General features: G+C 43.2%; 50 protein-coding genes, 1 other RNA gene and 5 pseudogenes (1 of these 56 running past the window's edge). 53 read left to right on the top strand and 3 right to left on the bottom strand.

The window, feature by feature from the left end; all coding sequences use genetic code 11:
* Positions 1 to 738, bottom strand: the 5' portion of a protein-coding gene (locus DWX73_RS00940; RefSeq protein WP_118346267.1) for an MATE family efflux transporter. 627 nt of this gene lie to the left of the window's left edge; 738 of the gene's 1,365 nt are visible here — the first part of the coding sequence; the start codon lies at positions 736 to 738; the stop codon falls past the left edge of the window.
* A gap of 226 nt (positions 739 to 964) precedes the next feature.
* Here DWX73_RS00940 and DWX73_RS00935 point away from each other — a divergent pair, with 226 nt between their 5' ends.
* The 11 genes and pseudogenes from DWX73_RS00935 to DWX73_RS00885 all read left to right on the top strand — a co-directional run bounded on the left by DWX73_RS00935 (position 965) and on the right by DWX73_RS00885 (position 11,065).
* Positions 965 to 1,813, top strand: a complete 849-nt coding sequence (locus tag DWX73_RS00935) for a YitT family protein (protein ID WP_118346266.1) — start codon at positions 965 to 967, stop codon at positions 1,811 to 1,813.
* Between the two features lie 71 nt (positions 1,814 to 1,884).
* A complete protein-coding gene (secG, locus tag DWX73_RS00930) occupies positions 1,885 to 2,127 on the top strand; it encodes a preprotein translocase subunit SecG (RefSeq protein ID WP_118346265.1) in 243 nt (80 codons plus the stop codon).
* 137 nt (positions 2,128 to 2,264) lie between these two features.
* Positions 2,265 to 4,427, top strand: coding sequence for a ribonuclease R (gene rnr, locus DWX73_RS00925; RefSeq protein ID WP_118346264.1), 2,163 nt, complete (start codon positions 2,265 to 2,267; stop codon positions 4,425 to 4,427).
* Positions 4,390 to 4,860 carry an SsrA-binding protein SmpB gene (gene smpB, locus DWX73_RS00920; protein WP_118346263.1) on the top strand — a complete coding sequence of 157 codons (471 nt, stop codon included), beginning with the start codon at positions 4,390 to 4,392 and terminating at the stop codon, positions 4,858 to 4,860. The genes rnr and smpB overlap by 38 nt, the downstream gene beginning before the upstream one ends.
* A gap of 57 nt (positions 4,861 to 4,917) precedes the next feature.
* Positions 4,918 to 5,270: a transfer-messenger RNA gene (ssrA, locus tag DWX73_RS00915) on the top strand.
* A gap of 489 nt (positions 5,271 to 5,759) precedes the next feature.
* Complete coding sequence (locus DWX73_RS00910; protein WP_118346262.1) at positions 5,760 to 6,434, top strand: response regulator transcription factor; 675 nt, start codon at positions 5,760 to 5,762, stop codon at positions 6,432 to 6,434.
* Positions 6,435 to 6,437: 3 nt separating this feature from the next.
* Positions 6,438 to 7,907: a sensor histidine kinase gene (locus DWX73_RS00905; RefSeq protein WP_118346261.1), complete on the top strand. Its 1,470-nt coding sequence runs from the start codon at positions 6,438 to 6,440 to the stop codon at positions 7,905 to 7,907.
* A gap of 52 nt (positions 7,908 to 7,959) precedes the next feature.
* Positions 7,960 to 8,633 (top strand): annotated as a pseudogene (locus tag DWX73_RS00900) (uracil-DNA glycosylase).
* A 57-nt stretch (positions 8,634 to 8,690) separates the two neighbouring features.
* The gene (locus tag DWX73_RS00895) at positions 8,691 to 9,233 is read left to right on the top strand and encodes a tetratricopeptide repeat protein (RefSeq protein ID WP_118346260.1); all 543 of its coding nucleotides are present in this window, start codon (positions 8,691 to 8,693) and stop codon (positions 9,231 to 9,233) included.
* 30 nt (positions 9,234 to 9,263) lie between these two features.
* Positions 9,264 to 10,496 carry a GTPase HflX gene (hflX, locus tag DWX73_RS00890; RefSeq protein ID WP_118346259.1) on the top strand — a complete coding sequence of 411 codons (1,233 nt, stop codon included), beginning with the start codon at positions 9,264 to 9,266 and terminating at the stop codon, positions 10,494 to 10,496.
* Positions 10,493 to 11,065: a class I SAM-dependent methyltransferase gene (locus DWX73_RS00885; protein WP_118346258.1), complete on the top strand. Its 573-nt coding sequence runs from the start codon at positions 10,493 to 10,495 to the stop codon at positions 11,063 to 11,065. The genes hflX and DWX73_RS00885 overlap by 4 nt, the downstream gene beginning before the upstream one ends.
* Before the next feature lies 1 nt (position 11,066).
* Here DWX73_RS00885 and DWX73_RS00880 read toward each other — a convergent pair whose 3' ends face one another.
* Positions 11,067 to 11,903 (bottom strand): AraC family transcriptional regulator, encoded by an 837-nt coding sequence (locus tag DWX73_RS00880; RefSeq protein WP_118346257.1) that lies wholly within the window; start codon positions 11,901 to 11,903, stop codon positions 11,067 to 11,069.
* A gap of 165 nt (positions 11,904 to 12,068) precedes the next feature.
* Between DWX73_RS00880 and dapF the strand changes: the two genes are divergently transcribed.
* The 42 genes and pseudogenes from dapF (at position 12,069) to DWX73_RS00680 (ending at position 55,647) form a co-directional block, all read left to right on the top strand.
* Complete coding sequence (dapF, locus tag DWX73_RS00875; RefSeq protein WP_118346256.1) at positions 12,069 to 12,926, top strand: diaminopimelate epimerase; 858 nt, start codon at positions 12,069 to 12,071, stop codon at positions 12,924 to 12,926.
* Positions 12,927 to 13,077: 151 nt separating this feature from the next.
* The gene (locus DWX73_RS00870; RefSeq protein ID WP_242996511.1) at positions 13,078 to 13,767 is read left to right on the top strand and encodes a YoaK family protein; all 690 of its coding nucleotides are present in this window, start codon (positions 13,078 to 13,080) and stop codon (positions 13,765 to 13,767) included.
* A gap of 13 nt (positions 13,768 to 13,780) precedes the next feature.
* Complete coding sequence (addB, locus tag DWX73_RS00865) at positions 13,781 to 17,152, top strand: helicase-exonuclease AddAB subunit AddB (RefSeq protein WP_118346255.1); 3,372 nt, start codon at positions 13,781 to 13,783, stop codon at positions 17,150 to 17,152.
* A gap of 3 nt (positions 17,153 to 17,155) precedes the next feature.
* Positions 17,156 to 20,808, top strand: a pseudogene (addA, locus tag DWX73_RS00860) (helicase-exonuclease AddAB subunit AddA).
* A gap of 3 nt (positions 20,809 to 20,811) precedes the next feature.
* Complete coding sequence (locus DWX73_RS00855; protein ID WP_118346254.1) at positions 20,812 to 21,075, top strand: DUF1294 domain-containing protein; 264 nt, start codon at positions 20,812 to 20,814, stop codon at positions 21,073 to 21,075.
* A gap of 186 nt (positions 21,076 to 21,261) precedes the next feature.
* Entirely contained in the window at positions 21,262 to 21,585 is a 324-nt protein-coding gene (locus DWX73_RS00850; protein ID WP_118346253.1) for a PadR family transcriptional regulator, read from the top strand.
* Complete coding sequence (locus tag DWX73_RS00845; RefSeq protein ID WP_118346252.1) at positions 21,582 to 22,280, top strand: DUF1700 domain-containing protein; 699 nt, start codon at positions 21,582 to 21,584, stop codon at positions 22,278 to 22,280. Before DWX73_RS00850 ends, DWX73_RS00845 begins: the two co-directional genes overlap by 4 nt.
* A 3-nt stretch (positions 22,281 to 22,283) precedes the next feature.
* Positions 22,284 to 22,454, top strand: a complete 171-nt coding sequence (locus tag DWX73_RS13470) for a hypothetical protein (protein ID WP_158556803.1) — start codon at positions 22,284 to 22,286, stop codon at positions 22,452 to 22,454.
* Between the two features lie 86 nt (positions 22,455 to 22,540).
* Positions 22,541 to 23,203, top strand: a complete 663-nt coding sequence (locus DWX73_RS00840) for a DUF4097 family beta strand repeat-containing protein (RefSeq protein WP_118346251.1) — start codon at positions 22,541 to 22,543, stop codon at positions 23,201 to 23,203.
* Between the two features lie 18 nt (positions 23,204 to 23,221).
* A complete protein-coding gene (locus DWX73_RS00835; RefSeq protein ID WP_118346250.1) occupies positions 23,222 to 23,407 on the top strand; it encodes a PspC domain-containing protein in 186 nt (61 codons plus the stop codon).
* 107 nt (positions 23,408 to 23,514) lie between these two features.
* On the top strand, positions 23,515 to 23,700 hold the full coding sequence (locus DWX73_RS00830; RefSeq protein WP_118346249.1) for a small, acid-soluble spore protein, alpha/beta type: 186 nt from the start codon (positions 23,515 to 23,517) through the stop codon (positions 23,698 to 23,700).
* A gap of 76 nt (positions 23,701 to 23,776) precedes the next feature.
* Positions 23,777 to 24,457, top strand: a complete 681-nt coding sequence (locus tag DWX73_RS00825) for a WecB/TagA/CpsF family glycosyltransferase (RefSeq protein ID WP_118346248.1) — start codon at positions 23,777 to 23,779, stop codon at positions 24,455 to 24,457.
* A gap of 232 nt (positions 24,458 to 24,689) precedes the next feature.
* On the top strand, positions 24,690 to 25,778 hold the full coding sequence (locus DWX73_RS00820) for a PucR family transcriptional regulator (RefSeq protein WP_118346247.1): 1,089 nt from the start codon (positions 24,690 to 24,692) through the stop codon (positions 25,776 to 25,778).
* A gap of 16 nt (positions 25,779 to 25,794) precedes the next feature.
* Positions 25,795 to 26,481 carry a cell division ATP-binding protein FtsE gene (gene ftsE / locus DWX73_RS00815; RefSeq protein ID WP_118346246.1) on the top strand — a complete coding sequence of 229 codons (687 nt, stop codon included), beginning with the start codon at positions 25,795 to 25,797 and terminating at the stop codon, positions 26,479 to 26,481.
* Positions 26,471 to 27,378, top strand: a pseudogene (ftsX, locus tag DWX73_RS15370) (permease-like cell division protein FtsX). Before ftsE ends, ftsX begins: the two are co-directional and overlap by 11 nt.
* A 14-nt stretch (positions 27,379 to 27,392) precedes the next feature.
* On the top strand, positions 27,393 to 28,565 hold the full coding sequence (locus tag DWX73_RS00805; RefSeq protein WP_118346245.1) for a murein hydrolase activator EnvC family protein: 1,173 nt from the start codon (positions 27,393 to 27,395) through the stop codon (positions 28,563 to 28,565).
* 10 nt (positions 28,566 to 28,575) lie between these two features.
* Positions 28,576 to 29,793 carry a S41 family peptidase gene (locus DWX73_RS00800; protein WP_118346244.1) on the top strand — a complete coding sequence of 406 codons (1,218 nt, stop codon included), beginning with the start codon at positions 28,576 to 28,578 and terminating at the stop codon, positions 29,791 to 29,793.
* A 175-nt stretch (positions 29,794 to 29,968) separates the two neighbouring features.
* On the top strand, positions 29,969 to 31,246 hold the full coding sequence (locus DWX73_RS00795) for a dihydroorotase (RefSeq protein WP_118346310.1): 1,278 nt from the start codon (positions 29,969 to 29,971) through the stop codon (positions 31,244 to 31,246).
* A gap of 40 nt (positions 31,247 to 31,286) precedes the next feature.
* Complete coding sequence (gene pyrF / locus DWX73_RS00790; RefSeq protein WP_118346243.1) at positions 31,287 to 32,213, top strand: orotidine-5'-phosphate decarboxylase; 927 nt, start codon at positions 31,287 to 31,289, stop codon at positions 32,211 to 32,213.
* Positions 32,214 to 32,302: 89 nt separating this feature from the next.
* Positions 32,303 to 33,085: a dihydroorotate dehydrogenase electron transfer subunit gene (locus DWX73_RS00785; protein WP_118346242.1), complete on the top strand. Its 783-nt coding sequence runs from the start codon at positions 32,303 to 32,305 to the stop codon at positions 33,083 to 33,085.
* Positions 33,085 to 33,987 carry a dihydroorotate dehydrogenase gene (locus DWX73_RS00780; RefSeq protein WP_118346241.1) on the top strand — a complete coding sequence of 301 codons (903 nt, stop codon included), beginning with the start codon at positions 33,085 to 33,087 and terminating at the stop codon, positions 33,985 to 33,987. Before DWX73_RS00785 ends, DWX73_RS00780 begins: the two co-directional genes overlap by 1 nt.
* Positions 33,988 to 34,107: 120 nt before the next feature.
* Positions 34,108 to 34,680, top strand: coding sequence for an ECF transporter S component (locus tag DWX73_RS00775; protein ID WP_118346240.1), 573 nt, complete (start codon positions 34,108 to 34,110; stop codon positions 34,678 to 34,680).
* 33 nt (positions 34,681 to 34,713) lie between these two features.
* On the top strand, positions 34,714 to 35,343 hold the full coding sequence (locus tag DWX73_RS00770; protein ID WP_118346239.1) for a uridine kinase family protein: 630 nt from the start codon (positions 34,714 to 34,716) through the stop codon (positions 35,341 to 35,343).
* Between the two features lie 155 nt (positions 35,344 to 35,498).
* Positions 35,499 to 36,179, top strand: a complete 681-nt coding sequence (gene pyrE, locus DWX73_RS00765; protein WP_118346238.1) for an orotate phosphoribosyltransferase — start codon at positions 35,499 to 35,501, stop codon at positions 36,177 to 36,179.
* Between the two features lie 14 nt (positions 36,180 to 36,193).
* On the top strand, positions 36,194 to 36,343 hold the full coding sequence (locus DWX73_RS13610) for a hypothetical protein (RefSeq protein WP_199413519.1): 150 nt from the start codon (positions 36,194 to 36,196) through the stop codon (positions 36,341 to 36,343).
* Positions 36,344 to 36,373: 30 nt separating this feature from the next.
* Entirely contained in the window at positions 36,374 to 36,859 is a 486-nt protein-coding gene (locus tag DWX73_RS00760) for a VanZ family protein (RefSeq protein WP_118346237.1), read from the top strand.
* Complete coding sequence (locus DWX73_RS00755; protein WP_118346236.1) at positions 36,834 to 37,193, top strand: hypothetical protein; 360 nt, start codon at positions 36,834 to 36,836, stop codon at positions 37,191 to 37,193. The genes DWX73_RS00760 and DWX73_RS00755 overlap by 26 nt, the downstream gene beginning before the upstream one ends.
* Positions 37,194 to 39,281 (top strand): aminopeptidase, encoded by a 2,088-nt coding sequence (locus DWX73_RS00750; protein WP_118346235.1) that lies wholly within the window; start codon positions 37,194 to 37,196, stop codon positions 39,279 to 39,281.
* A gap of 176 nt (positions 39,282 to 39,457) precedes the next feature.
* Complete coding sequence (gene purE / locus DWX73_RS00745) at positions 39,458 to 39,958, top strand: 5-(carboxyamino)imidazole ribonucleotide mutase (protein ID WP_118346234.1); 501 nt, start codon at positions 39,458 to 39,460, stop codon at positions 39,956 to 39,958.
* Positions 39,959 to 39,977: 19 nt separating this feature from the next.
* The gene (purM, locus tag DWX73_RS00740; RefSeq protein WP_118346309.1) at positions 39,978 to 41,003 is read left to right on the top strand and encodes a phosphoribosylformylglycinamidine cyclo-ligase; all 1,026 of its coding nucleotides are present in this window, start codon (positions 39,978 to 39,980) and stop codon (positions 41,001 to 41,003) included.
* Positions 40,997 to 41,619 (top strand): annotated as a pseudogene (gene purN, locus DWX73_RS15365) (phosphoribosylglycinamide formyltransferase). Before purM ends, purN begins: the two are co-directional and overlap by 7 nt.
* Positions 41,620 to 41,691: 72 nt before the next feature.
* Positions 41,692 to 42,966 carry a phosphoribosylamine--glycine ligase gene (gene purD / locus DWX73_RS00730; protein ID WP_118346233.1) on the top strand — a complete coding sequence of 425 codons (1,275 nt, stop codon included), beginning with the start codon at positions 41,692 to 41,694 and terminating at the stop codon, positions 42,964 to 42,966.
* 167 nt (positions 42,967 to 43,133) lie between these two features.
* Positions 43,134 to 43,502 carry a GntR family transcriptional regulator gene (locus DWX73_RS00725; protein WP_118346232.1) on the top strand — a complete coding sequence of 123 codons (369 nt, stop codon included), beginning with the start codon at positions 43,134 to 43,136 and terminating at the stop codon, positions 43,500 to 43,502.
* Between the two features lie 15 nt (positions 43,503 to 43,517).
* Positions 43,518 to 45,953 (top strand): ATP-dependent Clp protease ATP-binding subunit, encoded by a 2,436-nt coding sequence (locus tag DWX73_RS00720; protein WP_118346231.1) that lies wholly within the window; start codon positions 43,518 to 43,520, stop codon positions 45,951 to 45,953.
* Positions 45,954 to 46,041: 88 nt separating this feature from the next.
* The gene (locus DWX73_RS00715; protein WP_118346230.1) at positions 46,042 to 46,455 is read left to right on the top strand and encodes an endosialidase; all 414 of its coding nucleotides are present in this window, start codon (positions 46,042 to 46,044) and stop codon (positions 46,453 to 46,455) included.
* A 70-nt stretch (positions 46,456 to 46,525) separates the two neighbouring features.
* Positions 46,526 to 47,883, top strand: a pseudogene (gene radA / locus DWX73_RS15360) (DNA repair protein RadA).
* A 103-nt stretch (positions 47,884 to 47,986) separates the two neighbouring features.
* Complete coding sequence (locus tag DWX73_RS00705) at positions 47,987 to 48,646, top strand: response regulator transcription factor (RefSeq protein ID WP_118346229.1); 660 nt, start codon at positions 47,987 to 47,989, stop codon at positions 48,644 to 48,646.
* The gene (locus DWX73_RS00700) at positions 48,643 to 50,070 is read left to right on the top strand and encodes a sensor histidine kinase (RefSeq protein WP_118346228.1); all 1,428 of its coding nucleotides are present in this window, start codon (positions 48,643 to 48,645) and stop codon (positions 50,068 to 50,070) included. Before DWX73_RS00705 ends, DWX73_RS00700 begins: the two co-directional genes overlap by 4 nt.
* A 15-nt stretch (positions 50,071 to 50,085) precedes the next feature.
* Positions 50,086 to 50,859 carry a hypothetical protein gene (locus DWX73_RS00695; protein ID WP_118346227.1) on the top strand — a complete coding sequence of 258 codons (774 nt, stop codon included), beginning with the start codon at positions 50,086 to 50,088 and terminating at the stop codon, positions 50,857 to 50,859.
* A 53-nt stretch (positions 50,860 to 50,912) separates the two neighbouring features.
* Positions 50,913 to 51,713 carry a C39 family peptidase gene (locus DWX73_RS00690; RefSeq protein WP_158556802.1) on the top strand — a complete coding sequence of 267 codons (801 nt, stop codon included), beginning with the start codon at positions 50,913 to 50,915 and terminating at the stop codon, positions 51,711 to 51,713.
* Positions 51,714 to 51,922: 209 nt separating this feature from the next.
* Positions 51,923 to 53,677, top strand: coding sequence for an ABC transporter ATP-binding protein (locus tag DWX73_RS00685; protein WP_118346225.1), 1,755 nt, complete (start codon positions 51,923 to 51,925; stop codon positions 53,675 to 53,677).
* Positions 53,674 to 55,647, top strand: coding sequence for an ABC transporter ATP-binding protein (locus DWX73_RS00680; protein ID WP_118346224.1), 1,974 nt, complete (start codon positions 53,674 to 53,676; stop codon positions 55,645 to 55,647). Before DWX73_RS00685 ends, DWX73_RS00680 begins: the two co-directional genes overlap by 4 nt.
* Before the next feature lie 85 nt (positions 55,648 to 55,732).
* Here DWX73_RS00680 and trpS read toward each other — a convergent pair whose 3' ends face one another.
* The gene (trpS, locus tag DWX73_RS00675; RefSeq protein WP_118346223.1) at positions 55,733 to 56,830 is read right to left on the bottom strand and encodes a tryptophan--tRNA ligase; all 1,098 of its coding nucleotides are present in this window, start codon (positions 56,828 to 56,830) and stop codon (positions 55,733 to 55,735) included.
* Positions 56,831 to 57,671 lie beyond the last annotated feature (841 nt).

Raw genomic sequence — 57,671 nt, 5'->3', positions numbered from 1 at the left:
AAGACCGAGCTTTACCATCTCTATGATATGGGACATAGATGCCGGTTTGAGCAGATGCATATTTGAGAAGAGCAAAGACTCTGAGGAGAGCGCTCTTATATACATAAGAAATACAATAATCTGTGCGAAGACAGTTGCAATTGCAGCTCCGGCAACTCCAAGTTTAGGGAGAGGTCCGACTCCGTAGATCAGCAGGGGATCAAGTATGATATTGATTACCAGCCCGACTGTTGTGGAGCGAAAGGTAACAATACTGCTTCCAAGAGCAGTCATCAGTCCGGTAAAGATCTGATTTAGAAAATTAAAGATAACAAGTCCGCCTGTTATCATAAGATAGGCCTTTGCATCTGCAATTACCGCAGGGTCATTTAGTTTGTAAAAACTGATGAGTGGTTCGGCAAATAAGACACTGATGATTCCAAATAAAATACTAAAGAAAATGCCGATCTGCAGATCTCCTTTGGCATATTGAACTGCATGTTCTGTTTCTCCAGCTCCAAGAGCATGAGCTACTTTAATCTGTCCGCCAATCTTTGGAACCGTGATTGTGCCATTAAAAAGCCATGTAAACATACCGGCAGCTCCAACTGCGGCAACTGCGCCGCTTCCGATGCCTCCAATCCAGACCATATCAGTTAGATTGTACGCCATTTGTATAAAGGAGGTGCCCATAATCGGAAATGCAAGCCGGGCGAGAGAAGCAGTTATCGGTCCGTTTAATAAATCAACTTTTTTCATGAGTATATCCTCTCTTCCTTTTTGTAAACACTATGCTATATTTTACTTCGTTTCAAATATATTTACAAGAAGATTAGAAGTATTTTGAAGAAAAAAGATAAGATTGCATACAATTATACATGTCTGTAATTCATTGACTTATAAGTATATAAGGAGTACAATTTAAAGGAATTTGCAGATGGAAAATCTGTTGAAAAATCTATATAGTTACAGGAGAAGAGTAAACATGGAACTTCGAAGAAAAGTCAAGATTTTTTGGATTTTGACGTTTGGAACGCTGCTGATGGCTGTGGGGGTTTATTTTTTCAAATTTCCGAATAATTTTACGTTTGGAGGAATTACAGGTCTTTCGGTAGTGGTTGCAAAAACAGGAGTAATGAGTGCATCTAACTTTACATTTATTGCCAATATGGTGCTATTGTTACTCGGATTTATTTTTCTTGGCAAAGAGCTTGGAATTATGACAACGTACTGCAGTGTGCTGCTGTCATTTGCATTGGATGCGCTGGAACGTTACATTCCGATGGATGCACCGCTGACAGATCAGCCAATGTTGGAATTACTGTTTGCAGTAGCGGTGCCGGCTTTGGCTAGTGCGCTTTTATTTAATGTAGGTGCGACAAGTGGCGGAACAGATATTGTTGCCATGATCTTAAAGAAGTATACCAGTGTAGATATTGGTCAGGCGCTTATGATTTCGGATGTAGTTGTAACGCTGGCAGCCTTTTTCGTATTTGATGTGAAGACGGGATTGTATTCGCTGCTTGGTCTGTCTATCCGTTCGTTTATGGTAGACAGCTTTATTGAGAGTTTAAATCTTCACAAGTATTTTACTGTTGTCTGTGACAATCCGCAGCCAATCTGTGATTATATTACGCATGAGATTAATCGAAGTGCGACAGTCTGTGAGGCAAAGGGAGCATTTTCCGGAAGCAATAAATACATTATATTTACTGTTATGAATCGTATGGAAGCAGTGAAACTTAGAAACTATATTAAGATTCAGGAGCCGCATGCATTTATTCTCATTTCCAATACGAGTCAGATTATTGGAAAAGGATTCCACAGTGTGTAATTAAGTCTTGCCAGTGGAGAAAAACTATGGTATCATATATTAGTGGTTTTACCGTAGGAGGTGTATAGAATATGGAAATTTTAAAAATTGTATTAACTATTTTATTTGTAATAGACTGTATCGCATTGACAATCATCGTGTTACTGCAGGAAGGCAAGTCAGCAGGCCTTGGGACAATTGCCGGAGGAGCAGATACATACTGGGGACAGAATAAGGGACGTTCTATGGAAGGAGCCCTTGTAAAGTCTACAAAGTTTTTGGCAATTTTATTTTTAGTTCTTGCAGCAGTATTGAACTTAAAAGTATTTGCATAATTGAGAATGGAAACAGATTGATGATGGAACACTCTATTTTTAGAAATAGGGTGTTTCTTTGTATATTGTATTAGAATTCTTTTGCAGTATCATTTCAAAAGTGAGATGCAAAAGCAGACGGAGAAAGGAAGTGAAGTATGCGAAATACATTTGAAAAACGTAAAAAACTGATTTATGATTTTATTTGTGATGAGTTTTATGTACCGATGAAGTTTAAGGAGATTGCCATGCTCCTGCAAGTTCCGAAAGAGGCAAGGGGAGATCTGAAAGAGGTGCTGGAAAGCTTGGAAGCTGAAGGGAAGATCCATGTGACGCAGACTGGAAAGTATATGAAAGGAGAGGCAAATAAGCTGATCGGGTACTTTCAGGCCAATGCGAGAGGATTTGGATTTGTGACGATTGAAAATGAGGAAGAAGATATTTTCATCGGAGAAGATGATCTTGGAGGCGCTTTTGACGGAGACCGTGTGGAAGTTGTCATTATAAAAAAACCGGATGGAAAGCGAAAAGAAGGAAAGATCGTGAAGATACTGGAGCGTGGTGTGACGAAAGTTGTAGGATATTTCCAACGCAGCAAGAACTTTGGTTTTGTACTTCCGGATAATCAGAAGTTCCAAAAAGACATTTTTATTCCGCTGGAGCGGTCTAAGGGCGCGGTGACAGGGCATAAGGTCGTGGCAGAGATTACATCTTACGGTTCAAAAGATAAGAAACCGGAAGGAAAGATCGTGGAGATTTTGGGACATGTCAATGATCCGGGAGTGGATATTATGTCGATTATCAGAACCTACGATCTGCCAACAGAATTTCCGGAAAAGGTGCTGAACCAGGCAGAGCGTGTTTCATCTCCTGTCAGCACGCAGGATATGGCGGGCAGGATGGATCTTCGGCAGTGGCAAATGGTTACAATCGATGGTGAGGACGCCAAAGATCTAGACGATGCAATTTCGATCGAAGAAGATGGAGAAAGATATCGTCTTGGTGTTCACATTGCAGATGTGACAAATTATGTGCAGGAGAACAGTGCGCTTGACTGGGAAGCGCTGAAACGCGGAACAAGCGTGTATCTGGCAGACCGGGTGATTCCGATGCTGCCGCACATACTGTCCAATGGAATCTGCTCTCTCAATGCAGGAGAAGACCGACTGGCTCTGAGCTGTATTATGTGGATTGACCGGAAAGGAAATGTAACGGATCATAAGATCACGGAGACAGTGATACGGGTAGATGAACGTATGTCTTACACAAGTGTTAAGAAGATACTGGAAGAGCAGGATGAGGCAGAATGTGAGCGTTATCAGGAGCTGATCCCGATGTTTGAAAGGATGCGTGATCTGGCTTCGATTCTGAGAGCAAAGCGAAAGAAGAGAGGTTCCATTGATTTTGATTTTCCGGAAACGAAAATGATTTTAGATGAAAATGGAGTTCCGTTGGAATTGCGGCCTTATGACAGAAATGTGGCGACAAAGATTATCGAAGACTTTATGCTGATTGCCAATGAGACGGTGGCAGAAGATTTCTTCTGGCAGGAAATTCCTTTTGTTTATCGTACCCACGATGTGCCGGATGAAGATAAGATTAAGAAATTTGCTACATTTGTTAATAATTTCGGACACTCTCTGCATATTTCTAATAAAGAGGTTCACCCAAAAGAAATTCAGAAACTGCTTGCAAAAGCAGAGGGAACACCAGAGGAAGACTTGATTAGCCGGCTGGCGCTTCGTTCAATGAAGCGGGCAAAATATACGCCGGAAAATACAGGGCATTTCGGATTGGCAGCGTCCTATTACTGTCATTTTACATCTCCGATCAGAAGATATCCGGATCTTCAGATCCATCGGATTATCAAAGAAACGCTGCGGGGACGGATGGATACAAAAAGACAGGAGCATTATGAGAGTATTCTGCCAGAAGTGACACAAAAGTGCAGCGAGCTTGAGCGAAGAGCTGATGAGGCAGAGCGAGAGACTGTAAAGCTGAAAAAAGTTGAATATATGAAACAGCACGTTGGAGAAGTATTTGAAGGTGTTATTTCAGGTGTCACAAAATGGGGACTGTATGTGGAACTTGACAATACAGTGGAAGGTCTTGTGCATGTAGTCAATATGACAGATGATCATTACGATTACCGGGAAGATACCTACGAGATGGTTGGAGAGCATCTGAAAAAGGCATATCGCCTTGGAGAGACTGTGAAGGTTCAGGTACTTGGAACGGATGATCTTGCAAGAACAATTGATTTTAAAATAGTGGAGGAACGGCATGGCAAAAGGACAGGGGACGAAGCTGATCGCAAATAATAAAAAAGCGTATCACGATTATTTTATTTTAGACACATATGAAGCAGGAATCGCGCTCCACGGTACGGAAGTGAAATCACTTCGCATGGGGCAGTGCAGCATTAAAGAAGCTTTTATTCGGATTGAGAATGGGGAAATGTTTATTTACGGTATGCACATTAGTCCTTATGAGAAGGGAAATATTTTCAACAAAGATCCGCTGCGGACGAGAAAACTGCTCCTTCATAAAAATGAGATTCTGAAAATGCTTGGTAAGATGAAGGAGAAAGGAATTGCCGTGATTCCGCTGAAAGTATATTTAAAGGGAAGCCTTGTAAAAGTGGAGATCGGTCTTGCCCGTGGTAAGAAGCTTTATGATAAGCGGGATGATATTGCGAAGAAGGACCAAAAGCGAGAAGCAGAACGAGAATTCAAAGTACGCAATTTTGGTTAAAATTTACTTGTTATTTTAATTGGAATCGGATATACTATATATGTACTCTGCGTACCAGGGCTTGTACTGGTTTCGACGGGGGTTTAGAAGTTGGAGTAGCCATCCGCAGTGCGGAACTGCGTTGTCATCCGCAAACTTTAAAATTAAACGCAGAAGATAATTTAGCGTACGCTGCCTAATTGCGGCAGCAGTCGGCCTTAAGTCACTCACCGCTTAAGTAACCGGCTTCATCCAGGTGGGGCACTCTGTTGCCAAAGCTTTGCGGCGGCAGAAGATTTTATGAAGCTACTGAAGTGAACAGCCTGTCGCTGGGCGGTTTATGGAGGGAATGAAAGTATAGCGACTGTGATTGGAAGAAGCTGCAATGGAAGAGCTTTCGGACAGGGGTTCGATTCCCCTCAGGTCCATTGATAAGATTCCGGGATATCCGGGATTTTGGGCAAGAAAAAGGTGCTGTTGGTTGAGGTGACCTCTCAACTGACAGCACCTTTTTGGTATTGTTGAAATATCCGGAAATGGTAATAACTCTTTAGAATACAAAATCCCCCGAAAGGTTATCGTTGAGATATGCCTTCCGGGGGTTTTGTAAAGGAATGAAGAAAAATCTATGTAAACTTAAAGTCAGTTGACTGAGTTAGTCGAAGTCCGGCAGCAGTATGAACGGAATCAATACAACTGCCGTCTTCATTGATTTGATACTGTTAGTATAATAGAAATTTATGAGTAATTTATGTCAGCATTGTAAAGCTTTTCTAAAAAACCTTATAAAATTCTGAAGAAAATATAAGGAAGGCTTGAAATGATTTTTTCACACATCTAACATAAATCTATGGTAAAATAATACCAATTATGAATGAATTAGCATTTTGGTGTGGAAAGAAATGATAGAGGTGAAGATAATGGAGAAATTAAAGATTTTGGTAGTCGATGATGAGAGCCGAATGAGAAAGCTTGTAAAAGATTTCCTGGAACGGGAAGGGTATGAAGTGCTTGAGGCAGGAGACGGGATGGAAGCAATGGATGTGTTTTATGAGAACAAGGACATCGCGCTGATGATCCTCGATGTGATGATGCCGAAGATGGACGGTTGGCAGGTCTGCCGTGAGATCCGTCAGGAGTCGAAGCTTCCAATCATTATGCTGACGGCAAGAGCAGATGAGCGGGATGAACTGCAAGGCTTTGAACTTGGAGTGGATGAGTATATTTCCAAACCATTCAGCCCAAAGATTCTTGTGGCAAGAGTTTCAGCAATTTTAAGAAGAACAAATGCGCTGACAAATGATGAAGTGGTAGATGCAGGCGGTATTTTGATTGATAAAGCAGCGCACACGGTAAAGATTGGAGAGAAGGAAATTGACCTTAGCTTTAAAGAGTTTGAATTGTTATCGTATTTTGTAGAGAATCAGGGGATTGCGCTTTCCCGGGAGAAGATTCTGAATCATGTCTGGAATTATGATTATTTTGGGGACGCGCGGACAATTGATACCCATGTGAAAAAGCTTCGGAGCAAACTTGGAGATAAGGGAGAATATATTAAGACAATCTGGGGCATGGGATATAAATTTGAGGTGTAATCCATGAAAAAATCAATTAATCATCAGATGATGCTTCTGTTTGTAGGAATTGTCGCTCTTGCGCTTTTACTTTTGGCATTTATGAACACAACCTTTCTGGAGCGATACTATATTACAAATAAAGAGCAGGATCTTATTCGTGTATATGAGGGATTTAACAGAGTTGTGAAGGATGATGAGATGACTGCAGAAACGATTGAAGCGGAAATCGGTTCTACGATTGAGCGGGGAAATATTTCTGTTCTTGTCTGTAACTCTGCCTGGAGCAGTATTGTGACAACAGAGACAACAGAAATTGGGAAGAAAGTCATGCAGACACAGCTTATGATGAATATTTTGCATCAGAATCCGAATTCAGTTATTCTGAAAAGAGGAGAAGACTATGAGATCCATAAGGCGAAAGGTGTTGGAACAGAGTCAGAATATATTGAAATGTGGGGCTATCTTGACAATGGATATACGTATTTGTTCCGGACACCGATTGAGAGTATCCGGGAGAGCATTCTAATCACAGGAAAGTTTTTGACTTATGTGGGAACAGGGATTATTCTGCTTTGCCTTGTAGTGATATGGTATTTTTCCAGAAGGATTACAGAGCCGATCCTGGAACTGGCGCAGCTTTCCAGGAAGATGGCAGATCTGGATTTTGATGTGAAATATACAAGGGGCGGCGAGGATGAAATTGCCGTACTTGGAGATAATTTTAATAAAATGTCTGAGAATCTGGAGCGGACAATCTCCGAACTGAAGAAGGCAAATTATGAATTGCAGAAGGACATTGAGAAAAAAGAAAAGATTGAGACGATGCGTACAGAATTTCTTGGAAATGTTTCCCATGAACTGAAGACGCCAATCGCTCTTATTCAGGGGTATGCGGAAGGATTGAAAGAAGGAATCAGCGATGATCCGGAAAGCCGAGAATTCTATTGTGATGTGATCATGGATGAAGCAGGAAAAATGAACCGGATGGTGAAGAACCTTCTGACGTTGAATCAGTTGGAGTTTGGGAGCCAGGATGTACAGTTTGCCAGATTTGATATTATTGAACTGATCGAGGGCGTACTGGAAAGCATGCGGATTATGGCAGAGCAAAAGGAAGCCAAAATAAGCTTTGTACATCAGGGACCGGTATATGTGTGGGCAGATGAGTTCCAGATAGAGCAGGTTGTACGAAATTATGTCAGCAATGCGCTGAACCATCTGGATGGAGAACATGTAGTTGAAGTAAAGGTACAGCAAAAGGAAAGCGTCAGAATCAGTGTGTTTAACACAGGAACACCAATTCCGGAAGCGGATGTGGAACATATCTGGGAGAAGTTCTATAAAGTAGATAAAGCTAGGACAAGAGAGTACGGCGGAAATGGAATCGGACTTTCCATTGTAAAGGCGATTATGGAATCCATGCAGCAGCCATATGGTGTGAGAAACTATGACAATGGTGTTGAATTCTGGTTTGAACTTGATGTAAAATAAATCCATGCAGCAGTTCAAACAGAACAGGAGTTAGCCGATAGGAGTATGAGTTATGGGAGCAATTACAAATGACTGGCTTGTTCCGCTTGGAGCGGAATTTAAGAAGCCTTATTATAAAAAATTATATGAGACGATTTTGCATGAATATCAGACACGGCAGATTTTTCCGCCGGCCAATGATATTTTTAATGCATTTCATTTGACACCGCTTAAGGATGTGAAGGTGGTGATTCTTGGACAGGATCCGTATCACGGAGACGGACAGGCGCATGGGCTTTGCTTTTCGGTGAAGCCGGAGGTGGACATTCCACCGTCACTTGTGAATATTTATCAGGAACTTCACGATGATCTTGGATGTACGATTCCGAATCACGGTTACCTTGTAAAATGGGCAGAGCAGGGAGTGCTGATGCTGAATACAGTGTTGACGGTGCGGGCACATCAGGCCAACTCACATCGGGGACTTGGATGGGAAGAGTTTACCGATGCGGCGATCAGGCTCTGAATGAACAGGATCGCCCGATTGTTTTTATTTTATGGGGAAGACCGGCACAGACGAAGAAAAGTATGCTGAATAATCCAAAACATTTGATTCTGGAAGCGCCGCACCCAAGTCCGCTGTCAGCATACCGGGGATTTTTTGGAAGCAGACCATTTAGTCAGACGAATCGTTTTCTGGAAGAGCACGGTGTAACGCCGATCGATTGGCAGATCGACCCGGTGTAAATGGAATAAGAATAGGCAAATGAGAAAGGCAGCTTGGGAAAATCGGGAGGAATTTAGTTGAAAAGGAGATTGACAATAGGAATTTTGCTTGGAGTGCTTTGTATGCAAAGCGGCTGTGCAAAGATTCAGGAATATTTTGAAACACCGTTGGAAGAAGGTCTTGCATATTTGAAGGAAGAAAAATACAGTGAGGCGATTGCGTCATTTGAAGCATCTATTGATAAACAAAAAGATGTGGGGGAAGCGTATCGAGGGATTGGGATTGCTTACTGGGAGCAGGAGAATTATCAGCAGGCAGAAGAGGCATTTACCGATGCGCTGTTAAATGGAGTGGATAAGACGGGAACACTTTACAACTTTCTTGCGATCTGCGACTGGAAGGAACAGGATCTGGATGGGGCACTGCAGGATTTTATGACAGGAATCCGCTGTGAGCCGGAGGGGAGCGAGCTTCGTCAGGAAATGGAATTTAACGTCATTTGTATTTATGAGGAGAAGCGGGACTGGTCGAATGCAAAAGCGCGGATGGAAGAGTATATTGCTGCTTATCCGGAAGATGAGCAGGCACAAAAAGAAGCAGAATTTCTGAGAACGAGATAGGAGACAGAGATTGATAGAATAAAACAGGAAATGGAAAAAGTAATACTGGTAGGTGTGCAGGAGCAGGACGGCGATGACACAGAGCGTTCTTTAAAAGAGCTGGAAGAGCTGGTGAAGACTGCAGGAGCCAGTGCGGTTGGAGTTGTGATCCAGAAGAGGGAATTGATTCATCCGGGGACATATGTAGGAAAAGGAAAACTTGAGGAAATTAAAGAACTGCTCTGGGAGACAGAGGCTTCCGGAATTGTCTGTGATGATGAGCTGTCTCCGGCACAGCTTGGCAACCTGCGGGATGAACTGGATGTGAAGATTATGGATCGGACACTTGTGATTCTGGATATTTTTGCAGCCAGAGCAACGACAAGTGAAGGAAAGATACAGGTAGAGCTGGCGCAGCTGAAATACAGACAGTCAAGGCTGACCGGTTTAGGAACAGCGATGTCCAGACTTGGAGGCGGGATCGGAACGAGAGGTCCCGGAGAGAAGAAGCTTGAAATGGATCGGCGCCTGATCAAAGGAAGGATTGCCCAGCTTAACCGGGAATTAAAGGAAGTGAAGCGGCATCGGGAAGTAGCGCGGGAACATCGGAAGAAGAACCGGATTCCGGTGATTGCCATTGTCGGATACACGAATGCGGGCAAATCCACACTTTTAAACACGCTGACAGGAGCAGAGGTATTAAGCGAGGACAAATTGTTTGCAACCCTTGATCCAACGACAAGAGGGCTTTTGCTTTCCGGAAAACAGGAAGTGCTTCTGACAGATACGGTTGGATTTATCCGGAAACTGCCGCACCATTTGATTGAAGCATTTAAAAGTACACTGGAGGAGGCAAAATATGCCGATATGATTTTGCATGTGGTAGATGCTTCCAATCCGGAGATGGATGAACAGATGTATATCGTCTATGAGATTTTAAAGGAACTTGGAGTGACAGAAAAACCGATCATTACTGCATTTAATAAGCAGGATCGTCTGAGTGGAGATGAAATTCTGAGAGATTTTAAAGCAGATAGAACGGTTGGAATTTCAGCAAAGACAGGCAAAGGTCTGGAAGAGTTGAAAGCGGTTATAGAAGAGCTGCTGCGGGAGCAGAAAATGGCCATCGAAAAGCTTTATACCTACGAAGAAGCAGGACAGATCCAGTTGATACGAAAATATGGAGAACTGATTAAAGAAGAATACCGGGAAGACGGGATCTATGTTCAGGCGTTTGTTCCGGTGGAGTTGTATCAGAAAATTGAGGCGGGGAAATCGCGATGAAAAATTATCAGATTACACAGTGGTGTCATCACTGGATACAAAATCAGGTCAGAGAGGGCGATGTTTGTATTGATGCGACTGTTGGCAATGGAAATGATACAGAGCTTCTGTGCAGCCTTGTAGGAGCAGAAGGAAAGGTATATGGATTTGACATTCAAGAACAGGCGCTTCGTGCAGCGAAAAAGCGCCTTGAAGACGCCGGATTATCGGAGAGGGCGGAGTTATTTTTGGCAGGACATGAAGAAATGGACCGCTATATAGAGAAACAACTGTATGGAAAGATTTCCTGTATTGTTTTTAATTTCGGTTATCTTCCGGGAGGTTCCCATGAGTTTTCTACAAAGCCGCAGACAAGTATCTGCGCCATCGAGAAAGGGCTTTCTCTTTTAAAAAAAGAGGGGATGATGAGTCTTTGTATTTATAGCGGAGGCGACAGTGGATTTGCAGAGCGGGATGCTTTGCTTGCATATTTGAAAAATCTTGATTCGAAGAATTATCTTGTAATCCTGAGTTCCTACTATAACCGTCCAAACAATCCGCCGATTCCGGTCATGATCGTGAAGAAATAATTTATGTATTTTGCAGATGAGAAAGGGTTTCCCGCGGTGATTCGTGGAAAACCTTTTTGTATGCTCTGGAAAATGTGGAATAATCCTGAAATCCACAGTCAAAACAAATCTGCGTGATAGGAATCTCTCTCATCAGAAGTTCTTTGGCATAGAGAAGCCGTTTCTCGGTAATATAATTGCCGATCGTGTAGCCGGTCTCTGCCTTAAAGGTACGCATCATGTGATAGCGGCTCATGAAAAAACGATTTGCAATCTCATCAATACGAAGTTCTTCTGTCAGGTGTTCACTGATATACTGCATAATTCCCAGTACCTTTGGGTGATAGTGGACAGTATCAATGAAGGTCAGGTAATCGGACAGAGAGGCACGGTTTAAATGGACAAGAAATTCTAAAAAAAGCAGTTCCTGGTAAAAATCAGATGCATAGCCGCTGTCTGAAAAGGATTGCTCCAGACGTTTGATACTTTTGAACAAGGAGCTTTTTTCCAGAGATGGAATGCGGACAACGCTAGAATGAACCTCTTGGGCTTTCTGGAAACAACAGGAGAGAGAGAGGTTTTCAAGAAATGCAGGTTCCACATAGGCAATGATCCGCTCATAAGGACTTTTGCTGTGGATGACCGGCTTATGAATCTCATTGCGATTTACAAGCACAATGTCGTATGATTTCAGATTGTAGGATTTGCCTTCCACAATATAGCTTACGTCCCCCTGAAGAAAGATAAGGATTTTATGAAAGTCATGGTAATGAAATTCAAATGTTTTCTGATCGGTATCAAGAATATGAAAAAGCTGAAAGCGGCTGTTCAAATATCCTTGTCTGTCATATACTGGCATAAGATTCCTCCTGCAATAAGTTGTTTTGGAAGTGAAAAAGTTCTATAATGATATTATATAGCACAATTTACAATGTAGAAAGCATTATTTCTGTATCTATGAGAAATAATGCGTGATATACTTTCTATAAGTATTGCGAGACATCGGAAAATGGAGGTTGGAGCGATGGAAATTATTATCGAAAAATATCATGGACTGGGAAACGATTATTTTGTATTCGATCCAAATAAAAATGAATTGAAATTGACAGAAAAGAATGTAAAGCTGCTTTGCGATAAAAATTTTGGAATGGGCTCAGATGGCGTGTTGGAAGGACCGATCATGATGGAAGAAGGAATCGGAGTAAGGATCTGGAATCCAGATGGAAGTACAGCAGCGCAGAGCGGAAATGGTGTCCGTATTTTTGCAAAATATTTAAAAGATGCAGGATATGTGCAGAAAAAGCATGTGAAACTTCACACAGAAGGAAGAGATGTGGAAGTCAGTTATCTGAATGAAGATGGAAGCCGTCTGAAGGTATCCATGGGAAAACTTTCTTTCTGGAGTGATGAGATTCCGGTTACAGGAGAGCGCCGGGAAGTGATCAATGAAGATATGGTATTTGGAAGAACGCTGTATCCAACGACTTGTGTGAATATTGGAAATCCACATTGCGTGATTCCGATGCGGGAGATATCAAAACCGCTTGTATGTAAAATCGGAAATTATTCTGAGATAGCAAGGTGTTTTCCGGATCGCATTAATACACAGCTGCTGAAAGTACTTGACAAAGAGAATATTCAGATCGAGATTTTTGAGAGAGGCGCCGGATATACGGTTGCTTCCGGTACAGGGGCCTGTGCAGCAGCAGGAGCAGCATATAAGCTTGGTATGACGAATCCGAAGATGACAGTCCATATGCCGGGAGGACAGCTTCAGGTAGAAATTCAGGAAGACTGGGAAGTGTTTATGACAGGAGATGTGTTCTATGTGGGCAAAATTACATTAAGCAGCGAGTTTACAGAACTGCTCCGGGCTGTGTAGAAAGAAATAAAAAAGAAATAGATAAGACTGTATGTTTTGTGTTCCGAGATGATATGTTTCGGTAAGCCGTGGCATACAGTCTTTTGTTTACATGGCAGGAAGAATTGTGATATGATGTTTCGGAACAGAAAAGGGAAACAGGTGAGAAGAAATGAAGCAGGAAAAAAACAAAACACGCCAGATGTCAGAGACGTTTCTGATGGGAACACTTTTGGCATTGACTGGGGGATTTCTGGATGCTTATACCTATATATCAAGGGGCGGTGTTTTTGCCAATGCTCAGACAGGAAATATTGTGCTGCTTGGTCTGAATATGGCTTCCGGCCAATGGAGTCGGGTGCTCTATTATCTTGTTCCGATCATTGCTTTTGTACTTGGAATCTTTTTAGCAGAGAGTATCCGGGGAAAATGTATGTACAATAGAAAAATGCATTGGAGGCAGCTCGTATTGATTCTGGAGATTCTTGTACTGCTGTTTGTTGCAGTGCTTCCCCAGGGGAAATTCGATATGATAGCAAATGTGGCAGTTTCATTTATTTGTGCAATGCAAGTGGAGAGTTTCCGAAAAGTAAATGGGAATACGTTTGCTACGACAATGTGTACAGGAAACCTGCGCAGCGGAACAGAAAGACTCTATCGGTTTGGCCGGACAGGAGAGGTAAAGGAACTTGAAAAGAGTCTGCAGTATTATGGAATTATTTTAATATTTATTATAGGAGCTATGGCAGGCATGTGGCTTACGAAACAGTTCGCGCAAAAAGCAGTATTATTTGCCTGCGGAATGCTTTTTATGGCATTTCTAATGATGTTTGTGCGGTCGGAAGAAGACTGCCGCCAGTGAAAGGGGAAAGAATATGGCACTTCAGCTTGTAATTGGAAATTCCGGCGCCGGAAAGACGTACCGGGTATACGAAGATCTGATCCGGGAATCAATCGAAGCTCCCGAAAAACAGTATTATGTAATTGTTCCGGAGCAGTTTACAATGCAGACTCAGAAAGATCTTGTGATGATGCATCCGGCAAAGGGGATTATGAATATAGATGTACTTAGTTTTAACCGCTTGGCATACCGGATTCTGGAGGAAACGGGAGGCAATCGCAAGCAGGTGCTGGATGATGAAGGAAAGAATCTGATTCTTCGAAGAATTGCGGGCATGTGTGAACCAAAACTCAGAGTGCTCGGAGGTAATTTAAAGAGGACAGGCTATATCAGTGAGATGAAGTCCGTCATCTCGGAATTTACTCAGTATGATATCGATTCGGAAGCATTCGAAGAAATGCTTGCGCAAGCGGGAGAGGAGAGTTATCTTTCTTATAAATTAAAAGATATCCAGACAGTCTATGAAGCTTTTCGGGAGTTTCTTTCTGAAAAATACATTACCGGAGAAGAGCTTTTGGATGTACTTTGTCAGGCGCTCCCGGATTCAGAGAAGATGCGGGGAAGCGTCGTTGTTCTTGACGGATTTACCGGATTTACGCCAATTCAGACCCGTCTGCTTGGAAAAATGTTCGAGTTATGTGAAAAGGTAATCGTGACAGTCACACTCGGAGGCGGAGAAGATGCTTATCGGTATGTACATCCGTATCAGATGTTTTCTATCAGTAAGCAAATGGTGTCGGCAGTTTTAAATGAAGCGAAGCAGCACCGGACAGAAGTACTGCCGCAGATCAGGCTTGAGCATCCTTCGAAATATCGATTTCGGGACGCCCCTTCGCTGGCATTTCTTGAGGAAAATATTTTTCGTCACCGGAGAAAGGTATATGAGGGAAAACCGGAAGAGATTCAGCTCCATGTCTGCCGGAATGTGATGTCAGAATGTGAGTTTGCAGCTCAGACGATCGAGAATCTTATCCGGACAAAGGGAATGCGTTACCGGGAGATAGCAGTGATCACAGCTGATCCGGATGTGTATGCGGATTCGCTTGAGAAGGTGTTTGCCCATTATGAGATTCCGCTGTTTCTTGATCACAAACGGAGTGTGCTGCTGAACTCTTTTGTAGAGTATATCCGAAGTCTTTTGGGAATGCAGCAGAAGCAGTTTACGCAGGAAAGTGTGTTCAGATTTTTGCGCACCGGACTTGTCAGCGGGGATGATGTGGATTTCACGCCGGAAGTTGTGGATGAATTGGAAAACTATGTCATGGCATTGGGGATAAACGGATATGACCATTGGCAGAGTCCGTGGTTTCGCCGGGCAAAAGAAACAACAGTGGAGGATCTGGAGCGGCTGAATCACTGGAGAGTTGTTTTGGTAGAGAAATTGGAGCCGTTTTTATTTGTGCTGCGAAAGAAGCAGAAAACTGTGCGGGATATTACAGAAGCACTCTGGGATTTTCTTGAGCAGGAAGAGATGCAGATGAAAATGCAGCAATATGAGAAAAAGTTTCAGGAGCAGGGCGAACTGGTTCTTGCGAAGGAGTATGCTCAGATTTATCGGATTGTAATGGAATTGTTTGAGAAATTTGTGGAACTGCTTGGCGGGGAAATGGTATCGCTGGATGAATATTGTGAACTTCTGGATGCAGGATTTGCGGAGGCGAAAGTCGGAGTAATCCCGCCGAGTCCGGATCAGGTGGTGGCAGGAGATGCAGAGCGTACAAGGCTAAAGGATATTAAAGCGCTGCTGTTTCTTGGAGTAAATGATGTGAATCTTCCGGGGAAACTGGAGCGCAACGGCCTGATTTCAGAGTACGATAGAGAAGTGCTGACAAAGGGAAATGTGGCGCTTGCACCGGGAGCAAAAGAAAAGGCGTTTGTTCAGAAATTTTATTTATATCAGAATCTGACAAAGCCTTCCAAGCTTCTTATTTTGTCCTACAGCCGCCAAAGCAGAGAGGGAAAGGCGCTGCGTCCGGCTTATCTCGTCCAGGAACTTTTTAGGATGTTCCCGGAACTCTCTTTAGAAGATGAAGAAAAGAGAATGCTTTCAGAGCAGGAGATGATTCCAAAAAGTGGGATTTCTTATCTCGTCAAAGGTTTGCAGAGTTTGAACGAGGGAGGATTTACTGAAGAAGGATTCCAAATGTGGGAAGAACTGCTCTCCTGGTATTTGCGGGAAGAAACGTGGAGAGAAAAGGCAGAAAGTCTTCTTGAGGCAAATCAATATCATAAACCAGATCTTCATCTGGAAGAAAGAACGGCAGAAGAATTATATGGCAGTCTGGATCATACAAGCGTAACAAGACTGGAACGTTTTTGTGCCTGTGCGTTTTCACATTATCTAACGTATGGACTTCGCTTGAAAGAACGTCAGGAATTTGAGTTTCGTCCTCTTGACTGGGGGAATCTGCTTCACAGCGCTCTGGAGCTTTTTTCAAAGAAAGTCCAGAAAACAGGAAAGTTGTGGACGATGCTGGAAGAAGAGGAGCGGGATGAGCTATTAGAAGCCAGTGTGGATGAGACGATTACAGATTATGGAAATACAATTCTTTACAGCAGTGCAAGGAATGAATATTTGATTACAAGACTGAAACAAATGATGGCAAGAACAATCTGGGCGTTGACAAAGCAGATGGAACGAGGTGCATTCCGGCCGTCTGGATATGAAGTGAATTTTTACGGCGGCAAGATTGACCGGGTGGATACTTGTGAGCAGGATGACAAAATTTATGTGAAAATTATTGACTACAAGACTGGAACGCAGTCATTTGATCTGGCAGCGCTCTATCACGGACTGCAGATGCAGCTTGTTGTGTATATGGATGCGGCAATGACAGTGGAAGAGAAGAGACACCCGGATCAGCATGTTGTTCCGGCAGGAATTTTCTACTATAAGATCAAAGATCCAATTGTGAGCAGAGAAGAAGACATGGAGCGGTTAGAAGAAGCAATTTTGAAAGAACTTCGTCTGGACGGGATTGTGAATTCCGATGATGCAGTGCTGCGTCTGATTGATGAAGAGATGAAGCCGGGAACGTCTTCGTCTGTGATTCCGGCAGGGCGGAAGAAGGATGGGATGCTGACATGGAATTCCAGGGCTGTGTCAGAAGAAGGATTTGCTTCTATCAGAAAGTATACGAAGAAGAAAATTGCTTTGCTGCGTCGTCGGATCGCAGCCGGAGAAATTGATGCAGCTCCGTATGAATTTGGCAGCCGGACGGCGTGTGATTATTGTCAGTTTCGGAATATTTGCAGATTTGAACCGGGATTTCCGGGATATCTTTACCGGAGACTTCCGCAGCTATCTGCGAAAGAAGTACTGGAACGTATGCGGGAGGAGGAATAGACGATGGGAGTACAGTGGACAGAAGAACAGCGGGAAGTCATTGACGTGCGTGGAAAGAATATCCTTGTATCTGCAGCGGCAGGTTCCGGCAAGACAGCAGTGCTCGTAGAACGTATCATTGAGCGGTTGACGAAAGAAGAACCGCCGTTAGATGTGGATCGTCTTCTCGTTGTTACCTATACAGAAGCAGCGGCAGCAGAAATGAAAGAAAGAATCCGTGACGCCATTGAGAAAGCGTTGGAAGAGCATCCGGATGATGCACATTTGCAGCGGCAGGCAACGCTTGTTCATCATGCGCAGGTGACAACGATTCACAGCTTTTGCTTGTCGGTCATCCGGGAGAACTTCCATACCATTGGGTTAGACCCGGGATTTCGTATTGCGGAAGAAGGAGAAATGAAGCTGTTGAAGCTGGATGTGGCGGCAGAGCTTCTGGAACAAAAATACGAAGAAGGGAAAAAAGCTTTTTAGAGCTGACAGAATATACGGCGCCGGGAAGAGACGACCATAAACTAACAGAATTGCTTTTAAAAATATATGATTTTTCTAGAAGCTATCCGGACCCATGCGAATGGCTGTATTCCTGTGCGGCGCATTACAAAATGGAAGAAGGGATTGAGGAACAGCCGTTTTTCCATTTTGTACAGGAGCAGGCCATACAATATGCGAAAGATATGCTGGAATTGACAGCATATGCGATAGAACTTTGTGAGGAGCCGGACGGACCGGTATTTTATCTGGAGGCGCTTGCGCAGGATGAAGCGTTGATCCGACAGCTTGCCGGGGCAAAGAGCTACGAAACCATTTATGAAATTTTAGCAGAATGGAAATGGGCAAAGCTTTCGGCAAAGAGAAGTGATGAGATTGATCCGGACAAACGGGAACTTGTAAAGCAGGTACGAGAAGATGTAAAAACGCTCCAAAAAGATCTGAAAGAGCAGTATTTCTATGAACCGCTTCAGGAGATAGAGGAACATATGAGACAGTGTGCGCCGATGATGGAAACATTCGTGGAGCTGACTGTAGATTTCCATGAAGCGATGCAGAAGGAAAAAGCGAAGAGAAATATGATTGACTTCGGAGATATGGAACACTTTGCCCTGGAGATTCTTACGGAACAAAAAGACGGAAAACGCTGTCCGTCTCAGGCAGCACGCTCCTATCAGGAACGGTTTGAAGAGATTATGATCGATGAATATCAGGATAGTAATCTGATTCAGGAGGCGCTTTTGACAAGCGTGTCCCGCAAGGAACAGGGAATTTACAATATATTTATGGTCGGGGATGTGAAGCAGAGTATTTACCGATTCCGTCTGGCGAGACCGGAGCTCTTCATGGAGAAATACCACACATATGGAGCAGGAGAGGGACAATGTCAGCGCATTGATCTGACGCGAAACTTCCGGAGCCGGCGGGAAGTATTGGAAAGTACGAATTTCATTTTTAGACAGATTATGACAGAGGGGTTCGGCGGTATTGCTTACGATGAGCGGGCGGCGCTGTATCCGGGCGCCTCTTATGAAAATATACCGGGAAATGAGGCAGAGCTGCTATTAATTGATACCTCTGTACAAGAAGGTGTAGAAGAAGAGACGGTCCGGGAGATGGAGGCTCACGGGATTGCCAGAAGAATTAAAGAACTGGTGGGCGTACATCCGGTATTGGATAAAAGAACAGGAACATATCGTCCTGCCGGTTATGGAGATATTGTAATTCTTACAAGAAGTCTGAAAGGATGGACAGAAGAATTTTCAAGGATTCTGAATCAGGAAGGGATTCCGACATTTGCCGGGACGAAGGAAGGATATTTTGAAACATGGGAAGTCAGTACGGTGTTGGATTATCTGGAACTGCTGGATAATTTTCGGCAGGATCTTCCGCTGACCTCAGTGTTGTTGTCTCCTTTTGGAAATGTTACGGCAGAGGAGCTTGCGAGAATCCGGGTAAGAGAAATGAAGACGGAGGAAGAAGGGGCGTTAGCACCGTTTTTCCAGGCGGTTGTTACCTTTATGAAAGAGGCAGAAGAGAAAGACAGCAGTTTACAGCAGAAACTTAGAGCATTTCAGAAGCAGTACGAAAGTTACCGGGAAATTCTTTCGTATACTTCCATCCATGACCTCATGTGGAAACTTTTGCATGAGACGGGATACCGGGACTATGTGGGCGCTATGCCGGGAGGAAGACAGCGCCAGGCCAATCTGGATATGCTTCTTGAGAAGGCGCTGGCATTTGAAAAGACAAGTTATAAGGGACTGTTTCATTTTGTGCGCTATATCCGCCAGCTAAAGAAATATGACGTGGACTATGGAGAAGCAAATATTGCGGATGAGCAGACGGATACCGTACGCCTTATGAGTATCCATAAAAGCAAGGGCTTGGAATTTCCGATCGTGTTTGTATCCGGAATGGGGAAACAGTTTAATACGCAGGATATCCGTGAGCAGTTTGTAGTGCATCCGTCTCTGGGAATTGGGACAGACTGTATCGATCTTGAAATGCGGACAAAAGCGCCGACGCTGCTGAAGAAAGTAATTCAAAAGGAAACAGCGCTTGAAAATCTTGCAGAAGAAGAGCGGGTACTCTATGTGGCTTTGACAAGAGCGAAAGAAAAGTTAATCATTACCGGAGCAGTAAATGGTGTAGAGGAAAAATTAAAAAGCTTTGGAGCAGTAGGAGCAAGGGAAGAAACAGAATTAAGTTTTGCGTCAGTCAGCCGCGCAAGAACGTATCTGGACTGGATTATTCCGGCGCTTATCCGAAACAAGGCTTTCGACATAGCATTATCCGAAGCAGGACTTCCGGTACCATTTATGAATTCCATGTATCATCAGGACGTGCCGATCCGTGTGGAAGTAATTTATGCCGCTCAATTGGCAGAAAAAGCAGAAGAGGAGTTCTGTGCAGATCAGCTCATGCATCAGTTTTTAAAAGAAGGTGCTGTTGAAAAAGAGGTATTTCATCCGGAAATGAAAGAGCATCTTCAGGAGCAGTTTTCATTTGTGTATCCATTTTCGAAAGACCGGACAAGGAAAATGAAGTTTACTGTGTCTGAGTTAAAGAAAACAGGAATGGAAAAAGAACTTGCTGAAGAAAGCGAAGTGGTGTTTGCACCTGCAAAAGAAACGAAATTAATACCGGCTTTTCGAAGAGCGGAAGAGGAATTGACGGGAGCTTCCAGAGGAACTGCTTATCACAGGGTGCTGGAGAGGATTGATTTCCGGGAAGAGTACAATGAAGAGAAACTAAAAGATGCAATAGCAGCTCTGGTCAGAGAAGGAAAACTGGAAGCAGCGGAGGCAAAAACCGTGAGCTGTTCTGACCTGATGAAGTTTTTTGAAAGCAGTCTTGCTGTCGATATGAAAGAAGCGGCAAGACGGGGAAAGCTGTTTCGGGAACAGCCTTTTGTGATCGGGATTGAAGATTCGGGCGAATGGTGTCTTGTCCAGGGAATTATTGATGCTTACCTGGAAGAACCTGACGGAAGCCTTGCGGTAATCGATTATAAGACCGATCGTGTAAAGAGGAAAGAAAAGCTGCAGGAGAGATACCGTCGGCAGTTGGAGTATTATGCCCAGGCACTGGAACAGCTTCTTGGGAAAAAGGTAAAAAGGAAAATCATTTACTCCTTCACACTACAGACAGAAATCGAGGTATAAAAGATGAGTGATGTTGTAACATATTATCTCTGCGCGGTAAATGTCATTGCATTTTTACTTTATGGAGCAGATAAAAGACGGGCCAAAAAAGGAGCGTGGAGAATTTCGGAGGCAGCGCTGATAGGTATTGCTGTCATTGGCGGTTCGGCAGGCGCATGGCTTGGGATGAAAGGATTCCGACACAAAACAAAACACAAGAAATTTACTTACGGAGTGCCGATAATCCTTGTTGCTCAGGCAGTTCTGTTAATGTGGTTTTATTTTTAAGAAAAGTGGAAACGAGACCGGAGGGGATGTCCTTCCGGTTTTTGTTGTCCATAGAAAAGTTTCTTAAGAAAATCTTCATAATTTTTATAGATAAATCTTTAATAATATTATATTGACTCACTATATTATACAATATATAATATAGAAAACAAAACAATATTGGAAGAGTTAGAGAGGAGTGAGACGATGGTATTTAATACTGGAGCAGCACTTCTGGATGCAATTGTGCTGGCTGCCGTGTCAAAGGAAGAGAACGGTACCTATGGATATCGGATTACACAGGATGTCCGAAAGACGCTGGAAGTGTCAGAGTCTACTCTTTATCCGGTGCTGAGAAGACTTCAGAAAGATGAATGCCTTGAAGTGTATGATATGCAGTTTGATGGAAGAAACAGAAGATATTATAAAGTAACTGAAAAAGGCATGGTACAGTTGAACTTATACCGGGAAGAATGGAAGAAATATTCAGAAAAGATTACTAAAATGTTTGAAGGGGGTGTGACTGCATGAATCGGGACCGTTTTATGAAAGAACTGGAAATGTTGCTTTCTGATATTTCAGCAGAAGAGCGTGCCGAAGCATTGCAGTACTATAGTGATTATTTTGCAGATGCAGGAGCAGAGAATGAAGGAAAAGTGATGGAAGAGCTTGGAGATCCGGGGAAAGTAGCTGAGATGATCAAAGCAGGTTTAGGCAGTAATAATGAAGAACATCAAGAATATCGTGAGACCGGTTATACGGACACGAGATTTGAGGAAAAAGAGATGCCGGGAAGCAGAAAGACTGCGGGAGCAGACACTGGATATCATCCGGAATATGTGCAGAAGAAAGAGCATCCAATCGGAAAGATTCTTTTGATTCTGGCAATTATTTTTATCGGTCTTCCAATTGCATTGCCGCTTGGAATTGGGATGCTGCTTCTTCTGCTTGGAATTTTAGCAAGTATTGTGGCAGTTCTGGTCAGTGTTGTAATACTCAGTGCGGCAGCAGCTTTTTGCGGCGGTTGCTTTGTTGTTGTAGGAGTGATAAAGCTCATTCCGAATGTACCGGTTGGACTTTTACTGATGGGAATTGGTCTTATTATAGGTGCAGTAGGCGTCGTAGCAACGGTGCTTCTCGGAAAATTCAGCTGGATCTGCTTACGGACACTGTTTCGGGGAGTTGTGGCGCTTTGCCGCAGACCATTTCACAGAAAGGCGGTGTAACAAATGAAAAAAGGTTGGAAAATATTTGCCATTGTCTGTGGATGTACGGCAGGTGCAGGAGTTATTTTATGTATTGCGGCTCTGATGCTTGGGGTGACATGGCAAAGTGTTTCAGATGAACTTGCAGACGGAGTGGGCGTTGTAGTGCGTGAGAGCAACATACGCCGGAGCTGACGGATTGGGATGATGACTGGGAGCATTCGGCAAAATGGAAGAACGCACAGATTTTAAGCGGGGATTTTGAAAAGACATATTATCATGTGGAAGATCTGTCTGTTGAATTGTCAGCCGGAACGATGGAAATCATTTCTTATGACGGGAATGAAATTGTTCTGGAAGGCAAAGCAGTCAATGAAGCACTTCGCACAAGGTGCAGCGTCAATGACGGTACGCTGGAATTTAAAACAAGCAATAAAGTGTGGAAAGAAAATGGGTTAAATGATAAAGAAGCGGGAAGCTATATACTTTATGTGCCGGAGACATTAACATTAGAAGAAATCAATATTACGGCGGGAGCAGGGGAACTTACTGTAAGAGGGATTACGTCAATGGAGATGGAACTAAATCTTGGAGCGGGAAATACGGTATTGACAGATATCGGCATTGATGACACGGAAGTACGCTGCGGAGCCGGAAATGTGGATCTGAACGGAAAGCTTCAGGGAGATATTAATATTGAATGTGGCGTGGGAAATGTAACCATGACGCTGGAAGGAAAAAAGACAGATTATAATTATGATATTGCAACAGGGATCGGCGGTATGCATATTGCCGGAACAACTTATGGAACATTGGATCGCTCTGTCAATGAAGATAATGGTGCTCCATATACGATTGAGATGACCGGCGGTGTTGGAGAAGTAGAAATTTCATTCCAGGAGCGTCATAAGAGCAGATATGAACAAAAAACCGATATAGAATAGAAAAAAGGAGAGATGATTATGTCAGAGAAAAGATTATTCAGATCAAGAGAAAATAAAATGATATGCGGTGTCTGTGGTGGAATCGGTGAATTTTTTGGAGTAGATCCGACACTGATCCGCCTGGCATTTGTTTTGTTCGGATGTACCGGAACGGGAATCGTTGCTTATTTTGTGGCGGCAGTGATTATTCCGGACCGTCCATAACAAATTTTCCGGACGACTGTATAAAGTAAGAATTTCCGGCGATACTCCTGACAGAAATACATTTTGCACAGCGCAGAATGAAAAACTGAAAAGGAGAACGCAGAGAAATGGCTGAGACAAAACAGATTGATCTGGAACAGATAGAACCGGAAGAACGGATGAAATACGAAATCGCAGAGGAACTCGGACTGTTGGACAAAGTACTGGAGGAAGGCTGGAAGTCACTGTCATCGAAAGAAACCGGACGGATTGGCGGAATCATTGCCGGGAAGAAGCGGGATGCAAAGAAATAAGAATTTTCTGATAATAGCTTGAAAAAGAAGATGGTTTTTGCTATAATCGTACGGCTAGGAAGAAAAGGTGAGAGACATGGACAGAAAGATGAATGTGCTTGGCGTTCAGGTCGATGATTATTCCGCAAAGGAAGCGATGCGCCGGGCGATTGAGTATCTTCAGACAGAAGCGATCAACGTAATTGAGATGCTGACGACAGATGTGCTTGTAAAGAGCAGTGTTGTCGAGGGGGTAAAACAGAATACCGAAGAAGCAGATATGATTCTGATTGGAGATAAGGCAATCCTTGAAGCAGCCGGGATTCAGGAGTCAAAACGGCTTCAGGAAGCTGCGGAGGATGTGTTTCTGAAGATGTTCCTTCGCTATCTTGAGAAGAATCGGAAGCGAATCTGGCTGATGGCAGATTCACAGGAAGAATTAGATTCTTTTGAAGAAATACTGCACGAACGCTACCCAAAGGTAAAGATTATGGGAGGAGCGGTCGTACCAGAGCATGCAGAGGCGGATGATATGATCGTGAATGAGATCAATGGTCTTGAAATCGACTGTATCTTGTCAGAACTTGATCTGGCAGGGAGAGAAGCTTTCATAGCGCGTAACAGGATTATTGTCAATGCGAGAGTGTGGCTGAGAGTTGGAAAGCAGCTGAGACTTCAGGAGACAGAAACCGGATTTAAGAAATCCGTTTACGGATTTGTTCGAAAGTTTATTTTAAAGAAAGAGATCGAGCGGGAAAATCGTCGCAGAGATCAGTAGGAGAAAACGTCTCCGAATATGGTTATTGTGAACAATGTCTATGAACAAAATGTAACATATTTGTAAAGAGTCTGAGGAAATGCCTAAAATATGCATTTTCCTCTTTCTTTTTTTGTGGTTTTGCATTAAAATAGTAAGATGCATAGAGATATATTACGAGTAGAGTAACAAAATAATTGTGAAAAATGCCGATGCTGAAAAAGCATGGATTCGGAGAAGGAGAGGAAGAGGAATGATATCAAACCAAATACTTCAAAATACAATCGAAGGATTGAAAGCAATTACAAGAATTGATCTGTGTGTAATGGATGTCGATGGGAAAGTATTCGCAAGTACTTTTACGGAGACAGATAATTTTGAGAGTGCAGTGCTATCCTTTGTGGAATCTCCGGCAGACAGTCAGGTAATACAGGGCCGGCAGTTCTTCAAAATCTTTGATGAGAATCAGCTAGAATATATTTTACTTGCCAACGGGGGCAGTGATGATGTATATATGATAGGGAAGATTGCAGTTTTCCAGATTCAGAATCTCCTTGTGGCATACAAAGAGCGTTTCGATAAGGATAACTTCATTAAGAATCTTCTGCTTGATAACCTGCTTTTGGTTGATATTTACAACCGTGCTAAAAAATTACATATTGACACAGAAGTCAGACGTGTTATCTTTATTATTGAGACTTCCCGTGAAAAAGACGGCAGCACACTTGAGAATGTGCGCACGCTTCTTGGAGGAAAGTCAAAAGATTTTATCACAGCGGTAGATGAGAAGAATATTATTGTTGTGAAGGAAATCGGACCGGATGACGGATACAAGGAGATGGATGAGATTGCGGAGAACATCCTGGAATTGTTAAAGTCAGAAGGGGAAGAAGGCATCCATATTGCATATGGTACCATTGTCAATGACATTAAAGAAGTGTCCAAATCATACAAAGAAGCGAAGCTTGCTCTTGACGTTGGAAAGATTTTCTTTAATGACAGAGATGTTATTGCATACAGTGCGCTTGGAATCGGCAGATTAATTTACCAGCTTCCAATTCCGCTCTGTAAGATGTTCATACGCGAGATTTTTGAGGGGAAATCTCCGGATGATTTTGATGAGGAGACGTTGGTTACGATTAATAAGTTCTTCGAGAACAGTCTCAACGTGTCAGAAACATCCAGACAGCTGTATATTCATAGAAATACGCTTGTGTATCGTCTTGATAAGCTTCAGAAGAGCACAGGACTGGATCTTCGCGTGTTTGAGGATGCAATCACATTTAAGATTGCGCTCATGGTAGTGAAGTATATGAAGTATATGGAGTCACTGGAGTATTAGTAATTAGGAGGAGCATATGATAGAATTAAAGGAAGTAACGAAAGAATACTCGAAGGGAATCGCAGCCCTGAACGGTATCAGCCTGAAGATTGAAGCCGGCGAGTTCGTGTTTATCGTAGGTGACAGCGGTTCCGGAAAGTCAACATTGATCAAGCTGATTATGAAAGAGCTGGATCCGACATCGGGAACGATTGTTGTAAACGGTCAGAATCTCGGCCGTCTGAAACATCGTCATATTCCGAAGTACAGAAGAACGCTTGGAGTAGTGTTCCAGGATTTCCGGCTTTTGAAAGATAGAAATATTTACGATAATATTGCTTTTGCACTCCGCGTAACAGAAACACCGACAAGAGTAATCAAGAAGAAAGTACCGGCGGCGCTGTCGCTTGTAGGGCTTGCACAGAAGTATAAAGCCTACCCGAAGGAGCTTTCCGGTGGTGAACAGCAGAGAGTTGCCATTGCGCGTGCAGTCGTGAATGAGCCGCTGATTCTTCTGGCAGATGAGCCGACAGGTAACCTGGATCCGACAAACTCATGGGAAATCATGAAGCTGTTGGAGGAAGCGAATGAGAGAGGAACTACGGTTCTGGTTGTAACCCACAATCAGGAGATCGTTAACGAAATGAAAAAACGAGTAATCACAATGAAGAAAGGTGTTATTGTGAGCGACGAAAGAAAAGGTGGGTATAATAATGAGGATTAGTACAGTAGGATATTCTATGAAGCAGGGAATCAAGAACATCAGCCGTAATAAGCTGTTCTCCCTTGCATCCGTAGCAACGATGGCTGCATGTATTTTCGTGTTTGGACTTTTCTTTTCCATTGTCCTGAACTTCCATAGCATTGTTATGGCTGCTGAGGAAGGTGTGGCGATCACAGTATTTTTTGAAAATGGCGTGACGCAGAATCAGATTTCCGATATTGGTGAAAAACTGCGTGATCATGAAGGTGTTGCCGAAGTAAAGTTTGTATCTGCAGATGAGGCATGGGAAGAATTCCGCGATGAGTATTTCGGTGAGAATGCAGATCTGGCGGAAGGATTCAAAGAAGACAACCCGCTTGCCGGAGCAGATAACTACGAAGTTACATGGAGAAAGTAGAAAATCAAACAGAGATTGTCGAATATGCAGAAAGTCTGGATGGTGTTAAGAAAGTAAACCGTTCAGATGTGGTGGCAAAGACGCTGGAGAAAGTAAATAAGCTGATCATCTATGTTTCAGCGGCAATCATCGGTATTCTTCTGGCTGTTTCTATTTTCCTGATCAGTAATACGGTTGCAATGGGTATTACTGTCAGAAGAGAAGAGATTGCCATTATGAAATACATCGGTGCAAAAGACTTCTTTGTACGGGCGCCGTTCATCATTGAAGGTATGATCATCGGATTGATCGGAGCTTTGATTCCACTGATTTTGCTGTATTTTATGTATAACAAAGCAATTCAGTATATTTTGGAAAAATTCTCTATTTTGAATCATATTCTGGATTTCCTTCCAGTAAACTATGTATATACATATCTGCTGCCGATCGGGCTGATCCTGGGAATGGGAATCGGTTTAGTCGGAAGTACCTTTACAATCAGAAAGCACTTGAAAGTATAGGATAGGAGATACAGATGAAAAAACGATACAGAAAAACAGCTGCACTGTTATTGGCAGGACTCCTCAGTATGGGAAGTGTGCTGCAGGCAGGCGCGACAGATACACAGATTGATGCGGCTCAGAAAGAAAAAGAGCAGTTAGAACAGCAGAAGCAGGCAGCGGAACAAGAGCAGAATGCGCTTTCAGAGCAGTTGAACAGCATTATCGCACAGATGCAGGAAACCAATGCGAAAGTAGATCAGAAGGCGGTTGAGATCGAACAGGCAGAGAATGATCTGATTAATGCAAAAATTGATGAAAACAATCAATATGAGAGTATGAAGAAGCGGATCCGTTTTATGTATGAGAACGGAGGCGGCGAGCTTCTGGAAATTCTCTTTACATCGGACAGCATGGCAGAGCTTTTAAATAAGGCAGAGTATATTTCCAAGATTACAGAATATGACAGAAATATGCTTGTGGAATTTCAGAAGATCGTGACAGAAGTACAGGAAAAGGAAGCAGCGCTGAAAGCAGAATATGAAGAACTTGGCGCGCTTCAGGCTCAGCTTGGAGAACAGCAGACACAGGTACAGACACTCCTTGACAGCAAAGGAATCGAGATTGCGAATCTGGAATCCGCAATTGGAGCAAAGGCTTCTGAGCTTCAGGCGCTGATTGAGAAAGCAAGAGCAGAAGAAGAGGCGAGAAAGCAGGCAGAGCTTGCACAGCAACAGCAGCAGAAACCGTCAGGCGGAAACAGTTCCAGTGGAAATAATTCAAGCGGTGGTTCTTATGTACCACCGGGAGACAATGTGATTTCCGGTAATGGAACATTTGCACACCCGTGTCCGTCAGGATATCTGACAAGTGGGTTTGGTTATCGTGATTTTGACAATTCGTTCCACAAGGGAGTTGACTTCGGAACAGGCGGAGCAGCAGTTCCGACTTATGCAGCAGCAGATGGAAGAGTTCTGATTGCCGGCTGGAGCAACAGTGCCGGTAACTGGGTCGTTATTCAGCATTCCGGCGGCCTTGTAACAAAGTATATGCATCATTCAGCTCTTAGTGTATCATCCGGACAGTATGTATCGAAAGGACAGCAGTTAGGTCTTACAGGAAACACAGGGAACTCCGCAGGAGTACATCTGCATTTTCAGGTAGAACTGAATGGAAGACCGGTAGATCCGTTCAATTATTTATCATAAGGTGTGGATAATGGATAATAAAAAGGGATTTTTAAAAGGGGCGCTGACAGGCGCCCTTGCTATGTTAGTAATCACAGCCGTCATAGGAGCGGGTGTGATCGTGATAAATCACATAGATCTTGGAAACATGAAGAAAAGCGGCTCGGATCAGGTTGTAGGACAGTATACAGAGAAGAAGCTGGAAGAACTAAAAGGTTTGATCGATGAAATCTATCTCCATGAAGAAGAGGTAGATGAAGAAGCGCTTACGGAAGGAATTTATCAGGGATATATTGCGGCACTGAATGATCCGTATTCTGCATATTATACTGCAGAAGAAACGAAAGAGATGATGGAATCTACTTCGGGGGAGTACAGCGGAATCGGAGCCCTTATGTCGCAGAATCGAGAGACAGGAGTAATTACGATTGCCAATGTCTATGAAAACTCACCAGCTGCAGAAGCGGGAATGAAAAATGAAGATATCTTGTACAAAGTAGAAGGAGAAGAAGTGACGGGTGTCGATCTAAGTGAAGTGGTTACGCGAGTAAAAGGAGAAGAAGGCACCGAGGTCAAAATGACGCTGCTGCGGGGAGCAGATCGTCAAGAGATTGAGATTACTGCTGTGCGCAGAAAGCTGCAGACGCAGACGGTCAGTTATGAGATGAAAGAAGGACAGATCGGATATATTCGGGTGTCTGAATTTGATGAAGTTACACTGGAACAGTTCCGGGAAGCAAAAGCAGCTCTGGAAAGTCAGGGAATGGCATCTATGCTCATTGATCTTCGTGGAAATCCGGGAGGAAATCTTTCTACCGTCTGTGATATGTTAAGAGAAATTCTTCCGGAAGGGCTGATTGTTTATACAGAGGAGCGGGATGGAGAGCGCACAGAGTATAAATGTGATGGAAAAACACCGTGGGAAAAACCGCTCGCAGTGCTGATCAATGGCGCCAGCGCCAGTGCATCCGAAATCTTTGCCGGAGCAGTACAGGATTATGGAATCGGCCAGCTTGTTGGTACAACAACTTATGGAAAAGGAGTTGTACAGCAACTGTTTCCAATGACGGACGGTACAATGGTGAAACTTACGATTGCGGAATATTTTACTCCGAAAGGAAGAAATATTGACGGAACCGGAATCGTTCCGGATGTGGAAATCGAATATGTCTATGATGAGACAAATCCGGAAGCGGATAATCAGATGGAAAAAGCGTTGGAGCTTCTTCGCGGTCAGGTACAGCAGTAGCTGATGCGAACGAATCGCAGAAAGACAATATAAAAAAGCAAAAGATTTGTGGAGACATGAATCTTTTGCTTTTCTTACATTATGGCATATGTTAAAATAAAAATATATGGATAAAATTATTTCCGGATCATTTTCAGATGGTTCGGAGGGAAATAAACGAGAAAGGATTGAGAAAATGAAAATTTTAATTCAAAACGGTCATGTGTTAGATCCTTTGACAAAGAGAGATGGTCGGTATGATGTGCTGGTGGAAGATGATAAGATCAAAGCTGTAGGCGAGAAGATCGAGACAGAAGCAGATGAGATTATTGATGCCGCCGGCAGTTATGTTATGCCTGGATTTATCGATCTGCATGTACATTTAAGAGATCCTGGACTGGAATATAAGGAGACGCTTGCAACAGGGGGAAGTGCAGCGGCAAGAGGGGGCGTGACAACGATCTGTGCCATGCCGAATACAAAGCCGGTCATTGATACGAAAGAGAAAGTAGAAGATGTTCACCGCAGGGCAAAAGAAGAGTGTCCGGTGCATGTGATTCAGCTCGGTGCAATCACAGTGGGACAAAAAGGAGAAGAGCTTGCTGATATTAAAGGAATGGCAGAGGCAGGATGTCATGCGATCAGTGAAGACGGTAAGTCCGTGATGAATGCTTCTCTTTACCGGAAAGCAATGAAGATTGCGGCAGAGTGTGGGATTTCGATTTTTGCACATTGCGAAGATATTACGATGGTAGAAGGCGGTGTGATGAATGCTGATGAGAAGGCAAGAGAGCTTGGACTTCCGGGCATCACGAATGCCGTCGAAGATGTGATTGTTGCCAGAGATATCCTTCTTGCAAAAGAGACAGGGGTGCGCCTTCACCTTTGCCACTGCTCTACGGAAGACAGCGTGAAGCTGGTAACATATGCAAAAGAAGAGAACCTTCCGGTAACAGCAGAAGTTTGCCCGCATCATTTTGCTATGACATCAGACGATATTAAAGAAGATGATGGTAACTATAAGATGAATCCGCCGCTGCGCGGACAGGCGGATAAAGAGGCGCTGCGCAGAGGACTTTCGGAGAATATTATGGATGTGATCGCAACCGATCATGCACCACATTCCGAAGATGAGAAAAATTGCTCTATGAAGAATGCGTTTTTCGGAATCGTAGGTCTTGAGACATCAGCATGTCTTACTTATACAGAGCTTGTTGAGACAGGGCTTATGACACCGATGCAGATGGCTGAGAAGATGAGCTGGAATCCGGCTCAGGTACTTGGACTGTCAGACAAAGGCGCTGTGGCAGAAGGAAAGACTGCTGACCTTGTGATCTTCGATCCGAAAGCAGAATACACAGTTGATAAGAATACGTTTCTGTCTAAAGGAAAGAACACACCATTTGATGGTTGGAAAGTAAAAGGCGAAGTGACACATACATTTGTGGACGGAAAACTCGTTTATAAGAAGTAAATCAAAGCAAATATATTTATTTACCAGGAGGAGAATAACCATGATTAACAAATTAGTTGCAAACATTAAGAAGACAAATGCGCCGATCGTAGTAGGACTGGATCCGATGCTGAATTATGTACCGGAGCATGTCCAGAAGAAAGCATTTGCAGAATTTGGTGAGACATTAGAAGGAGCGGCAGAGGCAATCTGGCAGTTCAATAAAGAAATCGTTGATAAGACATATGATCTGATCCCGGCAGTAAAACCACAGATTGCGATGTATGAACAATTTGGAATTCCTGGACTGATGGCGTTTAAGAAAACAGTAGATTACTGCAAAGAAAAAGGACTTGTTGTCATTGGAGACATTAAGAGAGGAGATATCGGATCTACCTCTGCTGCATATGCAGTCGGACATCTTGGACGTGTACAGGTTGGAAGCAAGAGTTATGTGCCGTTTGATGAAGATTTCGCAACAGTGAATCCATATCTTGGATCTGACGGTGTAAATCCGTTTGTGAAAGTATGTCAGGAAGAAAAGAAAGGTATCTTTGTTCTTGTGAAGACATCTAACCCGTCAAGCGGAGAATTTCAGGACAGACTTGTTGATGGAAAACCACTGTATGAGCTTGTCGGCGAGCAGGTAGCTGCATGGGGCGAGCAGGCAATGGGTGATGAATACAGTTATGTTGGAGCAGTAGTGGGAGCGACTTATCCGGAACAGGGTAAGATCTTGAGAAAGGTAATGCCAAAGACATACATCCTTGTGCCTGGTTATGGCGCACAAGGCGGTAAAGGAAAAGATCTGGTACACTTCTTTAATGAAGACGGACTTGGAGCAATCGTGAATTCTTCCAGAGGAATCATTGCTGCTTACAAGCAGGAAGCATATGCAAAATTCGGACCGGAGAACTTTGGAGATGCGTCAAGAGCAGCTGTTGAGGCTATGGTTGCTGATATCAGCGAAGCGTTAAATAATCGTTAATTAGTGATGAAGGAAAGCTTAGATGAGCCACCGGGGGAAGTACGGCGGCTTATCGAGAATCAGAAGAAAGACGACAGGAGAAGAGAAATATGGCAGAAAGAGAAAGAGAGCAAGTGCAGGTTGTGGCTCAGGAGCAGCTTGCAGAGGGGATTTTCAGCATGTGGCTGAAGACAAAGGCAGCCCGTACAGCAAAGGCGGGACAGTTTATTTCTATGTATACAAATGATGGAAGCAAGCTGCTCCCTCGTCCGATCAGCATCTGTGAGATTGATAAAGAGCAGGAGATGCTTCGGGTTGTATATCGTGTGACAGGAGAGAATACAGGAACAGAGCAGTTTTCCAAGATGAAAGCAGGAGACACGCTTCCGGTTATCGGACCTTTGGGAAATGGCTTTCCGTTGGAAGCAGCGGAAGGAAAGAAAGCGTTTTTGATCGGCGGTGGAATCGGTGTTCCCCCAATTCTGGAGCTTGCGAAAGAGTTAAATTGTGAGAAACAGATCATTGTTGGATATCGCGATGCTCAGACATTCCTTCGGGAAGAATTTGAGCAGAACGGAAGTGTGTACATTTCTACAGAAGACGGCAGTGTCGGTACAAAGGGAAATGTTATGGATGCCATTCGTGAGCAGGCGCTTACTGCGGATATTATTTATGCATGTGGGCCGACACCGATGTTAAAGGCGTTAAAGGCATATGCAGAGGAAAATGATATCGAGTGCTATATCTCACTGGAAGAACGTATGGCATGCGGAATCGGCGCATGTCTTGGCTGTGTTTGCAAGTCAAAAGAAAAGGATCACCACAGCAATGTACATAATAAGCGTATTTGTAAGGATGGTCCGGTATTTCTGTCTACGGAGGTGGAATTATAATGGATATGAGAGTAAATATTGCCGGCGTGGAGTGGAAGAATCCGGTAACCGTTGCATCAGGAACCTTTGGTTCCGGAGCGGAATTCTGTGATTTCGTAGACTTAAACCGTCTTGGTGCAGTAACAACAAAAGGTGTGGCAAATGTTCCGTGGCCGGGCAATCCGACGCCGCGGGTAGCTGAGGTGTATGGCGGAATGATGAATGCCATCGGACTTCAGAATCCTGGAATCGATGTATTTTGTGAAAGAGACATACCGTTTTTGAAACAGTATGATACAAAAATCATTGTGAATGTATGCGGGCATGCGCCGGAAGAATATCTGGCGGTGGTAGAGCGCCTTGCAGACGAACCAATCGATATGATGGAAATTAACATTTCCTGCCCGAACGTGAATGCCGGTTTTCTTGCATTTGGTCAGGATGCAAAACATGTGGAACAGCTGACGAGAGAGATCAAAAAGCTGGCAAAGCAGCCGGTCATCATGAAGCTGACACCAAATGTAACGGATATTACAGAGATTGCGAAGGCGGCAGAAGCAGGAGGCGCAGATGCTCTTTCACTCATTAATACATTGACCGGTATGAAGATTGATATCAACCGCAAAACATTTGCTCTGGCAAATAAAACAGGCGGAGTGTCAGGTCCGGCAGTCAAACCGATTGCTGTGCGGATGGTGTACCAGACAGCGAAGGCGGTTAATATTCCGATCATCGGCATGGGCGGTATTGCGTGTGCTGAGGATGCAATTGAATTCTTGCTGGCAGGGGCAAGCGCAGTGTCTGTCGGAACAGCGAATTTCCATAATCCGGCAGTGACGATGGAAGTTGTTGATGGAATTGAGGCATACATGAAGAAAAATGGTTTTGAGCATGTAAAAGATATGGTAGGAATTGTTGGATAAAAATCAGAATTGAAAATGAAAGATGCGCTTGGGTAAACTGAGCGCATTTTTTATTTGACAAATAAACGATGGGATGCTATGTTTTGTTTAGCTTGATGAGAATGAGGAGGATAAAATAAAATGAACGACAAAATAAAGAAACTCACATTATCTGCAATGTTTCTTGCCATTGGAATGATTTTGCCATTTTTTACGGGACAGATTCCGAGAATTGGCAATATGCTGCTTCCAATGCACATTCCGGTACTGCTCTGTGGCTTAATCTGCGGATGGCAGTATGGTGCGGCAGTTGGACTTGTTCTTCCGATTTTGCGTTCCATGACACTTGGAATGCCGCCGTTGTTTCCGACAGCGACAGCAATGGCATTTGAATTAATGACATATGGATTTGTGTCCGGATGGCTGTATGAACATTCTAAATGGAAATGTATTGTCGCGCTTTACCGTTCGCTCATTGCTGCAATGCTGGCAGGAAGAGTTGTCTGGGGAGTTGTGCAAATAGTGCTTCTCGGTGTAACAGGAGCAGGATTTACATGGCAGATGTTCATGGCAGGTGCATTTATCAATGCAGTTCCCGGAATCATTGCACAGTTATTGATTATTCCGGCAGTGATGATTGCATTGAACAGAACAGGGCTTGTCCGTTTCGGAAGTACACATAAGGAAAAAGAGACGGCAAAAGCGGCGAGATAGGACAACGAAAGATACGAGATGAAGGAAACGTGTATGAGTCTGGAAAGAGTAGGAAGAAGTATGATAGTGGAAGAAATGCTTCTGGATGAAATTGAAAAAGTTATGAAGGAGTCGGGGAGGGATAAGATTCTTGTTGCCATTGACGGCCGGTGTGCGTCAGGAAAGACAACTTTGGCAGGAAAACTGGCAGAAAAATGCGTGTCTGCTCTGAACGTAGATCATGTTAATGTGATACATATGGATGATTTCTTTCTTCGCCCTGAACAGCGTACACGGGAGCGACTTTCGGAGCCGGGCGGCAATGTGGATCGGGAAAGGATGTTGGAAGAAGTGCTTCTTCCAATTGCAGAGGGAAGAGCGTGTACGTTTCGCCCATTTGACTGTCGGATTCAAGGATTGAAAGCCCCGATACTTATAGAACCCGGAAGAATTACCATTGTAGAGGGTGCCTATTCCTGTCATCCGTTATTGAGAGCGTTCTATGATCTGAAGATCTTTATGGATGTTGGACCGGAGGAGCAAATGCGGAGAATACGTATTCGAAATGGCGAAGAAGGGGCAGAACACTTTCGGACAAGATGGATTCCTCTGGAGGAGAGATATTTTACAGAACTCCATGTGCGGGAAGCGTGCGATATTTGTGGAGAAGCGGAGCAGATTTAGAAATGGCGTAGGTAGTGGAAACATTATCTGCGTCATTTCTTGTTAAAATAATTTCTGCATAAGACTGTTTGAAAAACAAAGTTTGGTGTGGTAAAATTAAAAGGACTTAGAAAATATTAAGGGTAAAAACGCCTATTAACATGGAGGTTATAGAAATGGAAGCATACAAGAAAGAATTTATCGACTTTATGGTGGAAAGTGAAGTTTTAAAATTTGGAGAGTTTACATTAAAGAGCGGAAGAAAATCACCATTCTTTATGAATGCAGGAGGTTATGTGACAGGTTCTCAGCTTAAGAGATTGGGAGAATACTATGCGAAGGCAATCCATAATACATATGGAGATGATTTTGACGTATTATTCGGACCTGCATACAAAGGGATTCCACTGGCAGTTGTGACAGCAATTGCTTACAGCGAGCTGTACGGAAAAGAAGTGCGCTACTGTTCTGACCGTAAAGAAGAGAAAGATCACGGCGCAGACAAAGGAAGTTTCCTGGGAAGCAAATTAAAAGACGGAGATCGCGTCATTATGATCGAGGATGTAACGACTTCCGGAAAATCAATGGAAGAGACTGTTCCGAAAGTAAAAGGAGCAGCAGACGTTGAGATTGTTGGACTTATGGTATCTCTGAACCGTATGGAAGTTGGAAAAGGCGGCGAGAAGTGCGCTTTAGATGAGATCAAAGACTTATATGGTTTCCCGACAGCGGCAATTGTGGATATGGCAGAAGTAACAGAGTGTCTTTATAATCAGGAAGTAAATGGAAAAGTTCTTATTGATGATACATTAAAGGCAGCGATTGACGCATACTATGAACAGTATGGAGCAAAATAATGGAGGAGATGCAAGTGGAAAGAGCATATAAGACAATGAGTCGTGCAGGAGCCGGTAATATTGTGATTGGAATTATCATGATTGTGACAGGAATCACGGCAGGAATTATTTCCATTGTAAGCGGAGCGAATCTGTTAAGAAGAAAATCAGAACTGACATTTTAAAACAGGGATTATAAATAGGGGTTATGAAGATTGAATAGTAGAAATAAGAAACTCCTGCGTGTGATGGGAAAAGTATTATTTATTTGTTATATTATCTTTTTGATCTATTTTCTTCTGTTTTCAGACTGGTATGGACGTGATGTCAGCGGAACACAGGAGTACAGATGTAATCTGGAATTGTTTAGAGAGATTAGAAGGTTCTGGAACTATCGGGAACAGCTTGGAATGTTTGCGTTTATGACAAATCTGTTTGGTAATGTGCTGATTTTTGTTCCATTTGGATTTTTTCTTCCGATGGCAAGCCGTTATCGAAGTCTGCTGGGAACACTGTTTTACAGTTTTGGACTAAGCTTTGGAGTAGAGATTTTTCAGTTGATTACGAAAGTTGGCAGTCTGGATGTAGATGACATGCTGCTGAATACAATCGGAGGTATCGTAGGATACCTCCTCTTTCTAATCTGTAATGGAGTAAGGAGACGATGGATTGCGAATGAAAACAGAAAGAGAAAAAGATAGAATCAAAGAGCGGAGAAAGAAGGGAGCCCGCAAATACGGACAATCTAAATTAAAAGAGGCGCGAAAAGGAGTCTGGTCCTGCGGCTTGGCGGTTGTAATTTTTCTTGTGATTGCAGGAATGTTGTTATTGGCATATTTGAGTCGGGGAAAGACGGCTGCCTATATTGGCGGGCTTGGAATGAGCGCTATGATCTTTTCATGGATTGGATTTTTTATGGCTTTAAGAGGGTTTAAAGAGCCGGACAGAAATCATGTAACATGCAGAATCGGAGTTGTCTGCCATATAATATTTATTGCAGGGCTGACCGGAATATTTTTCAGGGGGTTATTATAAATGCGTGAAAAAGAATGGAAAATAGAAGAAAATCTGGAAGCAAAAGAGCGCTATGAACTCTCGATCGAGCGGTTAAGGCAGATTGGGAAGGAAGAGACAACGAAAGAGCCGTATCGAACGTATTTTCAAAAAACGGCTGCATTTCTTCTCATGATCGAGGAGGTAAGAAATCGTCTGTCAAATGGAGAACAACTGACATTGGAGGAACTTCAAAGAGAAAACCAAAGATTGTATGAAGATATCCTGCCGGAACAGTATAATAGCAGTTATGCGAATCCGGCATATGCTGTGGAGATGCTCGGAGATACATTTGGTCAGTTATTAAGTGCAGTGTACACAGAGCTGCGGGCGGAAATTGCGTATGTATTTGAAGATCGCCTGCTGTATCTTACCGTATTAAATGAACTGTTTGTGGAAATTTATAATTGTTTCGAGGAAACAGAAGAACCGGAGTATGAACAGATCAGAGAGATCTTTTACTGGTTTGCAAGTGATTATTGCGATGTGTTTTCAGCAGATGCGATTACAAGTCGGTTTGTACCGGAGTATGGCTGTCTGAGAGATGTGGTAACAGACAGTGATCTGACAGATCTTCGTTATTTATATCAGTATGGAGAATATATTACAGATACGGAACTGCAGATGGCGGAATTTATGAATCGTCTTCCGGAAGAAACGATTGTTAAAATTGCAGATAACTGTACAAATGGACTGGCAAGAGGATTCCGGGTTGGAGGAAAGGATATTTCCAAAAAACATGTGGTAGATTTAGAATTCCGGGTAGGGTTTGAGCGGGCAGCTCGCAAAATCATTGAGAATTTTAGAAAGATGGATATTGAGGTATCAGTTTTTCGTTCCGGTGTAAGCATTTTGGCAGGAAGATCTGCAATGCGGAGCGGTTTTTACGGAGCTGTGCCGAATCCACAGTATGAATTCGATCACAGAAATGATATCGGACTGATATTTGATAAGAAGTTTGCTGAGAGAAAACTTGATGTAGAAAAAAATGCTTTTGAGAAGATCCGTGAGACTGCAGGGCAGTTTGCAGGTCCGGCATTGATTGAACTGTTTGGTCAGGAAGGATTTTCTCCGGAGAAAAATGATGCGGCAGTTAATCTGACAAAGAAGCAGGAAGAACTTGTAAATCTGTTCGCAGGGAAACGCAGCCAGATGTTCCAGCAGTATACAAAAGGCGATGAGAGATGTTTTACGATCATTTCTTATCCATGCCCGGAAATCGGAGAAAAATTCCCTGAAATTTTTGATGAAGTTGTAAAGATTAATACGCTTGATCCGGAAGTATATGAGAGAATCCAGCAGCATATTATTGATGCCCTTGATCAGGGAGAGTATGTACAAATCTGTGGAAAAGGAAACAATAAGACGAATCTAAGAGTAAAGCTGCATCCGCTTCAGGATCCGCAGAAAGAGACGAAGTTTGAAAACTGCTCAGCAGATGTAAATATTCCGGCAGGAGAGGTGTTTACATCTCCGGTATTGGAAGGAACAGAAGGGACGCTTTTTGTCAGTGAAGTATATCTTCATCAGATGGCATACCGCAATCTGGAAATTCAGTTCCAAGATGGCTGTATTACAGACTATACATGCAGTAATTTTGATACAGAAGAAGATAATAAGCAGTACATATTTGAAAATATTCTTTATCGCCATGAGACGCTTCCAATTGGTGAATTTGCTATCGGAACGAATACGACAGCCTATGCAGCAGCAGAAAAATACGGTATTGCCGATAAATATACAATTCTCATTGCAGAGAAAACAGGTCCGCATTTTGCAGTAGGCGATACATGTTATTCCTGGAGTGAGGACTTAAAAGTATATAATCCAGACGGAAAAGAAATTATTGCGAAGGATAATTCTATTTCAATCCAGCGAAGAGAAGATGTGTCAAAAGCATATTTCCAGTGCCATACAGATATTACGATTCCATATAAGGAATTGGCGGAAATCAGTGCAGTAAAGGCAAATGGAGAGAAGATTATGATTATTCAGGACGGGCGCTTTGTTCTCCCTGGCACAGAAGAATTGAATGAACCGCTGAAAGAACTGGAAGAATTATATTTATAAGTAAAACAAAATAAAATAAAAATATTTATAAGCATATATTATATATGATTATTAGAAAAAGCCATAGGTGCAAAGCTTCGGGAGGATTGACAGGCAATTGACGCATTTAGTACAATAGCATTAGATTCAAACACGAAATTCAAATACGAGATTCAGTGAGAGAAAGGATGGACAAGATGGCAAAAGTAGGAATTGTGATGGGCAGTGATTCTGACCTGAAAGTAATGAGCAAGGCAGCAAAGATGCTGGAAAAATTCGGAATTGATTATGAGATGACAATCATTTCTGCACACCGTGAGCCGGATGTGTTTTTTGAGTGGGCAAAGGGAGCAGAGGACAGAGGAATCAAAGTAATCATTGCAGGAGCCGGAATGGCAGCGCATCTTCCGGGAATGTGTGCAGCGCTTTTCCCGATGCCGGTTGTCGGAGTACCTCTTTCTGGAAGCAAATTAGACGGTATGGATGCGGTGTTCTCTATTATGCAGATGCCGCCTGGAGTACCGGTTGCGACAGTTGCAATTGACGGCGGAATGAATGCAGCACTTATTGCAGCAAAGATTCTTGCAGTATCTGATGCAGAACTGTTAGAGAAGCTGAAAGCATATACGGTAGAAATGAAAGAAACAGTGCAGGCAAAAGCCGCACGTCTTGATGAAGTAGGTTACGAGGCTTATTAGGAGGAGAAAAGGCATGGGTATGGATTATAAACAGTCAGGCGTAGATATTGAAGCAGGATATAAATCTGTTGAACTGATGAAGGAGCATGTAAAGAAAACAATGCGTCCGGAGGTACTTGGTGGACTGGGAGGATTTTCCGGTGCATTTTCTCTGGCAAAGATTAAAGAAATGGAAGAGCCTGTACTTCTTTCCGGAACAGACGGATGTGGTACAAAAGTAAAACTTGCTATGATTATGGATAAGCACGATACAATTGGAATCGATGCAGTTGCAATGTGCGTTAATGATATCGCATGTGCAGGAGGAGAGCCGTTATTCTTCCTTGATTATATTGCATGTGGAAAGAACTATCCGGAAAAGATCGCAGCAATCGTAAGCGGTGTGGCAGAAGGATGTCTTCAGTCAGAAGCAGCGCTGATCGGCGGTGAGACAGCAGAACACCCGGGACTGATGCCGGAAGACGATTATGACCTTGCCGGTTTTGCAGTTGGCGTGTGTGATAAAAAAGATATGATCACAGGCGAGCATCTGAAAGCAGGAGATGTTCTGATCGGTATGGCATCTTCCGGCGTACATAGCAACGGATTTTCTCTTGTAAGAAAAGTATTTGAGATGACAAAAGAATCTCTTGATACACCATATGATTGTCTTGGATGTACACTTGGAGAGGCGCTTCTTGCTCCGACGAGAATTTATGTAAAAGCATTAAAGAGCATTAAAGAAGCCGGTGTGACAGTGAAGGCCTGCAGCCATATTACAGGGGGCGGTTTCTATGAAAATATTCCGAGAATGTTGATTGAGGGAACACATGCAGTCATTGAGAAGAACAGCTATCCGGTACCGCCAATCTTTGGACTTCTTGCTGAGAAAGGCGAGATTGCAGAACAGATGATGTACAATACATTTAACATGGGACTTGGAATGGTACTTGCTGTAGATGCTGCCGATGTGGACAAGACAATGGAAGCAATTAAGGCAGCCGGAGACGCTCCATATGTGGTAGGACGTATTGAAGCAGGAGAAAAAGGAGTTACTTTATGTTAAGAACACTTGTGCTTGTATCAGGAGGCGGAACGAATCTTCAGGCAATTCTGGATGCGGTAGATCAGCAGGTGATTACGAATACAGAAATCGTGGGTGTAATCAGCAATAATAAAAATGCATATGCCTTGACACGCGCAGAACAAAAGGGGATTTACAATGAATGTATCTCTCCGAAAAGTTATGAGACAAGAGATGCCTTTAACGAAGCATTTCTTCAGAAAATAGATGAACTTCATCCGGATCTGATCGTGCTGGCAGGCTTTCTTGTTGTAATCCCGGAGCGATGATCCAAAAATACAGAAACCGTATTATCAATATTCATCCATCATTGATTCCGTCATTTTGTGGAACCGGTTTTTACGGATTGAAAGTACATGAAGGCGCATTGGCGCGTGGCGTGAAAGTGACGGGAGCTACCGTTCACTTTGTAGATGAAGGAACAGATACGGGTCCGATCATTCTTCAGAAGCCGGTTATGGTGGCAGAAGATGATACGCCGGAGACATTGCAGAGACGAGTGATGGAAGAAGCAGAATGGAAGATCCTTCCGGAAGCGATTAACCTGATTGCCAATGGGAGAATCACGATTGAAGATCATAAAGTAAAGATTTCATAAATAAAGCGGGGAGGCGCACGCCGATGAGGGGACGTGAGTCTTCCCTGTTGTGCTTATAAGGAGGAAATAAACATGAAAGTATTAATTGTAGGAAGCGGCGGAAGAGAACATGCGATTGCATGGAGTGTTGCCAAAAGTCCGAAAGTAGAGAAGATTTATTGCGCACCGGGAAATGCAGGCATTGCAGAGTTTGCAGAATGTGTAAATATTGGCGCAATGGAATTTGAAAAACTGGCTGCATTTGCGAAAGAGCATGAGGTAGATTTTACAATTGTAGGAATGGACGATCCACTTGTAGGCGGAATTGTTGATGTATTTGAAGCAGAAGGGCTGCGGGTATTCGGACCGCGCAAAAATGCTGCGATTTTAGAAGGTTCAAAGGGATTTTCAAAAGATTTGATGAAGAAGTACCATATTCCGACGGCAGATTATGAGACGTTTACAGATGCAGATGCAGCGCTTGCATATCTGGAAACAGCAAAAATGCCGATTGTTCTGAAAGCAGATGGTCTTGCGCTTGGAAAAGGGGTTCTGATCTGCCAGACTCTGGAAGAGGCAAAAGAAGGCGTGAAAGAAATCATGCAGGATAAGAAATTCGGTACTGCCGGAAATACGATGGTTGTGGAAGAGTTTATGACAGGAAGAGAAGTCTCCGTACTTTCGTTTGTAGATGGAAAAACAATCCGTACGATGGCAAGCGCGCAGGATCATAAACGTGCAGGAGACGGAGATACCGGATTAAATACCGGCGGTATGGGAACATTTTCACCGAGTCCGTTCTATACAAAAGAAGTGGAAGCGTTCTGTCAGGCACACATTTTCCAGGCAACGGTAGATGCAATGCGTGAAGAAGGACGTGAATTCAAGGGAATTATCTTCTTTGGACTGATGCTTACAGAAGAGGGGCCAAAGGTACTGGAATATAATGCACGTTTTGGAGATCCGGAGACTCAGGTTGTGCTTCCGCGTATGAAGACAGACATTATTGAAGTGATGGAAGCCTGTGTAGATGGAACATTGGATCAGATTCAGCTGGAATTTGAAGAAAATGCAGCAGTCTGTGTTGTACTTGCTTCTGACGGATATCCTCTTGCCTATGAGAAGGGACTGCCGATTACAGGTCTGGATGAATTTAAAAAGCACGAAGGATATTATTGTTTCCATGCCGGAACAAAATTTAATGAAAAGGGTGAGCTGGTTACCAATGGCGGACGTGTGCTTGGAGTGACTGCGAAAGGTGCAGATCTGAAGGAAGCGCGTGCAAATGCGTACCGGGCAACAGAATGGGTAAATTTTGCAAATAAATATATGCGTCATGATATCGGCAAAGCCATTGATGAGGCATAATGTTCTGTAAAGGAAAAGAAAATTTAATCCTTGTAAATAAGCGCACAGTGTTATAATATAAATATAACACTGTGCGTTGTGTTTTGTGAGAAACATTTTTCGATGTCACACATGAAAAAGGGAAGATCCCGGTAAGGTTTCCGTATACAAAAGAAGGGGTGAAACAAATGTTCATCGAGATTGATTTTAACAGTGATGAGGCGATTTATATTCAGCTTCGCAATCAGATCATTATGGGGATCGCAACATCCGCATTACAGGAGGGAGAAGCGCTTCCGTCCGTCCGTCAGTTGGCGGATCATATCGGCATTAATATGCATACCGTAAATAAAGCATATACGGTATTAAAGCAGGAAGGATTCATTCAGCTTGACCGGAGACGGGGAGCTGTGATCGCGGTAGATGTCGATAAGCTGGAAGCGATTGAAGATATGAGGGGAAAACTAAAAGTAATTCTTGCAAAAGCAAGATGTAAAAATATCAGCAGAGAAGAAGTACATGAGCTGGTAGATGAGATATTTGACGAATATAAGTAGAGCAGGAGGGAATCGATGGAGTTTACAAGACAGGCAGAAGAGGTGTTGAAAGAGGCCAGAAAACAGGCCAGACAGTCAGGCCATCCATATATAGGAACGGAACATTTGCTGTTGGGATTAAGCCATGTGATCACAGGTGTGGCGGGACAGGTGCTTGCAGCAAATAAGGTTAAGGAAGAAGATATCCATAAGATAATCGATCAGCTTGTAACAACTGTGGGAGATTATAAAGATGAGACAAATAAACCGGGGATCAGTCCGCGGTTAGAATGTATTTTGGAAGAAAGTAAGATGGAAGCACAGAAACTTCAGTCTGAGAAAGCAGGAACAGAGCATATGCTTCTTGCGCTTGTTCTGGATGTGGATTGTGTGGCATCCAGAATTCTGACTACGCTTGGGATCAGTCTGAAGAAAGTGCTTCAAGATGTATTGACGGCAATTGGAGAAGATCCGAGAACCTATCTGGAAGAGAAGAATGATCCGGGGGCAGATGGTGTTCTTACACAGTATAGTACAGATTTGACGGCGGAGGCAGCAGACGGGAAGTTAGATCCGGTCATTGGACGGGAGGAAGAGATTGAACGTCTGATGCAGATTCTGAGTCGGAGAACAAAGAATAATCCATGTCTGATCGGAGAGCCGGGTGTTGGGAAAACAGCAGTGATCGAAGGTCTGGCTCAGCGGATCGCGGAGGGACTTGTCCCGGATGGAATGAAGCAGAAGCGAATCATGACGTTGGATCTGTCCGCATTGATTGCCGGTTCGAAATACCGTGGGGAATTTGAAGAACGGATGAAGTGTCTGCTCAGAGAAGTAAAATATGCGGGAAATGTTATCCTGTTTTTGGATGAAGTACACACAATCATCGGAGCGGGCGGTGCCGAAGGCGCTATGGATGCGTCAAATATTCTGAAGCCGTCTCTGGCCCGCGGCGATCTGCAGTTGATCGGAGCGACAACGATTGCGGAGTATCGAAAATATATTGAGAAAGATGCGGCTTTGGAACGGCGTTTTCAGCCGGTAATGGTGGAAGAACCGTCTCAGGAAGAATGTATGAAGATTCTGAAAGGGATTGTATCCAAGTATGAAATGCATCATCATGTCAGTGTTACAGAAGAAGCACTTCAGGCGGCAGTACAGCTTTCTGCACGTTATATCAATGACCGGAATCTTCCGGATAAAGCAATTGATATTATTGATGAGGCCTGCTCTAAAGTGAGTTTGGGAGGCTTCAAAGTTCCGGAAAATATCGGAAAGATGGAAGAAGCGCTTCAGATCCTTGCAGCGGAAAAAGAAAGCTGTATTAAAAATGGAGATCTTGAGCGGGCATCGTCTATTCACCATGAGCAGGAAGAGATGCTAAAAAAACTGGAACAGATGAAAAAGCGTGCCGGTCAGGGGAATAGAAGAAAGCAGTTGAGTGTTACAGAGAATGACATTGCTTCGGTTGTATCCGCATGGACGAAAATTCCGCTGTCAAAATTAAAAGAATCCGAGAGTACAAAGTTAAGAAAATTAGAGCAGACACTCCATAAGCGTGTTGTGGGGCAGGAAGAAGCAGTAACGGCTGTGGCAAAGGCGGTAAGAAGAGGCCGGGTTGGGTTGAAAGATCCAAAAAGACCGATTGGTTCGTTCCTGTTTCTCGGACCGACGGGTGTCGGCAAAACAGAACTTTCAAAGGCATTGGCAGAAGCGCTGTTTGGCGATGAAGAAGCAATGATCCGAATTGATATGTCTGAGTATATGGAGAAACACAGTGTATCTAAGATGATTGGATCTCCGCCGGGGTATGTCGGACATGAAGACGGCGGTCAGCTGAGCGAGAAAGTGCGGCGCAATCCATATTCGGTAATCTTGTTTGATGAGATTGAAAAAGCACATCCGGATGTATTTAACATTCTGCTTCAGGTATTGGATGACGGACATATTACGGATTCACAGGGAAGAAAGGTAGATTTTAGGAATACAGTCATTATTATGACATCGAACGCAGGAGCAAAGTCTATCATTGAACCGAAAAAACTTGGTTTTATTGTAAATGAAGATGAGGCGGCTGACTATAAGAAAATGAAATCCAATGTCATGGAAGAAGTAAAACAGCTATTTCGCCCGGAATTTTTGAACAGGATTGATGAGATTATTGTATTCCATGCATTGAATAAAGAGCATATGAAGAAGATTACCGGTCTGATGTGCCGTGAATTTGCGAAGCGTGCAAAAGAATATCTTCAGATTGAGCTTCACATTCGCGATAGTGTGAAACAGTATATTGTTGAGAAAGGAACTGACCGGAAGTTTGGCGCAAGACCACTTCGCCGCGCAGTACAGACGTATCTGGAAGATAAGATGGCGGAGGAAATTCTTGATCAGCATATTCAATCCGGAATGGATGTGGATGTGACAGTTACAAAAGGCGAGATAAAATTTATTCCAAAGAACATAAAAAACTAGCAAAACAGAATGTTTTATTATATAATAACGATATAAAAAAGCAGTATGACAGGCGCAAAAGCGCTAACGTACAATAGGAGGAAGTAAAATGGCTGCAGTCAAAGAACTATTAAGAGTAGAAGCTGATGGAGGACTTAGCTTTGGAGATTATACATTAGACTCCAAGACAAAACTGGATGGTTTTGAATATCAGGGAGATTTATATAAAGTCAAGACATTTCAGGAAATTACAAAGCTTGAAAAGAACGGTATGTTTGTATATGAATCCGTTCCGGGTACAGCGGTAGAGAACCTGAAAGTAACAGAGAACACAATCGTATTTCAGGTTTCCGGTCCGAAGGATGCACAGTTTACACTGGAACTTGAACCGGAACAGGAATATACAGTATATATGGACGATGTGAATGTCGGTAAGATGACAACAAACCTGAGTGGAAAGCTGAGTGTCAGTGCAGAATTGTCTGAGACAAAGGCGGTTTGTGTAAAGATTGTAAGAGATTAGTGAAAGAACGGAACAGGGTAAGAAAGAGGCTGCAGATTTCTGCAGCCTTATTTTGAATTTGGAGGAATATATGGCGAAAGGAAAGAAAAGTGTATTTTTCTGTCAGAACTGTGGGTATGAATCTGCAAAATGGTCCGGTCAGTGTCCGGCATGCAAAGAGTGGAATACGTTTGTAGAAGAACCGATGGAAGGAAATAAAACAGTTTCCACAGTGCGGGCAGCAAAATCAGCAAAGATTGTGACGCTTCGTGATGTTTCGGTGGAGAAAGAAGACCGGATCCATACAGATATTCACGAATTAGACCGGGTACTTGGAGGCGGAATCGTGCCGGGGTCATTGATTTTAGTGGGAGGAGATCCGGGAATCGGAAAATCTACACTGCTATTGCAGGTGTGCAGGAATTTGTCCGGTCAAAAGCGCAGTGTTCTTTATATTTCAGGAGAAGAATCTCTTCGGCAGATTAAGCTGAGAGCTGACAGGATCGGAGAATTTTCGGAGACGCTCTCACTTCTCTGCGAAACAAATCTTGACACGATCCGGAGTGTGATTGAATCCAATCGTCCGCAGATCGTTGTCATCGATTCCATACAGACGATGTACAATGAAGAAGTTGGATCAGCTCCGGGAAGTGTTTCACAAGTGCGGGAATCGACAAATGTGTTGATGCAGCTGGCGAAAGGCTTGGTATTGTTATCTTTATTGTAGGGCATGTGACAAAAGAAGGAACCGTGGCGGGACCGCGTGTTTTAGAGCATATGGTTGACACGGTGCTTTACTTTGAAGGAGACAGACATGCATCTTACCGGATCTTGCGAGGAGTCAAGAATCGTTTTGGATCTACAAATGAAATCGGAGTATTTGAGATGCAGCAGACAGGACTTGTGGAGGTGGCAAATCCTTCGGAATTTATGTTAAATGGAAAGCCGGAAAATGCTTCCGGATCGGTTGTGGCATGTTCGTTGGAAGGAACAAGGCCGATCCTTATTGAAATCCAGGCGCTTGTGAGCCGCAGTGGTTTTGGAATGCCGCGGAGAACAGCAGCGGGAACGGATTACAATCGGGTAAATCTTCTGATGGCAGTTCTTGAGAAGCGTCTTGGTATGGGGCTTGCAGATTATGATGCTTATGTCAATATCGCAGGAGGAATTAAGATGACAGAGCCGGCGATTGATCTGGGAATTGTTCTTGCGCTTGTCTCGAGTTATCGCAATCGTGTGATCAGTGATGAGACAATTGTATTTGGCGAAGTAGGGTTAAGCGGCGAAGTGCGTGCGGTCAGTATGCCGGAACAAAGAGTAAATGAAGCGAAGAAGCTTGGATTTACAAGATGTATTATGCCGGCAGTGTCACTGAAAGCAGTTCAATCAATAAAAGGAATTGAAATTATTGGTGTAAAGACAATAAATGAGGCGGTACAGTACATTTGATGCAAATCAGATACAAAAATGCTCTATAATCTAAAGTGAATTTATATGTAAAATCATTTGCCATAAAGATAATTTCATGGAAAACGGATGAGGGAGAAAGACGATGATATCAATACTAATCGTAGAAGACGAAGCGCCAATCCGTGAGCTTTTGCGGATCAGTTTAAAAGAAGCCGGTTATGAATGTACCTGTGCTGCGGACGGAGATGAAGCGGCAGACATTCTGATCCGGAAGCGGTTTGATCTTGTACTGCTCGATATTATGCTTCCGGGTGCCAATGGATATGAGCTGCTGGAATTTGTCAGACCGATGGAGATTCCGGTTATATTTCTAACCGCAAAGGGTGAAGTGGCAGATAAAGTAAAGGGGCTTCGCATGGGAGCGGAAGATTATATTACAAAGCCGTTTGAGCTGGCAGAGCTTCTTGCCAGGGTGGAGACGGTGCTGCGCAGGTATCACAAGGCGGAAGAAATACTGACGTGCGGGACGGTTAAAGTGGATCTCCGCTCGCATCGGGTGATGAGAAACAGCGAACCGGTGAGCCTGACGGCAAAAGAATATGAACTGCTTGTATTGTTTTTGCGGAATAAGAATATTGCGCTTTACCGTGACCGGATCTATGAAGAAGTCTGGCAGGAAGAATATACGGGAAATAGCCGTACAGTTGATCTTCATGTTCAGCGCATTCGCAAAAAACTCGGGTTGGAGGAGCAGATCACTGCGGTATATAAGATCGGATACCGTTTGGAGGAGAAGGAATGAAACTGTTCTGGAAAATATTTTTCAGCGTGATGGCGGTGACGACAGTTGTTTTTTGCGTCAGCGGTCACATTTTAATCTACAGTTTTTTTAAGTCGGAGCTTGCACGGGAAATCGAGGAAGCTGATATGCAGAGCAAAGCATTCGGGAAATCACTGAATGTTTCTGTGCTCATGCTTGAAAAAGATGGTGTTGTCTCGGATGAAGAGTTGTTGGAAGGAAGTTCAACGGTACGCCTTGCGGATAATAAAAAAACGGTGCAGGTGAATCTGTACAGCGAGGCCGGAGAACTGCTGGAAGAGGCTGGAGAAGATGAGCCTTCCGCTGACAGGGGAGTCCGGGAACTGATTGAGAAGACTGATAAAGGGAGAGAGGGATACATAATCCTTCGAGCCGGAGAAAGCTATGCGCTTCATTTTGTGAGTTTTCAGGAAATTGCAGAGCGCGGGGTGCAGATTGAGCTTGTCAGAGATATTACAGGGATTTTCCAACAGAAAGATGATATGTATGAGATTTATATGCGTTGTATGTTTGCCCTTTTTGCTGTAACGATTTTGGCAGCAGCAGTTCTGACAGCGTGGATCGTGCGTCCAATCCAACGGCTTACTGCGGGGGGTAATGAATTTGCGAGAGGAAATTTCGCAGAGCGGATCCAGGTCACAGGGCAGGATGAATTAGGACATCTGGCAGAGCAGTTTAACAAGATGGGCGAACGGATTAACAGCAGTATGGAAGAATTAAGGATGGCGGCCGTACGGCAGGAACAGTTTACGGGGAGCTTCGCTCATGAACTTAAGACGCCGCTCACTTCGATCATTGGCTATGCAGAAATGCTCCGGACAAGAAAGATGCCGGAGGAGACAAGGATGCAGTACGGTGATTACATTTTCCGGCAGGGGAAACGTCTTGAGTCACTAGCAAAGAAAATGATGGATATTACTGTGCTTGAAAAAGCAGAGATTCAGAAGAAAAATATATGGGTTTCGGGATTTCTGGAAGAGATTGCAGGTGAAATGGCGCCGGTATGTGAAAAGCATGATATCTGTTTGTCAGTAAATGCGCAGGATGATCTTATGCTGTGTGCCGATCCGGAACTTTTGAAATCTGTGATTCTGAATCTGATTGATAACAGTATAAAAGCGCTTGAAAGGGAAGGAAAAATCCAGATAACAGCAGAGGGAAAAGAGCATATTATTGAGATTGCTGTCATAGATAATGGAAAGGGCATTGCGAAAGAGGATCTTCCGCGAGTGACAGAAAGTTTTTACATGGGTGATAAGTCGAGAAAGAATGATGGCAGCGGAAGCGTGGGACTTGGCCTTGCAATCAGTAGGCGGATTGTGGAGCTGCATCATGCGAAGATGAAAATCAGCAGCAAAGAAGGCATTGGAACGAAAGTTATAATACAGTTTCCGGAAGTACGATGAGGCAGGTGGGAAAAGATGAAAGGAAAATATATATTAGCGGCAGGGGGAGCGATGCTTGTCATTGCCGGATGCATTTTCTCACCATTTCTTGCATCGAAAATCCAAAATGAGAGGATTCTGAACAATATCGTTATAAAAGAAGATAGGAAGGAAGAAGAAAACACGCTCAGTTTTCCGGAGAAAATTGCGTTGTACGCCAAAGGAAGTACGATTACCTATCAGAATGAAAAGCATAGTATCCCGGTTATTTCAGATTCGGATATTTGGCAGGAAGACGACGGAATTTCTGTGGAAGGAATCGAGGAAATCTGTATTGCGGCAGAGCAGGAGCTTCAGACATTGACAGAGCTTGGGATTTTACCAAAGGAATATCAAATAGAACTTCACCGTGGAGAAAAATGGTATGAGATCGAGACCTTTACTGATAAACAGGCAAACTGGGTGACTGTATATCAGATTGCGGTATCAGGAACAGATTATGGATATCTCTCGCTCAGTATCGAAAAAGAAAGTGGGAAGATCATGGAATTGTATGCAGAAATTATACAAGACAACAGTATGGAACTCTCGTTTGAAAAAATGAAGGATGCGTGGGGAGAATACATCGGTATGAGTCCAGCAGAGAAGGAGAGAAAAAATCTTTCGGGTGCAGTGGAGGAAACAGAACTGGATGGAAAGGGCATTGTATGTGATTACGGAAAAGATATGCAAGTATCTTATTATTTATACCGTGGAGAAAAAATGATCGAGATTAGTACAGTTTGCAAAGATGATACAAGTATGAGGTAAGTTGGAAACAGACTTCCGCTATGATGATTCTATCAGAAACAGAGGTGATAGATATGAAACGGCGGAAGGAAAAACGGGAACGCAGAAAACAACTAGTAAGAAATGTTTTCTGTGCCTTCATGGGAGTATTTTTTTTGATAGCAGGAGCTGCAATGCGAAACGACAATATGCGGTACCAGGAAGGTGATTCCAAAGAAGAAATCTTGTTTAATGCACTTTCAGAAGGGGAGAAAATGAAAGTGAAAAAGAAGCGTGCAGTGACATGTATCTTACAGAACCCGGAGCTCCCGACAGGGTGTGAGGCAACTGCGGGAACAATGCTTCTTAAGGCATATGGGTATGAGGCGGATAAGATGGATGTGGCTGGAGCCATGAAATGTCTGCCGCTTACCGAGCGGGATGGGCGGCTCTATGGTGGACATCCGGATAAGGTGTTTGTCGGTGATCCGGAAGAGGTTTCGAGTTATGGAGCATTTCCGAATGTGTTGGCAGAAGCAATGCAGCAGGTAATTGACAGAGAAGGCGCAAGGCATAACGCAGTGCCGCTTTATCACAAATCAGAAGAAGAGCTTCTGGAGCTTGTAGATACGGGCATTCCGGTCTGTATTTGGTCTTCCAGCAAAAACTTAGAAATTGAGCACAGAAGAGGCTGGTATCTTATTCGAGACGGTATCTATACGGAGGATTATTTCGAGTGGCCGTCGAATGAACATGTGCTTGTCCTTGTCGATTATGACGAAGACGAAGTGACGGTATGCGATCCGCAGGAGGGTGTTGTCAGATACCCGCGGGAATCGTTCTTCCGGCATTACAGGCAGGTAGGGGAGTACGCGCTTATTCTGGAAGAAAAATAAATCGCTGTGCAGGAAAAACATAAGAATATCCGTTGTAAAAAATTTCCGGGGATGAAAAAATCTCCGGAAATTTTTCTATGCGCAGGAGACTTTTCCGGACACATATTTTTTGTACCGGATTCCAATTTGTACGATGTTCTAATTGCTATTTGAAGATGGAAATTATATAATTAAAATAGTGAAAACAAAAGAGAATGAGGAGGGTGAAAATGAATTCGTTTCAATTTATTATGCAGTATGTGAAGAAATTCCGCATTCAGTACATCGTCGGAATTATTACGTTATTTGTTGTAGATTTTGCGAATCTGTTCATTCCGAAAATGACCGGTACGATCACAGACGGCCTGACTGCAAGGACAATGGGGTGGGATGGTGTAAAGTCATGTTTGCTGACGCTGTTTTTGCTCGGACTGACACTGGCAGTCGGCAGATTTTTGTGGCGCTATTTTCTCTTCGGATCAGCAAGAGCGATTGAACGGGAGCTGCGAAATGAAATGTTCCGGCATCTGGAAGAGATGAGCGTAGAGTATTACAACGAGCATAAAACAGGAGATCTGATGACACGTTTTACAAGTGATCTGAATGCGGTGCGTATGTCCATCGGGCCGGCGGTTATCTGTGTGTTTGATGCAGTTGTAATGACGATCATGGTTATTTGTCAGATGATGCTTTATGTCGATGTAAAGCTGACACTCATTGCAATCATTCCAATGTTTCTTATCTGTGTCGGGGAAATCTATTACGGAAAAGTGATGCACAGGCGTTTTCGCAAGCGCCAGGAAGCAGTGTCGGATTTGACGGATTTTGTGCAGGAAAGCTTTTCCGGAGTCAGAGTTGTCAAGGCGTTCGTGCAGGAGAAAGCACAGCGGTACGCATTTGCAAAAGAAAATAAAAATACAATGGAGCGCAATCTTGATGTAGTGCGTCTTCAGTCAGTAATCATGCCGCTTCTTGATGTTATCATTGGCCTGTCAACACTGGCTGCACTTTTATACGGTGGTTATCTGGCGCTTGCCGGAGATATTACGCTCGGGCGCTTTGTTGCATTTAACCAGTATATTAATATGCTTGTCTGGCCGATGCTTGCCTGCGGAGATGCAATTAACATGTTCTCACAGGGAGCAGCGTCCATTAAGCGTATCCAGGAAGTCCTGGAAGAAAAGCCGGAGATCTTTGACCGTGAGGACGCGGAAGATATTGAGAAAATAAAAGGCGATATCAGATTTTGTGATCTGACATTCATCCACCGCGGACATAGCGAGCCGACACTCAGGCATATTTCTCTTGATGTACCTGCCGGAACAACGCTTGCGGTCATCGGGCGTACAGGAAATGGAAAGTCAACACTTGTGAATCTGCTTCTGCACCTCTACAATACGAAGCCGGGTATGATTTTGATCGATGGGAAAGATATTAATGCTATTTCTTTAAAAACGCTTCGGGAAAATATTGCGTATGTGCCTCAGGATAATTTTCTGTTTTCAGACACGCTGAAATCCAACATTGCATTTGGAGCAGAAGAGGAAGATATGGATGCAATCGTGCGGGCAACGGAATCTGCCTGCATTCACGAAAATATTGTTGCATTTCCAGATGGATATGAAACGATTGTCGGAGAGCGCGGTGTAACACTATCCGGCGGACAAAAACAGCGAAGCTCAATTGCGCGTGCTCTTATGAAAGATGCACCAATCTTAATTTTGGATGACGCGCTGTCGGCAGTTGATACGAAAACAGAAGAACATATTTTAACAAATCTCAGAAAAAACCGTGCAGGTAAGACAACCATTCTGATCGCACACCGCATTTCGACAATCCAGAACGCGGATATTATTATGGTGCTGGAAGATGGAGAAGCGAAAGAAATCGGAAACCATGATGAGCTGATGGCGCGGAAGGGGATTTATCATGATATGTTTGAAAAGCAGCAGCTTGAGGCAGCAAAGGGAGGTGAGATCTCATGAAACGTTTATTATCTTATCTGAAACCGCATAAATGGGTCATGACGATCGCGACAATCCTTGTTCTTGGAATTATTGTTGTGGAATTGTACCGTCCGATTATTATTGGCGATGCAATTGATGATTATATTAACGGTTATTATCATCCGTATATAGAGACAGAAAAGACAGATGAAGATGCAGTGTCTTATCACGGTATCTATCTGGAACGATATAATGGAAAACCGAAAAGTGCCGGGAAGTATTATCAGATTTTTCTATATCACGACAAATACTATATGGCAGAAGAAATCAATGCAGATGAGTGCCGCGAGTTAAAAGAAGGAGAAAATAGCGTGCTAAAGACATATGTGGATGCAGGCGCACCGCTCCTTTTGCGCGATGAGCTGACAGAACTTAGGCAAAGTGATTTTCATGGGATTCTTCTTGCGGTAGGCGTTTATCTTCTGATGCTGGCGCTTGGGTTTGTGTTAAATGCGGTAGATACATGGATGCTCCAGAAAATGGGACAGAATATTATTTACAAGATGAGAGAAGAAGTATTCGCTCATATTCATAGTTTGTCGCTGAATTTCTTTAATACAACTCCGGTCGGAAAACTTGTTACGCGTGTTTCAAACGATACCGAAGCAATCAACGAGCTGTTTTCGACGATCCTTGTGAAGCTGTTTAAAAATATTGTGAAGATTATCGGCTATGCCATTGTCATGCTTTCCATTGATGTGCGGATGGCAGGAATCTCATTTCTGCTTTTACCGCTTGTTACGGTACTTACGTTTGTATTCCGATTTTTGTCAAGAAAGGCATACCAGATTACAAGAAATAAAATAACAGAACTGAATACATTTCTGTCAGAGCATATTTCCGGTATGAAGCTGATCCAGATTTTCGCGAGGGAAGAAGAACGCTATCGGAAGTTTGAAAAGAAATCGTATGAGCTGTACCGGGCAAACTGGCGTGAGACGATGACATTTGCTGTATTTCGGCCATCGATCTATCTTGTATCAATCGCGGCAATGGTAATCGTGATTGGAACCGGAAGCAGGTCAGTGCTTGACGGAACACTGTCACTTGGTACATTATTTATTTTTATTACCTATATCAGTTCCTTCTTTGAACCGATCCAGGAGCTGGCAGAGCAGTTTGGTACGCTTCAGTCTGCCCTTGCTTCTGCGGAGAAGATTTTTGCAATTCTCGATGAAAAGCCGGAGATTGTGAATCCGCCACAGCCAAAACCAATCGATATCAAGGGAAAGATTGAGTTTCGTCATGTGTGGTTTGCATATGAGAAGGATGATTATATCCTAAAAGATGTAAGCTTCGTGATCGAGCCTGGACAAAAAACGGCATTTGTCGGGGCAACAGGCGCCGGAAAGACATCGATCCTTAATCTGATCGGAAGGTATTTTGATATTCAGAAAGGACAGATCCTTCTGGACGGCGTTGATATTCGGGAGATTGACACAGATGTTCTGAGAGGAGCTATCGGACAGGTGCAGCAGGATGTATTTATTTTTACCGGAGATATTAAGGGAAATATTACGCTGAACAATGACAAGATATCGTTGGAAGAAGTAAAAGCGGCAGCCAGAACAGTAAATGCCGATTCCTTTATCGAAAAACTTCCGGGCGGTTATGATGAACCGGTAACGGAGCGGGGAAGTACCTTTTCAGCCGGACAGCGGCAACTTTTGTCTTTTGCGAGAACGCTTGCCTATGATCCGAAAATCCTTGTACTGGATGAAGCGACAGCGAATATTGATACGGAAACAGAGAGTTTGATTACAGATGCACTTTCCAGACTGATGAATGGCCGTACAACAATTATGGTTGCACATCGTTTGTCAACGATACAGCACGCAGATCAGATTATTGTTATGCATAAAGGACAGATCCAGGAATCAGGAACACATCAGGAGTTGTTGAAAAAGGGCGGTATGTATAAAAACCTGTATGATCTTCAGATTGTGTAGTATAAAAAGTATATAAAGGACAGTGTGCCAATGCAGATAAGGCGGCAGGGAAAGCATATGATTATGTTATCCCTGCCGTCGATTTTTATGCAGGAGTTTCGTCCTCGTATTTGTGTCGGTGTGATTCAATCAGAGCTGTATCGGCAAAATAATTGATTTTCATTGCATCTTTCACTTCATCAAGTGTCTCTGCTGCAATGGCGCGCGCCTGCTCACTTCCTGATTTTAGTATTTCATAAACGGCAGAAATGTCCTTTTCGTATATTGCCCGTCTTTTGCGGACAGGCTCCAGTTCTTCCTGAAGAATCTCATTGAGAAATTTTTTAAATTTTACATCTCCGAGTCCACCTCTCTGATAGTGTGCCTTTAATTCGCCCAGACAGGCATAATCCGGTAAATATTGTGCGAAATGGCGGTCTTCGCAAAAGGCGTCAAGATAGGTAAATACAGTATTTCCTTCGATATGTCCCGGATCTGAAACCTGGATATGAAGGGGATCGGTAAACATTCCCATAACTTTTTTCCGAATTTCATCAGGCGTATCCGCCAGATAAATACAGTTTCCGAGAGATTTACTCATTTTTGCCGTTCCATCTGTCCCCGGCAGCCGCCGACAGACTTTCTTTTGCGGAAGTAATGCTTCCGGTTCCACTAAAATATCTTTGTAGATAGAATTGAATTTTCGGACGATTTCCCGCGTCTGTTCAATCATCGGAAGCTGATCTTCGCCGACAGGAACTGTTGTTGCTTTAAATGCGGTAATATCTGCAGCCTGGCTGATCGGATAACAGAGAAAGCCTGCCGGAAGATTTGCTTCAAAGTGTTTTGGCTGCATCTCTGCTTTGACGGTGGGGTTTCTGTAGAGTCTTGCTGTATTCACCAGATTCATATAATAGAAAGTAAGTTCTGTAAGTTCAGGAATCTGCGACTGGATCAGCAGAGTTGAAATGGACGGATCAAGTCCTACTGACAGATAATCAAGAGCTACCTCGATGATGCTCTGTCGGATCTTTTCCGGATTGTCGAAATTGTCTGTGAGTGCCTGTGCATCTGCAATCATAATCAGGACTTTATCATATTGACCTGAATTTTGCAGTGTTACCCGTCGTTTTAGTGTACTGACATAATGTCCAAGATGCAGTCTGCCGGTTGGTCTGTCTCCTGTTAAAATAATTTTGTTCATTTGAAAGCTCCTTTCACATAATAACTGTTTTGTTCTGCCAAAGAGAAGTCAATCATGAAAAATCATAAAACAGAAAATAAAAAACGCCCCGGACAGAACGATAATTCTGTCAAGGACGAATAAGACAATTTATCCGCGGTGCCACCTTGATTTATGGTATGCCCATACGCTTAGCAGGATACTAACATATCCCCGGCAACTAACGTATGCCAGCACGTTGCAGAATACTCTGTGAGAAAACACATTTGACTGCACCCTCAGCGGTCCATTTGACAACTTGTTTCTTACCTGCATCTCAGCATCACAGGTTCTCTGTAAAGGCATCATTGCCGTTATCTCCGCTTCAACGGTTTGGTTATTGATTTTTCTATACTGTAACACCGGGGGAGAATGGTGTCAAGAATTATGATTTGCTTAGGGAATATTTCCGCAGTGCATTTGACAGAGTTTCAGAAAAAAATGATGTAAAATCTTTGGAAAATATTTGAAAAAAATGAGATTGACATGGCAAAGGTAACATGCTAGAATAGAATCACTGTAGACATGACAGAATCTGACAAATGTTTATAAATATTCAATTCAAATAGCGAATTGAAAAAATATTAAAAAAGATGTTGACATGAAAACAGCAATGTGATATTATAAATGAGCTGTCGCAAAGACAACAAGAACTTAAAAAAATAAAATAAAAAAAGTTCTTGACAAAGCAAATCGGTTATGATAAACTGGGTGAGCTGTCAAACGACAGAGAACCTTGATAACTAAACAATAGACAACAACCCTGAAAATTTCTTTAAAGAGATTTCAGAACGAGTTGGACACAAAAGTCTAACGACCTAAA

It is taken from the genome of Coprococcus sp. AF21-14LB (assembly GCF_003458885.1).
Classification (GTDB): domain Bacteria; phylum Bacillota; class Clostridia; order Lachnospirales; family Lachnospiraceae; genus UBA9414.
Note: the sequence above shows the minus strand (reverse complement) of the source record. Positions and strands in the feature narration are given on the sequence as shown.

Excerpts from the sequence above, each read along its gene's own strand:
- DWX73_RS00935 (WP_118346266.1), top strand. The coding sequence starts at position 965 with ATGGAACTTCGAAGAAAAGTCAAGATTTTTTGGATTTTGACGTTTGGA.
- secG (WP_118346265.1), top strand. The coding sequence starts at position 1,885 with ATGGAAATTTTAAAAATTGTATTAACTATTTTATTTGTAATAGACTGT.
- rnr (WP_118346264.1), top strand. The coding sequence starts at position 2,265 with ATGCGAAATACATTTGAAAAACGTAAAAAACTGATTTATGATTTTATT.
- smpB (WP_118346263.1), top strand. The coding sequence starts at position 4,390 with ATGGCAAAAGGACAGGGGACGAAGCTGATCGCAAATAATAAAAAAGCG.
- DWX73_RS00910 (WP_118346262.1), top strand. The coding sequence starts at position 5,760 with ATGGAGAAATTAAAGATTTTGGTAGTCGATGATGAGAGCCGAATGAGA.
- DWX73_RS00905 (WP_118346261.1), top strand. The coding sequence starts at position 6,438 with ATGAAAAAATCAATTAATCATCAGATGATGCTTCTGTTTGTAGGAATT.
- hflX (WP_118346259.1), top strand. The coding sequence starts at position 9,264 with ATGGAAAAAGTAATACTGGTAGGTGTGCAGGAGCAGGACGGCGATGAC.
- DWX73_RS00885 (WP_118346258.1), top strand. The coding sequence starts at position 10,493 with ATGAAAAATTATCAGATTACACAGTGGTGTCATCACTGGATACAAAAT.
- DWX73_RS00880 (WP_118346257.1), bottom strand. The coding sequence starts at position 11,903 with ATGCCAGTATATGACAGACAAGGATATTTGAACAGCCGCTTTCAGCTT.
- dapF (WP_118346256.1), top strand. The coding sequence starts at position 12,069 with ATGGAAATTATTATCGAAAAATATCATGGACTGGGAAACGATTATTTT.
- DWX73_RS00870 (WP_242996511.1), top strand. The coding sequence starts at position 13,078 with ATGAAGCAGGAAAAAAACAAAACACGCCAGATGTCAGAGACGTTTCTG.
- addB (WP_118346255.1), top strand. The coding sequence starts at position 13,781 with ATGGCACTTCAGCTTGTAATTGGAAATTCCGGCGCCGGAAAGACGTAC.
- DWX73_RS00855 (WP_118346254.1), top strand. The coding sequence starts at position 20,812 with ATGAGTGATGTTGTAACATATTATCTCTGCGCGGTAAATGTCATTGCA.
- DWX73_RS00850 (WP_118346253.1), top strand. The coding sequence starts at position 21,262 with ATGGTATTTAATACTGGAGCAGCACTTCTGGATGCAATTGTGCTGGCT.
- DWX73_RS00845 (WP_118346252.1), top strand. The coding sequence starts at position 21,582 with ATGAATCGGGACCGTTTTATGAAAGAACTGGAAATGTTGCTTTCTGAT.
- DWX73_RS13470 (WP_158556803.1), top strand. The coding sequence starts at position 22,284 with ATGAAAAAAGGTTGGAAAATATTTGCCATTGTCTGTGGATGTACGGCA.
- DWX73_RS00835 (WP_118346250.1), top strand. The coding sequence starts at position 23,222 with ATGTCAGAGAAAAGATTATTCAGATCAAGAGAAAATAAAATGATATGC.
- DWX73_RS00830 (WP_118346249.1), top strand. The coding sequence starts at position 23,515 with ATGGCTGAGACAAAACAGATTGATCTGGAACAGATAGAACCGGAAGAA.
- DWX73_RS00825 (WP_118346248.1), top strand. The coding sequence starts at position 23,777 with ATGGACAGAAAGATGAATGTGCTTGGCGTTCAGGTCGATGATTATTCC.
- DWX73_RS00820 (WP_118346247.1), top strand. The coding sequence starts at position 24,690 with ATGATATCAAACCAAATACTTCAAAATACAATCGAAGGATTGAAAGCA.
- ftsE (WP_118346246.1), top strand. The coding sequence starts at position 25,795 with ATGATAGAATTAAAGGAAGTAACGAAAGAATACTCGAAGGGAATCGCA.
- DWX73_RS00805 (WP_118346245.1), top strand. The coding sequence starts at position 27,393 with ATGAAAAAACGATACAGAAAAACAGCTGCACTGTTATTGGCAGGACTC.
- DWX73_RS00800 (WP_118346244.1), top strand. The coding sequence starts at position 28,576 with ATGGATAATAAAAAGGGATTTTTAAAAGGGGCGCTGACAGGCGCCCTT.
- DWX73_RS00795 (WP_118346310.1), top strand. The coding sequence starts at position 29,969 with ATGAAAATTTTAATTCAAAACGGTCATGTGTTAGATCCTTTGACAAAG.
- pyrF (WP_118346243.1), top strand. The coding sequence starts at position 31,287 with ATGATTAACAAATTAGTTGCAAACATTAAGAAGACAAATGCGCCGATC.
- DWX73_RS00785 (WP_118346242.1), top strand. The coding sequence starts at position 32,303 with ATGGCAGAAAGAGAAAGAGAGCAAGTGCAGGTTGTGGCTCAGGAGCAG.
- DWX73_RS00780 (WP_118346241.1), top strand. The coding sequence starts at position 33,085 with ATGGATATGAGAGTAAATATTGCCGGCGTGGAGTGGAAGAATCCGGTA.
- DWX73_RS00775 (WP_118346240.1), top strand. The coding sequence starts at position 34,108 with ATGAACGACAAAATAAAGAAACTCACATTATCTGCAATGTTTCTTGCC.
- DWX73_RS00770 (WP_118346239.1), top strand. The coding sequence starts at position 34,714 with ATGAGTCTGGAAAGAGTAGGAAGAAGTATGATAGTGGAAGAAATGCTT.
- pyrE (WP_118346238.1), top strand. The coding sequence starts at position 35,499 with ATGGAAGCATACAAGAAAGAATTTATCGACTTTATGGTGGAAAGTGAA.
- DWX73_RS00755 (WP_118346236.1), top strand. The coding sequence starts at position 36,834 with ATGAAAACAGAAAGAGAAAAAGATAGAATCAAAGAGCGGAGAAAGAAG.
- DWX73_RS00750 (WP_118346235.1), top strand. The coding sequence starts at position 37,194 with ATGCGTGAAAAAGAATGGAAAATAGAAGAAAATCTGGAAGCAAAAGAG.
- purE (WP_118346234.1), top strand. The coding sequence starts at position 39,458 with ATGGCAAAAGTAGGAATTGTGATGGGCAGTGATTCTGACCTGAAAGTA.
- purM (WP_118346309.1), top strand. The coding sequence starts at position 39,978 with ATGGATTATAAACAGTCAGGCGTAGATATTGAAGCAGGATATAAATCT.
- purD (WP_118346233.1), top strand. The coding sequence starts at position 41,692 with ATGAAAGTATTAATTGTAGGAAGCGGCGGAAGAGAACATGCGATTGCA.
- DWX73_RS00725 (WP_118346232.1), top strand. The coding sequence starts at position 43,134 with ATGTTCATCGAGATTGATTTTAACAGTGATGAGGCGATTTATATTCAG.
- DWX73_RS00720 (WP_118346231.1), top strand. The coding sequence starts at position 43,518 with ATGGAGTTTACAAGACAGGCAGAAGAGGTGTTGAAAGAGGCCAGAAAA.
- DWX73_RS00715 (WP_118346230.1), top strand. The coding sequence starts at position 46,042 with ATGGCTGCAGTCAAAGAACTATTAAGAGTAGAAGCTGATGGAGGACTT.
- DWX73_RS00705 (WP_118346229.1), top strand. The coding sequence starts at position 47,987 with ATGATATCAATACTAATCGTAGAAGACGAAGCGCCAATCCGTGAGCTT.
- DWX73_RS00700 (WP_118346228.1), top strand. The coding sequence starts at position 48,643 with ATGAAACTGTTCTGGAAAATATTTTTCAGCGTGATGGCGGTGACGACA.
- DWX73_RS00695 (WP_118346227.1), top strand. The coding sequence starts at position 50,086 with ATGAAAGGAAAATATATATTAGCGGCAGGGGGAGCGATGCTTGTCATT.
- DWX73_RS00690 (WP_158556802.1), top strand. The coding sequence starts at position 50,913 with ATGAAACGGCGGAAGGAAAAACGGGAACGCAGAAAACAACTAGTAAGA.
- DWX73_RS00685 (WP_118346225.1), top strand. The coding sequence starts at position 51,923 with ATGAATTCGTTTCAATTTATTATGCAGTATGTGAAGAAATTCCGCATT.
- DWX73_RS00680 (WP_118346224.1), top strand. The coding sequence starts at position 53,674 with ATGAAACGTTTATTATCTTATCTGAAACCGCATAAATGGGTCATGACG.
- trpS (WP_118346223.1), bottom strand. The coding sequence starts at position 56,830 with ATGAACAAAATTATTTTAACAGGAGACAGACCAACCGGCAGACTGCAT.